This window comes from Actinomadura sp. 3N407 (assembly GCF_052245875.1).
In the GTDB taxonomy this organism is placed as follows: Bacteria; Actinomycetota; Actinomycetes; order Streptosporangiales; family Streptosporangiaceae; genus Spirillospora.
This window is the reverse complement of record NZ_JBQQBP010000018.1, coordinates 167,647-222,478: the sequence shown is the minus strand read 5'-3', so window position 1 is coordinate 222,478 and position 54,832 is coordinate 167,647. Positions and strand designations below refer to the sequence as shown.

Annotated in this window: 48 protein-coding genes (1 of these 48 cut by a window edge); 24 read left to right on the top strand and 24 right to left on the bottom strand. The window is 72.5% G+C overall.

Going from position 1 to position 54,832, the window contains the following annotated elements:
• Window positions 1-59: 59 nt before the first annotated feature.
• The 3 genes from arc to ACTWPP_RS35685 form a co-directional block, all read right to left on the bottom strand.
• Complete coding sequence (gene arc / locus ACTWPP_RS35695; protein ID WP_443108822.1) at window positions 60-1,823, bottom strand: proteasome ATPase; 1,764 nt, start codon at window positions 1,821-1,823, stop codon at window positions 60-62.
• A 272-nt stretch (window positions 1,824-2,095) separates the two neighbouring features.
• Window positions 2,096-3,034, bottom strand: a complete 939-nt coding sequence (locus ACTWPP_RS35690) for a tRNA (adenine-N1)-methyltransferase (protein ID WP_443108821.1) — start codon at window positions 3,032-3,034, stop codon at window positions 2,096-2,098.
• Between the two features lie 76 nt (window positions 3,035-3,110).
• On the bottom strand, window positions 3,111-4,301 hold the full coding sequence (locus ACTWPP_RS35685) for a site-2 protease family protein (RefSeq protein WP_443108820.1): 1,191 nt from the start codon (window positions 4,299-4,301) through the stop codon (window positions 3,111-3,113).
• Between the two features lie 207 nt (window positions 4,302-4,508).
• On the opposite strand from ACTWPP_RS35685, the gene ACTWPP_RS35680 reads away from it, so the two are divergent.
• The 5 genes from ACTWPP_RS35680 (at window position 4,509) to ACTWPP_RS35660 (ending at window position 11,193) form a co-directional block, all read left to right on the top strand.
• A complete protein-coding gene (locus ACTWPP_RS35680) occupies window positions 4,509-5,390 on the top strand; it encodes a RecB family exonuclease (protein ID WP_443108833.1) in 882 nt (293 codons plus the stop codon).
• Window positions 5,391-5,564: 174 nt separating this feature from the next.
• Window positions 5,565-6,749: a sensor histidine kinase gene (locus tag ACTWPP_RS35675; RefSeq protein ID WP_443108819.1), complete on the top strand. Its 1,185-nt coding sequence runs from the start codon at window positions 5,565-5,567 to the stop codon at window positions 6,747-6,749.
• Window positions 6,750-6,880: 131 nt separating this feature from the next.
• Window positions 6,881-7,561: a response regulator gene (locus tag ACTWPP_RS35670; protein ID WP_443108818.1), complete on the top strand. Its 681-nt coding sequence runs from the start codon at window positions 6,881-6,883 to the stop codon at window positions 7,559-7,561.
• A 300-nt stretch (window positions 7,562-7,861) separates the two neighbouring features.
• Window positions 7,862-8,695, top strand: coding sequence for an ABC transporter ATP-binding protein (locus ACTWPP_RS35665; protein ID WP_443108817.1), 834 nt, complete (start codon window positions 7,862-7,864; stop codon window positions 8,693-8,695).
• Window positions 8,692-11,193: an ABC transporter permease gene (locus ACTWPP_RS35660; protein WP_443108816.1), complete on the top strand. Its 2,502-nt coding sequence runs from the start codon at window positions 8,692-8,694 to the stop codon at window positions 11,191-11,193. Before ACTWPP_RS35665 ends, ACTWPP_RS35660 begins: the two co-directional genes overlap by 4 nt.
• Before the next feature lie 227 nt (window positions 11,194-11,420).
• On the opposite strand, the gene ACTWPP_RS35655 is transcribed toward ACTWPP_RS35660, so the two are convergent.
• The 7 genes from ACTWPP_RS35655 to ACTWPP_RS35625 form a co-directional block, all read right to left on the bottom strand.
• Window positions 11,421-12,551, bottom strand: coding sequence for an ABC transporter ATP-binding protein (locus ACTWPP_RS35655; RefSeq protein WP_443108815.1), 1,131 nt, complete (start codon window positions 12,549-12,551; stop codon window positions 11,421-11,423).
• A gap of 23 nt (window positions 12,552-12,574) precedes the next feature.
• Window positions 12,575-13,642 carry an ABC transporter ATP-binding protein gene (locus ACTWPP_RS35650; protein ID WP_443108814.1) on the bottom strand — a complete coding sequence of 356 codons (1,068 nt, stop codon included), beginning with the start codon at window positions 13,640-13,642 and terminating at the stop codon, window positions 12,575-12,577.
• Complete coding sequence (locus ACTWPP_RS35645) at window positions 13,642-14,655, bottom strand: ABC transporter permease (RefSeq protein WP_443108813.1); 1,014 nt, start codon at window positions 14,653-14,655, stop codon at window positions 13,642-13,644. The genes ACTWPP_RS35650 and ACTWPP_RS35645 overlap by 1 nt, the downstream gene beginning before the upstream one ends.
• A gap of 105 nt (window positions 14,656-14,760) precedes the next feature.
• Window positions 14,761-16,515, bottom strand: a complete 1,755-nt coding sequence (locus ACTWPP_RS35640; protein WP_443108812.1) for an ABC transporter substrate-binding protein — start codon at window positions 16,513-16,515, stop codon at window positions 14,761-14,763.
• Window positions 16,516-16,567: 52 nt separating this feature from the next.
• Complete coding sequence (locus ACTWPP_RS35635) at window positions 16,568-17,560, bottom strand: ABC transporter permease (protein ID WP_443108811.1); 993 nt, start codon at window positions 17,558-17,560, stop codon at window positions 16,568-16,570.
• A gap of 383 nt (window positions 17,561-17,943) precedes the next feature.
• Window positions 17,944-18,369, bottom strand: coding sequence for a hypothetical protein (locus tag ACTWPP_RS35630; protein WP_443108810.1), 426 nt, complete (start codon window positions 18,367-18,369; stop codon window positions 17,944-17,946).
• Window positions 18,370-18,553: 184 nt separating this feature from the next.
• The gene (locus tag ACTWPP_RS35625; RefSeq protein WP_443108809.1) at window positions 18,554-19,222 is read right to left on the bottom strand and encodes an HAD family hydrolase; all 669 of its coding nucleotides are present in this window, start codon (window positions 19,220-19,222) and stop codon (window positions 18,554-18,556) included.
• A gap of 102 nt (window positions 19,223-19,324) precedes the next feature.
• Here ACTWPP_RS35625 and ACTWPP_RS35620 point away from each other — a divergent pair, with 102 nt between their 5' ends.
• From ACTWPP_RS35620 to ACTWPP_RS35605, 4 genes are all read left to right on the top strand, one after another.
• The gene (locus tag ACTWPP_RS35620) at window positions 19,325-19,783 is read left to right on the top strand and encodes a universal stress protein (RefSeq protein ID WP_443108808.1); all 459 of its coding nucleotides are present in this window, start codon (window positions 19,325-19,327) and stop codon (window positions 19,781-19,783) included.
• Window positions 19,784-20,014: 231 nt separating this feature from the next.
• A complete protein-coding gene (locus tag ACTWPP_RS35615) occupies window positions 20,015-20,863 on the top strand; it encodes a PAC2 family protein (protein ID WP_443108807.1) in 849 nt (282 codons plus the stop codon).
• A 112-nt stretch (window positions 20,864-20,975) separates the two neighbouring features.
• Window positions 20,976-21,509, top strand: a complete 534-nt coding sequence (locus tag ACTWPP_RS35610; protein ID WP_443108806.1) for a TrmH family RNA methyltransferase — start codon at window positions 20,976-20,978, stop codon at window positions 21,507-21,509.
• Window positions 21,510-21,548: 39 nt separating this feature from the next.
• Entirely contained in the window at window positions 21,549-23,063 is a 1,515-nt protein-coding gene (locus tag ACTWPP_RS35605) for a serine/threonine-protein kinase (RefSeq protein WP_443108805.1), read from the top strand.
• A gap of 25 nt (window positions 23,064-23,088) precedes the next feature.
• Here the strand turns inward: ACTWPP_RS35605 and mshC are convergent, their stop codons facing one another.
• From mshC to ACTWPP_RS35570, 7 genes are all read right to left on the bottom strand, one after another.
• Window positions 23,089-24,327, bottom strand: a complete 1,239-nt coding sequence (mshC, locus tag ACTWPP_RS35600) for a cysteine--1-D-myo-inosityl 2-amino-2-deoxy-alpha-D-glucopyranoside ligase (RefSeq protein WP_443108804.1) — start codon at window positions 24,325-24,327, stop codon at window positions 23,089-23,091.
• Between the two features lie 101 nt (window positions 24,328-24,428).
• Complete coding sequence (locus tag ACTWPP_RS35595; RefSeq protein ID WP_443108803.1) at window positions 24,429-25,373, bottom strand: ABC transporter permease; 945 nt, start codon at window positions 25,371-25,373, stop codon at window positions 24,429-24,431.
• 6 nt (window positions 25,374-25,379) lie between these two features.
• Window positions 25,380-26,462 (bottom strand): ABC transporter permease, encoded by a 1,083-nt coding sequence (locus ACTWPP_RS35590; protein WP_443108802.1) that lies wholly within the window; start codon window positions 26,460-26,462, stop codon window positions 25,380-25,382.
• 177 nt (window positions 26,463-26,639) lie between these two features.
• Window positions 26,640-27,404, bottom strand: a complete 765-nt coding sequence (locus ACTWPP_RS35585) for an NRDE family protein (RefSeq protein WP_443108801.1) — start codon at window positions 27,402-27,404, stop codon at window positions 26,640-26,642.
• Between the two features lie 230 nt (window positions 27,405-27,634).
• Entirely contained in the window at window positions 27,635-28,423 is a 789-nt protein-coding gene (locus ACTWPP_RS35580) for an SCO1664 family protein (RefSeq protein WP_443108800.1), read from the bottom strand.
• Window positions 28,424-28,543: 120 nt separating this feature from the next.
• The gene (locus ACTWPP_RS35575; RefSeq protein ID WP_443108799.1) at window positions 28,544-29,092 is read right to left on the bottom strand and encodes a DUF3090 domain-containing protein; all 549 of its coding nucleotides are present in this window, start codon (window positions 29,090-29,092) and stop codon (window positions 28,544-28,546) included.
• Between the two features lie 10 nt (window positions 29,093-29,102).
• Window positions 29,103-29,816, bottom strand: coding sequence for a histidine phosphatase family protein (locus ACTWPP_RS35570; protein ID WP_443108798.1), 714 nt, complete (start codon window positions 29,814-29,816; stop codon window positions 29,103-29,105).
• A 66-nt stretch (window positions 29,817-29,882) separates the two neighbouring features.
• Here ACTWPP_RS35570 and corA point away from each other — a divergent pair, with 66 nt between their 5' ends.
• Entirely contained in the window at window positions 29,883-30,863 is a 981-nt protein-coding gene (gene corA, locus ACTWPP_RS35565; RefSeq protein ID WP_443108797.1) for a magnesium/cobalt transporter CorA, read from the top strand.
• Here the strand turns inward: corA and ACTWPP_RS35560 are convergent.
• A complete protein-coding gene (locus ACTWPP_RS35560) occupies window positions 30,860-31,468 on the bottom strand; it encodes a hypothetical protein (RefSeq protein WP_443108796.1) in 609 nt (202 codons plus the stop codon). The two genes, corA and ACTWPP_RS35560, sit on opposite strands and share 4 nt — an antisense overlap.
• A 130-nt stretch (window positions 31,469-31,598) precedes the next feature.
• On the opposite strand from ACTWPP_RS35560, the gene ACTWPP_RS35555 reads away from it, so the two are divergent.
• The 3 genes from ACTWPP_RS35555 (at window position 31,599) to ACTWPP_RS35545 (ending at window position 35,258) form a co-directional block, all read left to right on the top strand.
• Window positions 31,599-32,549: an aldo/keto reductase gene (locus ACTWPP_RS35555; RefSeq protein ID WP_443108795.1), complete on the top strand. Its 951-nt coding sequence runs from the start codon at window positions 31,599-31,601 to the stop codon at window positions 32,547-32,549.
• Window positions 32,550-32,600: 51 nt separating this feature from the next.
• Entirely contained in the window at window positions 32,601-34,502 is a 1,902-nt protein-coding gene (locus tag ACTWPP_RS35550; RefSeq protein ID WP_443108794.1) for a helix-hairpin-helix domain-containing protein, read from the top strand.
• A 108-nt stretch (window positions 34,503-34,610) separates the two neighbouring features.
• Window positions 34,611-35,258: a hypothetical protein gene (locus tag ACTWPP_RS35545; RefSeq protein WP_443108793.1), complete on the top strand. Its 648-nt coding sequence runs from the start codon at window positions 34,611-34,613 to the stop codon at window positions 35,256-35,258.
• Between the two features lie 207 nt (window positions 35,259-35,465).
• Here the strand turns inward: ACTWPP_RS35545 and fabI are convergent, their stop codons facing one another.
• Together fabI and ACTWPP_RS35535 are read right to left on the bottom strand one after the other, a co-directional pair.
• Window positions 35,466-36,248: an enoyl-ACP reductase FabI gene (gene fabI, locus ACTWPP_RS35540; protein WP_443108792.1), complete on the bottom strand. Its 783-nt coding sequence runs from the start codon at window positions 36,246-36,248 to the stop codon at window positions 35,466-35,468.
• A 5-nt stretch (window positions 36,249-36,253) separates the two neighbouring features.
• Entirely contained in the window at window positions 36,254-36,958 is a 705-nt protein-coding gene (locus ACTWPP_RS35535; protein WP_443108791.1) for a beta-ketoacyl-ACP reductase, read from the bottom strand.
• A 164-nt stretch (window positions 36,959-37,122) separates the two neighbouring features.
• Here ACTWPP_RS35535 and ACTWPP_RS35530 point away from each other — a divergent pair, with 164 nt between their 5' ends.
• Window positions 37,123-38,622 (top strand): TldD/PmbA family protein, encoded by a 1,500-nt coding sequence (locus ACTWPP_RS35530; protein ID WP_443108790.1) that lies wholly within the window; start codon window positions 37,123-37,125, stop codon window positions 38,620-38,622.
• Between the two features lie 5 nt (window positions 38,623-38,627).
• The gene (locus tag ACTWPP_RS35525) at window positions 38,628-40,004 is read left to right on the top strand and encodes a metallopeptidase TldD-related protein (protein ID WP_443108832.1); all 1,377 of its coding nucleotides are present in this window, start codon (window positions 38,628-38,630) and stop codon (window positions 40,002-40,004) included.
• Window positions 40,005-40,125: 121 nt separating this feature from the next.
• Here the strand turns inward: ACTWPP_RS35525 and ACTWPP_RS35520 are convergent, their stop codons facing one another.
• Entirely contained in the window at window positions 40,126-40,338 is a 213-nt protein-coding gene (locus ACTWPP_RS35520; protein WP_358469490.1) for a dodecin, read from the bottom strand.
• Between the two features lie 70 nt (window positions 40,339-40,408).
• Here ACTWPP_RS35520 and ACTWPP_RS35515 point away from each other — a divergent pair, with 70 nt between their 5' ends.
• The 6 genes from ACTWPP_RS35515 (at window position 40,409) to ACTWPP_RS35490 (ending at window position 47,443) form a co-directional block, all read left to right on the top strand.
• Entirely contained in the window at window positions 40,409-40,738 is a 330-nt protein-coding gene (locus ACTWPP_RS35515; protein WP_443108789.1) for a DUF3099 domain-containing protein, read from the top strand.
• 463 nt (window positions 40,739-41,201) lie between these two features.
• Entirely contained in the window at window positions 41,202-42,539 is a 1,338-nt protein-coding gene (locus tag ACTWPP_RS35510) for a protein kinase domain-containing protein (RefSeq protein ID WP_443108788.1), read from the top strand.
• A gap of 148 nt (window positions 42,540-42,687) precedes the next feature.
• Entirely contained in the window at window positions 42,688-44,709 is a 2,022-nt protein-coding gene (locus tag ACTWPP_RS35505) for a substrate-binding domain-containing protein (RefSeq protein WP_443108787.1), read from the top strand.
• Window positions 44,710-44,830: 121 nt separating this feature from the next.
• Window positions 44,831-45,982 carry an acyl-CoA dehydrogenase family protein gene (locus ACTWPP_RS35500; RefSeq protein WP_443108786.1) on the top strand — a complete coding sequence of 384 codons (1,152 nt, stop codon included), beginning with the start codon at window positions 44,831-44,833 and terminating at the stop codon, window positions 45,980-45,982.
• 44 nt (window positions 45,983-46,026) lie between these two features.
• On the top strand, window positions 46,027-46,782 hold the full coding sequence (fabG, locus tag ACTWPP_RS35495) for a 3-oxoacyl-ACP reductase FabG (protein WP_443108785.1): 756 nt from the start codon (window positions 46,027-46,029) through the stop codon (window positions 46,780-46,782).
• A 43-nt stretch (window positions 46,783-46,825) separates the two neighbouring features.
• A complete protein-coding gene (locus ACTWPP_RS35490; protein WP_443108784.1) occupies window positions 46,826-47,443 on the top strand; it encodes a TetR/AcrR family transcriptional regulator in 618 nt (205 codons plus the stop codon).
• On the opposite strand, the gene ACTWPP_RS35485 is transcribed toward ACTWPP_RS35490, so the two are convergent.
• On the bottom strand, window positions 47,437-48,225 hold the full coding sequence (locus ACTWPP_RS35485) for a helical backbone metal receptor (protein ID WP_443108783.1): 789 nt from the start codon (window positions 48,223-48,225) through the stop codon (window positions 47,437-47,439). The genes ACTWPP_RS35490 and ACTWPP_RS35485 overlap by 7 nt on opposite strands.
• A 49-nt stretch (window positions 48,226-48,274) precedes the next feature.
• The gene (gene icmF, locus ACTWPP_RS35480; protein WP_443108782.1) at window positions 48,275-51,502 is read right to left on the bottom strand and encodes a fused isobutyryl-CoA mutase/GTPase IcmF; all 3,228 of its coding nucleotides are present in this window, start codon (window positions 51,500-51,502) and stop codon (window positions 48,275-48,277) included.
• 95 nt (window positions 51,503-51,597) lie between these two features.
• Between icmF and ACTWPP_RS35475 the strand changes: the two genes are divergently transcribed.
• Complete coding sequence (locus ACTWPP_RS35475; protein ID WP_443108781.1) at window positions 51,598-52,173, top strand: MarR family transcriptional regulator; 576 nt, start codon at window positions 51,598-51,600, stop codon at window positions 52,171-52,173.
• Here ACTWPP_RS35475 and ACTWPP_RS35470 read toward each other — a convergent pair.
• A complete protein-coding gene (locus ACTWPP_RS35470; RefSeq protein ID WP_443108780.1) occupies window positions 52,123-53,226 on the bottom strand; it encodes an alpha/beta hydrolase in 1,104 nt (367 codons plus the stop codon). The genes ACTWPP_RS35475 and ACTWPP_RS35470 overlap by 51 nt on opposite strands.
• Window positions 53,227-53,369: 143 nt before the next feature.
• Here ACTWPP_RS35470 and ACTWPP_RS35465 point away from each other — a divergent pair, with 143 nt between their 5' ends.
• A complete protein-coding gene (locus tag ACTWPP_RS35465) occupies window positions 53,370-54,185 on the top strand; it encodes a tryptophan 2,3-dioxygenase (RefSeq protein ID WP_443108779.1) in 816 nt (271 codons plus the stop codon).
• Window positions 54,175-54,832, top strand: the 5' portion of a protein-coding gene (locus tag ACTWPP_RS35460; protein ID WP_443108778.1) for an FAD-dependent oxidoreductase. 659 nt of this gene lie beyond the right edge of the window; the window shows 658 of its 1,317 coding nt (coding positions 1-658); the start codon lies at window positions 54,175-54,177; the stop codon falls past the right edge of the window. Before ACTWPP_RS35465 ends, ACTWPP_RS35460 begins: the two co-directional genes overlap by 11 nt.

Here is a 54,832-nt window from a genome sequence, read left to right as displayed (position 1 = left end):
CGGCGGGGGCGGCCGCCGGTGGGGGGGGCCGCCGCGCCGGTGTCAAGGTGTGGATCGCGTTACAGGTACTGGCCGGTGTTGGCGACGGTGTCGATGGACCGGCCGGCTTCGGAGCCCTTGGTTCCGGAGACGAGGGTGCGGATGTAGACGATCCGTTCGCCCTTCTTGCCGGAGATGCGGGCCCAGTCGTCGGGGTTGGTGGTGTTGGGCAGGTCTTCGTTCTCGCTGAACTCGTCGACGCAGGCGGCGAGGAGGTGGTTGACTCGCAGGCCTTTCTGGCCGGTGTCGAGGAATTGCTTGATGGCCATCTTCTTGGCGCGGTCGACGATGTTCTGGATCATTGCTCCGGAGTTGAAGTCCTTGAAGTAGAGGACTTCCTTGTCGCCGTTGGCGTAGGTGACCTCCAGGAAGCGGTTCTCCTCGGTTTCGGTGTACATGCGTTCGACGGTGCGCTGGATCATGGCCTCGACGGTGGCGTCTTCGGAGCTGCCGTGTTCCTTGAGGTCGTCGGGGTGGAGCGGGAGGCCGCCGAGGATGTACTTGGAGAAGATGTCCTTGGCCGCTTCGGCGTCGGGGCGTTCGATCTTGATTTTGACGTCGAGGCGGCCGGGGCGCAGGATCGCGGGGTCGATCATGTCTTCGCGGTTGGAGGCGCCGATGACGATGACGTTCTCCAGGCCTTCGACGCCGTCGATCTCGCTGAGCAACTGCGGGACGATGGTGTTCTCGACGTCGGAGGAGACTCCGGATCCGCGGGTGCGGAAGATGGAGTCCATCTCGTCGAAGAAGACGATGACGGGGGTTCCGGCGGAGGCCTTTTCACGGGCGCGCTGGAAGACCAGGCGGATGTGGCGTTCGGTTTCGCCGACGTACTTGTTGAGCAGTTCGGGGCCCTTGATGTTGAGGAAGAAGCTCTTGCCCTCCTGCCCGGTCTTTTCTGCGACCTGTTTGGCGAGGGAGTTGGCGACGGCCTTGGCGATGAGCGTTTTTCCGCATCCGGGGGGTCCGTAGAGGAGGACGCCCTTGGGCGGCCGGAGTTGGTGTTCGCGGAAGAGGTCGGCGTGCAGGTAGGGAAGTTCCACGGCGTCGCGGATCATTTCGATCTGTGAGCCGAGGCCGCCGATCTCGTTGTAGGAGATGTCGGGGACCTCTTCGAGGACGAGTTCTTCGACCTCGGCCTTGTGGATCTTCTCGTAGGCGTATCCGGACCGGGGTTCGAGCATGAGGGAGTCGCCGGCGCGGAGGGGGACTCCGCGCAGGGGTTCGGCGAGTTTGACGACGCGTTCCTCGTCGGCGTGCGCGATGACGAGGGCGCGTTGGCCGTCGTCGAAGAGTTCCTTGAGCATGACGACTTCGCCCTGCTCTTCGAACTTGAGTGCTTCGACGACGTTGAGGGCCTCGTTGAGCATGACCTCTTGGCCGCGTTGGAGTTCCTCGACGTCCACGGCGGGGCTGACGTTGACGCGGAGTTTGCGTCCGCCGGTGAAGATGTCGATGGTTCCGTCGTCGCGGGCTTCGAGGAAGACTCCGAATCCGGATGGTGGTTGTGCGAGCCTGTCGACCTCCTCCTTGAGCGCCACGATCTGTTCGCGAGCCTCTTTGAGGGTCGCTACGAGACGCTCGTTCTGACCGGTTACGGCGGCCAGGTTGGCCTGTGCCTCATGGAGGCGTTCTTCCAGCACACGTACTTGGCGCGGGGATTCCGCGAGCTTTCGGCGCAGCACGGAGATCTCCTCCTCCAGGAAGGAGATCTGCGTTTGGAGGTCCCTGACCTCCTTTTCGTGCTGCGCCTTGCGCGCCCCAGCATCGTCACGAGCGGCCACGCCCCGTCACCTCCTCACGAAGAGAGCCGACGACCTACTGAGACCCTACCTATCTGGAGGGCTTCCGTAACCTGCCCATTCGGTGTTCGTGTCGTGCGGGGGTGTTCGGGGAGGGTTGGGAGGGGTGCTGCGGGGTGGGGGGTTACGGGGCCTGGACCTGGGGGTTCGTGGTTTCGGGCGGGTCGTTGCGGGGGGTTTGCCGATTTCGGTGGTGTGTGGGTGGGACACGGGTGTGTCGGACCGGTGCCGGGTGGTCGCGGGCGGGGTGTGATCTATGCCTCGGTGGGGTGGCCGGGCGTGGCGTCGTCGTGGGGGGCGGTGACGGCGGGTGCGGGGTGGGCGCCTTTGGCGGGGCGGCGGCGGCGGGTGGGCGGGGTGACGCCGTCGGCGAGGCGGCGGGCGGTGACGAGGAAGCCGGTGTGGCCGATCATGCGGTGGTCGGGGCGGACGGCGAGGCCGTCGACGTGCCAGGTGCGGAGCATGGTCTCGAAGGCGTGGGGTTCGGCGAAGTTGCCGTGGGCGCGGAGGTCTTCGACGATGCGGGACATCTGGGTGGTGGTGGCGATGTAGGCGCAGAGGATGCCGCCGGGGATGAGGGCTTTGGCGGCGGGGTCGAGGCATTCCCAGGGGGCGAGCATGTCGAGGACGACGCGGTCGATCTCGGTTTCGGCGAGGGTGTGTTCGAGGGCGCCGACGGTGAGGCGCCAGGCGGGGTGGGGGCCGCCGAAGAATTTTTCGACGTTGGTGCGGGCGATGTCGGCGAAGTCGGGGCGGCGTTCGTAGGAGGACAGGAGGCCGTGTTCGCCGACGGCGCGGAGGAGGAAGCAGCTGAGGGCGCCGGATCCGGCGCCGGCTTCGATGACGCGGGCGCCGGGGAAGATGTCGGCGGTGGCGATGATCTGGGCGGCGTCCTTGGGGTAGACGACGGCGGCGCCGCGGGGCATGCGGAGGGTGTAGTCGGTGAGGAGGGGGCGGAAGGCGAGGTATTCGGTGCCGCCGGTGGTGCGGTAGACGGTGCCTTCGGGGCTGCCGATGATGGCGTCGTGGGGGACGGAGCCCTTGTGGGAGTGGTACTGCTTGCCGGGTTGGAGGGTGATGGTGTTGATGCGGCCTTTGGTGTCGGTGAGCTGAACCTGGTCTCCGGGCCGGAACGGGCCGTGGGGGATGCGGCCGGGCGTGGGTGTGGGGCCGTTCGGCTGGGGTTCGCTCATGGGGGTCAAGGCTAGCGGCGGGCTGGGGTGGGGCCGACGGGCGGCCGGGTCGCGCGGGTGGGGGGCGGGGGGTGGTTCAGAAGCCGGTGAAGGCCTGGTCGACGTCGGCGACGGCGAGGACGCCGTAGACGCGGCCGTCGGGTTCGACGAGGAGGTATTCGGAGGCGGGGGCGCGGCGGAGGGCGTCGATGAGGTCTTCGCCGGAGATGTCGGCGGGGAGGGTGAGGTCGTCGTCGATGCCGCGGGACAGGTCGCCGGCGCTGACCCAGGGGCGGCGGTGTTCGGGGGTGGCGGTGACGGCCTTTTCGTTGACGAGGCCGAGGGGGCGGCCGTCGTGGTCGGCGATGACGATGGCGCCGGCGTGGTCGTGGTGGGCGCGGCGGATGGCTTCGGCGAGGGGGACGTCGGCGGTGACGAGGGTGGCGCGGCGGGCGAGGCGCCGGGCGGCGAGGAGGGGGATGCGGTCGCGGACGTGTTCGGCGCGGATGGCCTGGGTGGCGCCGACCCAGATGAAGGAGGCGACGAGGGCGGACCATAGGAGGGCGAGCCAGCCGATGCCGGTGTCGTCGTCGCCGGTGCCGGTTCCGTAGGTGGCGAGGTAGGCGCCGGCGACGAGGCAGGCGAGGGCGACGCCGCGGCCGACCCAGCCGGCGATGATGCCCCCGTTGCGGCTGTGTCCGGTGGCTTTCCAGACGGCGGCGCGGACGAGGCGTCCGCCGTCGAGGGGGAGGCCGGGCAGGAGGTTGAAGACGCCGACGAGGAGGTTGGCGAAGGTGAGGGCGTCGACGAGGAGGAGGGCGACGTCGGGGAGGGGGACGAGGGCGTGGGTGAGGAGGCCGAGTCCGGCGAGTGCGAGGTTGACGAGGGGGCCGGCGAAGGCGATGAGGAATTCGCGGCCGGGGGTGGGGGCTTCGCGTTCGATGGCGGTTTCGCCGCCGAGGACGTGGAGGGTGACGGAGCGGACGGGGAGGCGGAAGGCGCGGGCGGTGACGGCGTGGCTGAGTTCGTGGATGAAGACGGAGCCGTAGAGCAGGACGGCGTAGGTGAAGGCGACGAGGTAGCTGAGGGGGCGTTCGACGACGTCGTGGACTTGTCCTTCGAACATGACGGTGATGAGCGCGGCGACGAGGAACCAGCTGGGTGAGACGTAGACGGGGATGCCGAAGGGGCGGCCCATGAGGAGGCCGGGGCGTGGGGTGCGGCCGTTGTCGGGGCCGGGGTCCCCGGCGGGCGTCTTTCCCTGGGTCGGGGGCGCGCTGTGTGTCACGTGACCGATGCTACGGCCCCGGTCGGGCGGATCGGCCGGTGGTGGGCGGGTTGCGGTGTGGCGGGTGCGGGTTTTCGTCGGGGGTGTCGCCTAGTGTGCTGTGCCATGACGACGACCGAGGCGGGTAGTGCTGCGTCCGTTCCGTCCGGGGGCGGCGGCGCCGGTGGCGGGGGTGCCGGTGGCGGGGATGCCGGGAGTGCGGGGGGTGTGGCGGTGGTGGGGTCGTTGTCGCCGTCGCGTGCGGGCGATTTCATGACGTGTCCGCTGCTGTACCGGTTCCGGGTGATCGACCGGTTGCCGGAGCGGCCGAGTGCGGCGGCGGCGCGGGGGACGCTGGTGCACGCGGTGCTGGAGCGGTTGTTCGATCTTCCGCGGGGTGGGCGGACGGCGGAGGCGGCGGTGGAGCTGCTGGGGCCGCAGTGGGAGCGGCTGCTGGCGGAGGAGCCGGAGCTGGCGGAGTTGTTCGCGGAGGGCGACGCGGGGGACGCGGAGCGGGCGGAGTGGCTGGGCCAGGCGCGGCGGATGGTGGAGCGGTATTTCACGCTGGAGGATCCGCGGCGGCTGGAGCCGGCGGAGCGTGAGCTGTTCGTGGAGACGGTGCTGGATTCGGGGTTGAAGCTGCGGGGTTACATCGACCGGGTGGATGTGGCGCCGGGCGGTGATGTGCGGATCGTGGACTACAAGACGGGGACGGCGCCGCGGGCGGATTTCGAGGCGCGGGCGTTGTTCCAGATGAAGTTCTACGCGCTGGTGCTGTGGCGGTTGCGGGGGCGGGTTCCGCGGCTGCTGCAGCTGATGTATCTGGGTAACGGCGAGGTTCTGCGGTACGAGCCGGATGAGGCGGATCTGCGGGCGACGCAGCGGAAGGTTGAGGCGCTGTGGCAGGCGATCCGGCGGGCGATGGACACCGGGGAGTGGCGGCCGCGGGCGGGGCGGCTGTGCGACTGGTGTGATCACAAGGAGCGGTGCCCGGAGTTCGGGGGTACTCCCCCGCCGTTGCCGGTGGCGCCGGTGCCGCGGCCGTCTCCGGCGGATCTGGAGGGTGCGGCGGGGCCGGGCGGCGCCGCGCGGGAGTGCGACGATCTGTAGCGGTGCGGTGACGGCGGGGAGTCGGCGGTGCGCCTGGTGTGGGGTGCGGCCGGGTGTGTCCTCCTTGGGGAGGACTGCGGATCCGCGTTCAGGAGGGGCCGCGGCCTGGTGTGACCTCCTAGGGTGAGAGGCGTGTCACCCCGCATCCGTGGTCTTCGTGCCTTTCGCGCCTGGTTGAAGGCGCGTCCTCAGGCGGCCGACGCGTTGCTCGCGTTGGGTCTGCTGGTGGTGGGGCTGCCGCAGCTGTTCCTGGAGGAGCTTCCGGAGGGCGCGGATTACGACCAGTTCCGGGCTCCGGATCTGTGGAGCGGGCTGCTGGTCGTCGCGGTGGCGATGTCGCTGACGTGGCGGCGGCGTCATCCGCTGCAGGTGCTGATGTTCATCATCGGGGGCGAGCTGGTGATGGCGGTGGCGGGGTATCCGCCGGCGGTGCCGGACGTGGTGGCGTTCCTGATCGCGGTGTACAGCGTGGCGGCGCATCGGGGGCTGGCGCAGAGCGCGCTGGGCGGCCTGGCGGGGTTCGTCTATTTCCTGGTGTATCTGATGCTGCTGCTGCCGGTGTCGACGTCGCTGCCGGTGATGGTGACGGATTGTGCGCTGGTGGTGGGGGTGTGGGTGCTGGGCCGGAACCTGCGGCTGCGGCGGGCGTATTTCGCGGAGCTGGAGGACCGGGCGGCGCGGCTGGAGCGGGCGCGGGGCACCGACGCGCGGGCGGCGCGGATCGAGGAGCGGTCGCGGATCGCGCGGGAGCTGCACGATGTGGTGGCGCATCATGTGAGCGTGATGACGGTGCAGGCGGGGGCGGCGCGGCGGATCATCGACCGGGACGCGGGCAGCGCGCGGGAGGCGATGTCGACGATCGAGGAGGTCGGGCGGACGGCGCTGAGCGAGATGCGGCGGATCGTGGGGGTGCTGCGGACCGACCGGGACGTCGAGCAGGCGGGCCGGGAGCTGGCGCCGCAGCCGGGCCTGGGCGATCTCGGAGAGCTGCTGGATCATGTGCGGGAGACGGGCCTGTCGGTGCAGCTGTGGATCGAGGGTGAGGCGCGGCCGCCGTCGCCGGGGGTGGACGTGGCGGCGTTCCGGCTGATCCAGGAGGCGCTGACGAACACGCTGAAGCATGCGGGGCCGCAGGCGCGGGCGTGGGTGCGGCTGTACTACGGGGATCGTGATCTGACGGTGGAGATCGAGGACGACGGGCGCGGGACGGTGACGTTCATGGCGGACAACGAGGACAACCAGGGGCATGGCCTGGTCGGGATGTACGAGCGGGTGGCGCTGTACGGTGGCGAGTTGAGGATCGGGCCGCGGGTCGGCGGCGGGTTCGGTGTGCGGGCGCGGTTCCCGCTGGAGGCGTGAGTCCGCGGCAGGCCGTAGGTTGGGCGGGATCACCGTAGGTTGGGCGGATCGCCGTAGTTCGGGCGGAGCGTCGTGAGGCGAGGAGCGGGGACGATGAAGCGACGGGGACACCGGGCGGGCGGGGCGCAGCGATGAGCGCGGTGCGGGTGCTGCTCGTCGATGACCAGCCGCTGCTGCGGACCGGGTTCCGGCTCATCCTGGAGGCCGAGACCGACATCGCGGTGGTGGGTGAGGCCGGGGACGGCGCGGTGGCGGTGGAGCTGACGCGGTCGCTGCTGCCGGACGTGGTGCTGATGGACATCCGGATGCCGGGGGTCGACGGGATCGAGGCGACCCGGCGGATCGTCCGGGACGGCGCGGCGTCGCACGATCCGCGGGTGCTGATCCTGACGACGTTCGATCTGGACGAGTACGTGATCGAGGCGGTGCGGGCGGGGGCGAGCGGGTTCCTGCTGAAGGACTCGCCGCCGGAGGATCTGGTGACGGCGATCCGGATCGTGGCGGCGGGTGACGCGATCGTGGCGCCGAGCGTGACGCGGCGGCTGCTGGACCGGTTCGCGTCGCGGCTGCCGGCGGTGCGGGACCAGTCGCCGCCGCCGGGGCTGGACACGCTGACCGAGCGTGAGCGCGAGGTGCTGTCGCATGTGGCGCGGGGCCAGTCGAACGCGGAGATCGCGGCGGAGCTGGTGGTCAGCGAGACGACGGTGAAGACGCATGTGGGGAACGTCCTGGCGAAGCTGGGGCTGCGGGACCGGGTGCAGGCGGTCGTGTACGCGTACGAGACGGGTTTGAGCCGGCCCGGGCAGACCTGACGCGGAAGGCGGCCGGGCGGAGCCGGCGGGAACTTTCTGGGCAGTGCAGGCGGGGCCGCCCGTTCGGCGGCGGCGTGCGGGTCGGGGTCCGACCCTGAGATGACCCTGTCTTCGGGAAGGAGACGTCTACTCCGGTAGGACGACCGGAGGGGCGCGTCTCCTGCCCTGGGGGGACGGCGAAGTCCGTTCCTGGGGTGCATCACAGGAGGTCGCCTGGCTTCTACTGTTTTGTACGTCGGATCGCCGGGGGCATCGCGTGATCCGGACCTGTTCCTGCTCACTCACATTCGGGAGTTTCACGTGACGAACACCGCCCCATCGACCGCCGGCGCGCAGACCGTGCCCGGGGCGGGCGACTTCGCCGCACGGACCCGGCAGATCGCGAAGGTGTACGGGCGCGGCGACGCCCAGGTCGTCGCGCTCGACGGTGTCACGGTCGGCATTCCCCGCGGCCGGTTCACGGCGATCATGGGTCCGTCCGGGTCCGGGAAGTCGACCCTCATGCACTGCATGGCGGGTCTGGACTCGGTGGACTCCGGGGAGGTGTTCATCGGCGACACCGAGCTGACCCGGCTGAAGGACAAGCAGCTCACGCGGCTGCGCCGCGACAAGGTCGGTTTCATCTTCCAGGCGTTCAACCTGGTGCCGACGCTGACGGCGCTGGAGAACATCACGCTGCCGATGGACATCGCGGGCCGCAGGCACGACCGCGAGTGGCTGGACACGGTGATCGACACGGTGGGGCTGCGGCCGCGGCTGAAGCACCGCCCGTCGGAGCTGTCGGGCGGGCAGCAGCAGCGGGTGGCGTGCGCCCGCGCCCTGGCCGCCCGCCCGGAGATCATCTTCGCGGACGAGCCGACGGGGAACCTGGACTCGCGGTCCGGCGCGGAGGTGCTGGGGTTCCTGCGGGACTCGGTGCGGCGGATGGGCCAGACGATCGTGATGGTGACGCATGACCCGACGGCGGCGGCGTACGCCGACCAGGTGCTGTTCCTGACCGACGGGCAGATCGTCGACACGATGGCGGGCCCGACGGCCGAGCGGGTGCTGGAGCGGATGAAGGGCTTCGAGTCGGGCGCCGGCCCGGCCGCCGACGCGCCGGGCGCGCAGGGGCCGGGGGTCGCGGCGCGATGATGGGCAAGGTCACGCTCCGCAACCTCGCGGCGCACAAGATCAGGCTGGTGCTGACGGCCGTCGCGGTGATCCTCGGCGTGGCGTTCGTGGCCGGGACGCTGATCTTCACCGACAGCATGAACAAGCGGTTCGACGAGGTGTTCAGCAGCATCGGCGAGGACATCGCCGTCGACGTCCGGGCGAAGAAGGTCGTGGGCGGCGGCGACGACGGCATGTCGGCGCAGCCGGTGCCGGCGTCGGTGCTGGAGACCCTCAAGGGCGTGGACGGGGTCAAGGACCCGATCGGGAACGTCACCGGGTACGCGGCGGTCGTCGGCAAGGACGGCGAGATTGTCGGGACGCCGCAGAACGGCCCGCCGCAGCTCGGCGTGAACTGGACGAGCAGCGGGTTCTTCGAGCTCACGTCCGGTCGCGCGCCGCAGGGCCCGGCCGAGGTCGTCGTCGACGAGGCGACCGCCGAGAGCGGCGGGCTGGCCGTCGGCGACACCACCCAGGTCATCACGGCCGGGCCGCCGCAGCGGATGAAGATCGTCGGGCTGGCCGACACCGGGAACATGATGGGCACGACCATCACCGCGTTCGACACCCCGACGGCGCAGAAGCTGCTGCTGAAGCCCGGCTACTTCAGCGACATCGAGATGGGCTCGGCGGGCCCGTCGGAGGAGGAGCTGCGCGACCGCGTCGCGCGGGTCCTGCCGCAGAACCTGGAGGCGATCACGGGGACGGAGCTGCGCGAGGACGCGCAGAGCGACGTCGCGGAGATGATGGGCTTCTTCCGGACGTTCCTGCTCGCGTTCGCGCTGATCTCGATCTTCGTCGGGGCGTTCATCATCTTCAACACGTTCTCGATGCTGGTGGCGCAGCGGACCCGTGAGCTGGCGCTGCTGCGCGCGATCGGCGCGGCCCGCGCGCAGGTGACGCGGGCGGTGATCGGTGAGGCCGTCGCGGTCGGGATCGTCGGGTCCACGCTCGGGCTGGCGGCCGGGGCGGGGCTGGCGTCGCTGCTGCAGACGCAGATGGGCGACGCCGGTGAGGGCGGCCTGACGTTCACCGCGACGCCGGTGATCTGGTCGTACGTGGTCGGGATCGTGGTGACGGTCGTGTCGGCGTACTTCCCGGCGCGCCGCGCGGCGAAGATCCCGCCGGTGGCGGCGATGCGCGACGACGTGGCGCTGCCGCAGCGGTCGATGCGGATCCGCATCGCGCTCGGTTCGCTGCTGACCGCCGTCGGGGCGGGCCTCATCGGCCTCGGCCTCGCGGGTGACGCCGGGAACCCGGCGATCCCCGTCGGCGCGGGCGCGTTCGCGGTGTTCATCGGGGTCGCGATGCTCGCGCCGGTGATCAGTGTGCCGGTGCTGCGGGTGCTGGGGGCGCCGGGGGCGCGGCTGATGGGGTCGCCGGGGCGGCTCGCGCGGCAGAACGCGCTGCGCAACCCGCGCCGCACCGCCGCGACCGCCGCGGCGCTGATGATCGGCCTGGCGCTGATCACCACGGTGAACGTGCTGGGGGCGACGATGCGGGCGTCGATCGACGAGCAGGTCAACGCGCAGTTCGGCGCGGACTACCTGGTGCAGTCGCAGGGCGCCGGCGGCGTGAACGCCGAGGCGCAGCGGAAGATCCAGGGCACTCCCGGGGTGGTGACGGCGTCGCCCACCTACGACGGCGAGGTCAAGATCGACGGCAAGGACGTGTTCTATGTGGCGGGTGACGCGCGGGTGCTCACCGAGGCCGCCCGGCTGAAGATCGTGTCGGGGAGCGCCACCACCGGCCCGGCCGCGATCATGGTGGACGAGGACACCGCGAAGGACCGCGGCTGGAAGGTCGGGGCGGTGGTGCCCGTCCAGTTCCCCGACGGGAAGACCGAGCGGCTCACGCTGACCGGCGTGTACGCCAAGAGCGACCTGATCGGGCCGCGGCTGCTGTCGCCGCAGGCGCATCTGAAGCACACGCTGAAACCGGCCGTGTCCATCATGGTGGTCGACACCGCCGCGGCGGACGCCGCGACGAGGACGGCGCTGGAGGCGGCGCTGGCGGGCTACCCGAACCTGGAGGTCGCCGACCAGGCGTCGCTGAAGGAGGACGCCCGCGCCGAGGTCGACGGGTTCGTGACGTTCCTGACGATCCTGCTGATCATGTCGGTGATCATCGCGGCCGTCGGTGTGATCAACACGCTGGCGCTGTCGGTGATCGAGCGGACCCGGGAGATCGGGCTGCTGCGCGCGATCGGGATCTCCCGGCGGCAGCTGCGCCGCATGATCCGGCTGGAGTCCATCATGATCGCGGTGTTCGGGGCGGTGCTCGGGATGGGCATCGGGATCGCGTTCGGCGCGGCGCTGCAGAACGCGCTCGCCGACGAGGGCCTCGGCGTCCTCGCCATCCCGTACGGGACGCTCGTCGTCTACCTGGTGGTGGCCGCGGTGATCGGTGTGCTGGCGGCGCTGTGGCCGGCGTGGCGGGCCGGGCGCATGGACGTCCTGAAGGCCATCTCCACCGAGTGACCCGCCCGCCGTGCCGCCGGAAACCCCGGCGGCACGGCGGTAGGACGGCACGGCGGTAGGACGGCACGGCGGTAGGACGGCACGGCGGTAGGACGGCACGGCGGTAGGACGGCACGGCGGCACGCCGCGGCGGGTGCGCGCGCAAAGACCCGGTCCCCTCGGGTGAGGAGGGGGCCGGGTCTTTCCGGTGCGGGAGGCGCGCCGGGGGGGAAGGTCCGGCGGGCGCCCTACTCCGCGGACTCGGAGCCGGGCTCGGGGTCGGGCTCGGGGTCGTCGGCCGGGGCCTTGCCGAGCGTCACCGCGGCCTTGGCGACCGCGTCGGTCGCGCTGACCGTGGTGTTCTCCGGGAAATGGCACGCGGCCAGGTGGCCAGGGCTGAGCTCCATCAGCGGCGGCTCGACCTGCTTGCAGATCTCCTGCGCCTTCCAGCAGCGGGTGTGGAAGCGGCAGGCCGGCGGCGGGTCCAGCGGGCTCGGCACGTCGCCCTGCAGCCGGATCCGCTTGCGGTCGTCGCGTTCGCTCGGGTCCGGGATCGGCACCGCCGACAGCAGCGCGTTGGTGTAGGGGTGCATGGGCCGCTGGTACACGTCCGCCCGGTCCGCCACCTCGACGATCTTGCCGAGGTACATGACGGCGACGCGGTCGGAGATGTGCCGCACCACCGACAGGTCGTGCGCGATCACCACGTAGGTGAGGTCGAGCTCGTCCTGCAGGTCCTCCAGCAGGTTCACGACCTGCGCCTGCACCGACACGTCCAGCGCCGACACCGGCTCGTCCGCGATGATCAGCTTCGGCTTGAGGGCGAGGGTGCGGGCGATCCCGATGCGCTGCCGCTGCCCGCCGGAGAACTCGTGCGGGTAGCGGTTGTAGTGCTCGGGGTTCAGCCCGACCAGCTCCAGGATCTCCTGGACGGCCTTCTTGACGCCCTGCTTGGCCTCGATGTTCTGCAGCCGGAACGGGGCCCCGACGATCGCGCCGACCGTCTTGCGCGGGTTCAGCGACGAGTACGGGTCCTGGAAGATCATCTGGAGGTCGCGGCGGAGCGGCCGGAGCCGGCCCTGCGACATCCGGGTGATGTCCTCGCCCTCGAAGGTGATCTTCCCGAAGCTCGGGTCCAGCAGCCTCATGATCATCCGGCCGGTGGTGGACTTGCCGCAGCCCGACTCCCCCACCAGCCCGAGCGTGTCGCCCTTGCGGACCGAGAACGACACGCCGTCGACGGCCTTGACCGCCGCGACCTGCCGGCGCAGCAGCCCCGCGGTGACGGGGAAGTGCTTGCCGAGATTGTCCACCTCCAGCAGCACCTCGCCGTTCTCGCGCGAACGGGGCTCCTCCGCAGGGGTCTTCGATGTGCTCACAGTCTCGTTACCACCCGTGCTCGTCACAGCTTCGGCCGGATCTCGTCGGTCCAGATCTCCCGCCGCCTGCCCAGCGGGAGATGGCACGCCGCCTTGTGGCCCGGCTCGACCTCGACCAGCTCCGGCCGATCGGCCTCGCTCTTGCCGTCGTTCAGGTCCTTGTAGGGGCAGCGCGGATGGAACGCGCACCCGGACGGCACGTTGATCAGGCTCGGCGGCGTCCCGACGATGGGCATCAGCCGCTCGGACCGCTCGCGGTCCAGCCGGGGCATCGAGCCGAGCAGCCCCCACGTGTAGGGGTGCAGCGGCCGGTGGAAGGTGTCGTCCACCGTCGCCTGCTCGACGGAGCGGCCGGCGTACATCACCAGGATGTCGTCGGCGAGCTCCGCGACCACCCCGAGATCGTGGGTGATCATGATGACGGCGGAGTTGAACTCCTGCTGCAGGTCCCGGATCAGGTCCAGGATCTGCGCCTGGACGGTGACGTCCAGCGCCGTCGTCGGCTCGTCGGCGATCAGCAGCTCCGGGTCGCACGACAGCGCCATCGCGATCATCGCGCGCTGCCGCATGCCGCCGGAGAACTGGTGCGGGTAGTCGTCGACCCGCTGGTCGGGCCTGGGGATGCCGACCTTGCCGAGCATGTCGATGGCGTGCTTGCGCGCGACCTGCTTGGACACGTCGTTGTGCACCCGGTAGGCCTCGATGATCTGCTTGCCGACCGTGTAGAACGGGTGCATCGACGACAGCGGGTCCTGGAAGATCATCGCCATGTGGCGGCCGCGGAGGCGGCGGACCTCGCCCTGCGAGGCGCCGACGAGCTCCTTGCCGTCCAGCCAGATCTCGCCGGACACCTTGGCGTTGCGCTTGTTGTGCAGGCCCAGGATGCCGAGGCTCGTGACGCTCTTGCCCGAGCCGGACTCCCCCACGATCCCGAGCGTGCGGCCGCGTTCCAGCTGGAACGACAGCCCGTCGACCGACCTGACCAGGCCGTCGTCGGTCGGGAAGTGGATCTTCAGGTCGCGGACCTCGAGGAACGCCGTGGGAGCCTCGCGGTCGCCCGCGGTCTTCGCGGCCGGCGCGGTGCCGGTCATCAGCCCAGCCTCACTCTCGGGTCGACGATGGCGTACAGAAGGTCGACGATCAGGTTGATCACCACGATGGAGGTGGCGGTGATCAGCGTGACGCCGAGCACCATGGGCAGGTCGCCGCTGCGGATCGAGCCGATCGCGAGCTGGCCCAGCCCGGGGATGCCGAAGGTGTTCTCGGTCAGCACGGCGCCGCCCAGCAGCAGGCCGAGGTCGAGGCCGAAGACGGTCAGGATCGGCGTCAGCGACGCGCGCAGCGCGTGCTTGGTGACGACGGTCTTCTCCGGCAGCCCCTTGGCGCGGGCGGTGCGGATGTAGTCCTCGTTCATCGTCTCCAGCATGCCCGCTCTGGTGAGGCGCGCGTACATCGCGGCGTACAGGAACGCCAGGGTGACCCAGGGCAGCACCAGCGACTGGAACCACGTCACGGGATTCTCCGTGATGGGGTTGTAGCTGCCGCCGCCCGGGAAGATCTTGAGGGTGTAGGAGAACAGCGCGAGCGACACCAGCCCGGTGAAGTAGATGGGCAGCGACACGCCGCTCAACGCGATGATCATCGCGGTCCTGTCCCAGAGGGTCCCTCTTCGCAGTGCCGAGATGACGCCGGTGGTGATGCCACCGGCCAGCCAGATGACCGCGGCTCCGGCGGCGAGCGACACGGTCGCCGGGGCGCGGTCCATGAGCGTCTGCAGCACCGGCTGGCTGCTGCGGAACGAGTACCCGAGGCACGGCGCCGGGCAGTGGTCGGTGACCGGGCCGGCCTTGTAGTCCTTGCCGACCACGATGGCCTTGAGGTAGTTCCCGTACTGCACGACGACCGGGTCGTCGAGGCCGAGACGCTCCTTGGTGTCCTCGATGGCCTCCTGGCTCGGCGCTTTGCCGACGTACGCGGCCGCGAGCTGGTCGGTCGTCTGCCCCGCCAGCTTCGGCAGCCAGAAGAAGATGCCGAAGGTCACCAGGCTGACCAGCAGCAACATGATGACGGCACCGATCAGGCGCCGGATGATGTATGGGAACACATTACGCGGCCCCACCCGCCGGCCGGCCGGACCTGTAGGTCCGGGCCCGGCCGGCGGGCGTCGCCTTCACCTGCCTTCAGAAGGACGCATGGACGAGCGGAACCCTTACTCCACGCCCATGTTGAGGTAGTCGTACATGCCGCCGTAGGCGAGGGTGATCCCGGCGTTGGTGACGCGCTCCGGCCGGTACATCAGCGCCTTGGCGTACACGAGCGGAACCTGCGTCGCCGACTGCATGACCATCTTGTCGACCTCGCCATAGATCTTCAGGCGGGCCGCCTTGTCGGTGTTGGCGATGGCGTCGTCCAGCGCCTTGTTGATCTTCGGGTCGTCCAGCTCGGCGAGGTTGGTGCCGCCGGACGGCTTGATGGCGTCGCCGTGCACGATCTGCGCGAGGAAGCCGTAGCCGGTCGGCCAGTCCGCCGCCCACGCCATGATCATCATGCCGACGCCGTGCTCGTGGACGTAGTCCGGCACGCCGACGTACTTGTTGAAGTAGTCACCGGCGGGCCACTGGACGATCTCGGTCTCGATGCCGACCTTCTTCAGGCTCTGCTGGATCGCCTGGGCCATCGCGACTTCCTTCGGCCGGTCGGACCGGGCCGAGATCTTCGTCTTGAAGCCGTCCGGCTGGCCGCAGGCCTGCAGCTCCTGCTTGGCCTTGTCGAGGGTCGCCTGGTCGAGGCCGCCGTTCTCGGCCTGCTTCTGCGGGAACAGGTCGAACTTGGTGTAGCCGTCGACGGTCGGGGGCAGCACGGTGGTGGCCACGTCACCGCCGGCCAGCGGGCCGCCGTAGGCGGTCTGCGCGGCGACCTTGTCGGTCGCGTACTGCACCGCGTTGCGGCAGTGGACGTTGTCCAGCGGCTTGACGTGGACGTTCAGCGACATGAACCGCAGGAAGCCCTGGATCGGGTTGTCCACGTACGGCTTCTGGTCCTCGGCCAGCACCTTCGGCTGGGTTCCCGACTGCACGCCGACGCCGGAGATGTCCATGTCGAGCGTGCCGGCCAGCAGACGCTGGTCGATGTCGTCGGCGTTCTGCTTGAGCTGGATCTCGATCTTGTCGGGCAGCGCCTTGCGGATCGGGTCCGTGCTCTTGTTCCAGTGCGGGTTGCGCGACAGCGCCATGGACTTGCCGCGCGTGTAGTTGTCGACCTTGTACGGGCCGCTGGAGACGATCGAGTTCTCGTACTTCAGGCCGGTGTCCTTGGCCTTCGGCACGGGCATGGTCTGCGACATCGAGACCAGGTAGTCGAACTCGGCGAACGGCTCCTTCAGGTGGAAGATGATGGTCTGGTCGTCCGGCGTCTCGATGGACTCCAGGCCCTTGTCGCTCTTGTCGTCGTACGGGCCCTTGTACGCGGGGTCGTTGTCGACGAGGTACTGCTTGAAGTACTTCGGCCCGAGCTGCAGCTCCGTGCTGTAGTTGCTGCGCTCGACCGCGTACTTCACGTCCTTGGACGTCACGGTGGTGCCGTCGTCGTACTTGACGCCGGTGCGCAGCTTGTACGTCCAGGTCTTGCCGTCATCGCTGGGCGTCCCGAGGTCGGTCGCCAGGTCGGGGACGACCTCCAGGCTGTCCTTGCCGGCGCCGGGCTTGAACGTGGTCAGCGCGCGGCCGTACTGGCGCGCGATGTTCTGCGAGAACGCGTAGTAGGTGTTGCCGGGGTCGGGGGAGTCGAAGTCGTCGGAGCTGGCGAGCTTGAGCGTGCCGCCCTTCTTGTCCGAGGTGTTGACGACCTCGTTGACGCCGGCGTTGAAGCCGGGCCCGCCGCCTCCGTCATCGGTGTCGCCGCCGCCGCAGGCGGCGAGCCCCGCGGCGGCGACCACACCGGCCGCCAGGACCGCGATTGGTCTCATCTTGTTCATGTGCAGGCGCACCCCTTCAAATAGGCGGGTCGATGAACCCGAGTCACTTGGCCCGAGGGTCGAGAGCGTCCCGCAGCCCGTCACCGAACAGGTTGAAGGCGAGGACGGTGATGAAGATCGCCATACCGGGAATGATCATGTACATCGGGTCCGAGGAGTAGATCGGCACGGCGAGCGTGAGCATGCCGCCCCACGAGGGGGCCGGGGGGATCACGCCGACGCCGAGGAACGACAGGGCCGCCTCGAACAGGATGTTGGTCGGGATCAGCAGGGTCGAGTAGACCAGGATCGGCGCGACCAGGTTCGGCAGGATCTCCTTGAAGAGAATGTAGGAGTTGCGGGCGCCCATGCTGCGCGCCGCGTCGACGAACTCGCGTTCGCGCAGCGACAGCGTCTGGCCCCGGATGATGCGGCCGATGTACGGCCAGTTGAAGAATCCGATGACGATGACCAGCACCGACACGCGGAGCCCGTTGCCGCTCAGCCCGAACGCGCCGTCGGAGACGACGCCGACCAGGGCGATCGCGAACAGCAGCAGCGGGAAGGCCAGGAAGGCGTCCATGGCGCGGCTGATCAGGTAGTCGACCCAGCCGCCGAAGTAGCCGGCGGTGATGCCGAGGATCGTGCCGAGCAGCACCGACATGAGGGTGGCCAGGAACGACACCAGCAGGGAGATCCGGGCGCCGTGCACGATGCGGGCCAGCATGTCTCGGCCGGTGCCCGGTTCGACGCCGAGCCAGTGGTCGGTGCTGATGCCCGAGTGCCAGAAGCCGGACTTGGGCCGGTTGTAGGTCGGGTCGATCAGGTTCTGGTGGTAGGTCAGCGGGTTCTGCACGAAGTACGGGCCGAAGATCGCGATCAGGATCAGCAGGACCACCACGACGGCGCCGGTGAGCGCGACCTTGTCGCGCTTGAGCCGCATCCAGGCGATCTGCCCGAGGGAGCGCCCCTGGATCTTCTTGCGGTCGACACCGGCGAGCACCGATTCCGGTTGCGCCTCGGTGTCGGATCCGCTCACCTCGATGGGTGCGGCCACGCTCCATACCTCCTACCGTCCGGCCACTGGTTCGGCCACGCCGCCGGCGCGGGGCCGGCGGCGGCGGAGATCATCCGCTGCTTCCGTGCGCGTCGCGCCGCGTTCGCTGAAGGGAAAGGTAGCCCTTCGGGCACGACTGTCCATCCGTGAGCCGACCTTCGCCAGTACCCGTATCTGACTTGTGATCTCGTCGTCATCTGGGGAACACGCGCCCGGACACCGCTTCGGACAAATCGCCCGAATAGTACTTTCCGCGCACTACCGGCAGGCACTCCGGGCCGGTCTAGACCGGGAACCTTTACCGTACCGAGTCCGATCCGATATCGATTCTCCGCAGGTCAGCGTCCAGGCACACGAAAACGGCGGGCCGGGTGGCCGGAGGGTCAGGAGATGCCGCGGTCCCGCAGGATCTTCTCGATCTCGGCCATCTCGGGGTCACCGCCGCCCGGCGCGGGCCCCTCCACGGAGCCCTTCGGCTTCGCGGACCGCCCGGCCGCCTTCGGCTCCCCGCCCGCGGCGGCCTCGCCCCCGCCGGCCGAGCCCGCGCGGCGGCTGATCATGGCGCCGGAGGTCATGTAGAGCAGCACGGCCAGCCCCGCCACCGCGACGCCCGCCCACTTGACCGGGCTGAACGCCAGGTCGACGAAGAACTCCGTCACTCCCGTCATCGCCGCCGCCAGCGGCACCAGGGACAGGGCGGCGCCGCGCAGTCCGGTGCCCGCGCCGCGGCGGCGGTAGACCCCCCAGCTGATGACCAGCCCGACCAGGGTCACTCCGAGGCTGATCGCGAAAATGGCTGTGTCGGTCATGCCGGCCCCTCATTCCTTACGGTGATGCCTCACTCCCATGGTCACACGCCCGGGGCCGGTTCCGATCCTCCCGGCGGACGGTTTCCGGACCGGGAGGTCTCCTCCTCCCGCGTGACCCGTCCCCTAGGGACCGCCCCGCGGGTATCAGGCGGCGGCTCCCGTCACGGGCGCGGACCGCCGCCCCTCACGCCACGGCGAACGGCGGCAGTGATCTCAGCGTCGCCAGGCTCACCTCGCGCAGCGACGCGACCACGACGCGGCCCGGCGCGGGCGGGATCGGCAGGACTCCGGGGACCGCGACCGTGACGCAGCCCGCCGCCTCCGCCGCCGCGACACCGTTCGGGGAGTCCTCCAGGACGACGCAGCGGGCGGGGTCGGCGCCGAGCCGGGCGGCCGCGGTGAGGTAGGGCTCCGGGTCGGGCTTGGTCCGCGCCACCTCGTCGCCGGCGACGCTGAGCGCGAAGTGCTCGCGGCCGACCGCGTCCAGCACCGGCTCGATGAGCCTGCGGTGGCTGGAGGACACCAGCGCCGCGGTGACCCCGGCGGCGCGGATCTCGGCGAGCAGGTCCTTGGCGCCGGGCATCATCGGCACGCAGGTGCCGAGCCGCTCGGCCATGCCGTCCAGCATCCGCCGCCCGACCTCTCCGGGGTCGGCGTCCGCGCCGGTCAGCTCCAGCATGTAGCGGACGGCGATGTCCAGGGAGCCGCCGACCAGCCGTTCCTGGTGGGCGGGGCTCCACTCGCCGCCCAGCCAGGCCATGACCTCCGACTCGACCTCCAGCCAGACGCGCTCGGAGTCGATGAGCAGGCCGTCCATGTCGAACAGCACGGCCTGCGGGCCGCCAAGGGTCACGGTGCTCCTTCCTCTTGGACGGGGTGTGCAAAGAGACGGTGACGGATGGGTCACCGGACCGATACCGTGCCACCAGTAAACTACTACCCGGTAAGGAACGGCATGAGCGCGTACCGCATCATCCTCGTCGGCACCGACGGCTCGGACTCCTCGTTCGGCGCGGTCGACCGGGCCGCGCAGCTGGCGGCCTCCACCGGCGCCACCCTGCTGCTCGCCTCCGCCTACAGCCCCATGCCCGAGCGGGAGCGCGCCAGCGCCGCGGACCGGCTCGGGGACCTGGCGTACAAGGTGCAGGGCTCCACCCCGGCCGACGACGCGCTGCGGGCCGCGCGGGAGCGTGCCGTCGCCGCGGGCGCCACCGACATCGACCAGGTCGCCGTCGAGGGCGACGCCGTCGACGTCATCTCCAAGCTGGCCAAGGACCGCGGCGCCGGCCTCGTCGTGATCGGCAACCGCGGGCTGAACAGCCTGGCCGGCCGCCTCCTCGGCTCGGTCCCGGCGAACCTGTCGCACCGGTCCCCCTGCGACGTGCTGATCGTGCACACCACGGACGGCAAGTGACCCGTTACTGAGCCGCGCCCGTCCTCCAGCCCCCGCCCACCGCCATCCAGACGACGAGCTTCGTTCTGCGTTCTGCCGGGGGCGTACAGCGGGGGTCTGCCGCCGGGAGGGTGGGGTAGGCCAAGGGGCAGGACGTAGGCTGGCAGCCACCGATCATGAGCGGGGCCCCGACCCCGGGAATGACGGCCCCCGTCGGTGACGCTGTACCTGGGCGTCGGAAGGAGGCAGCGCGTGGTCGAGCTGGAAAGCGTGCCGGAACTCGTCGATCCGGTGCTCGTGGCCGCCTTTGAGGGGTGGAACGACGCCGGGGAGGCCGCCAGCGGGGTGATCGCGCACCTGGAGTCCACCTGGGAAGCGGTGCCCATCGCCGAGCTCGACCCCGACGACTACTACGACTTCCAGGTCACCCGCCCGATCGTGGAGATGACCGAGGGCGAGACCCGCGGCATCACCTGGCCGACCACCCGCGTGTCCTGGGCGCGCCTCCCGAACGGCAAGGACGTCGTCCTGCTGCACGGGATCGAGCCGAACATGCGGTGGCGGTCGTTCTGCCGCGAGCTGATCGGGCTGATGCTGGAGCTGGAGATCCGCAACGTGGTGCTGCTCGGCGCGCTGCTCGCCGACTCCCCGCACACCCGGCCGGTGCCGGTGACGGGGGCCGCGTCCGAGGCGGGGCTCGTCAGCACGCTGCACCTGGAACCGGCCCGCTACGAGGGGCCGACCGGCATCCTCGGGGTGCTGCAGGAGGCCTGCGCGAAGGCCGACCTCGACACGGTGTCGCTGTGGGCGGCGGTCCCCCACTACGTCGCCCAGCCCCCGTCCCCGAAGGCGACCCTCGCGCTGCTGCGCCGCGTCGAGGACCTCCTCGACGTGACCGTCCCGCTCGGTGAGCTGCCCGAGGAGGCCCGCGCCTGGGAGCACGGCGTCAACGAGCTCGCCGAGGAGGACTCCGAGGTCGCCGAGTACGTCCGGACGCTGGAGGAGCAGAAGGACGCCACCGAGCTGCCCGAGGCGAGCGGCGACGCCATCGCCCGCGAGTTCGAACGCTACCTGCGGCGCAGGGATCCCGGCCGGGGCTAGCCTCCGGGGGTTACACTCGATCGTGTTCCGATCCCGGTGATGGCCCGCGCACGCCGCCAAGTGCGCTCACCATGATCATTCGTTCTCCGGAGGGCGGTGGCGCCCGGGACCGGTGAGCCGCCCGCCCGGGGGCCCGGCGATCCGGGTCCGCCCGCCGCGTGAGCTGCGCCGCCAGCGCCGCCGCCGCGCCCACTCCTGCTGGGACCATCTCGTCGCCGCTCCTCTCTGGCCGCTGCACGGCGCCAACCTCGGGACGCTCCTGCGCACCTGCGACGCCGTCGGCGCGTGCATGGCGGTCCCCCGGTTCCCGTGGGTGCCGGACGCGCTCGCGCGCGGCGACACGCTCCGACGCCCCGCCTGCGTCCACTGGGTGAACGACCCGCTCGGCTGGCTGGAACGCCAGCGCGACGCCGGGTCGCGGGTCGTCGGGGTGGAGCTGGCCGACGAGGCGGTCCGGCTCGCGGACCTGCCGCCGGCGCGGGCGCGTACGGTCGCGGTGCTCGGTCACGAGCGCTCCGGCATTCCCGGTGAGGCGCTCGACCTGCTCGACCTCGCCGTGGAGATCCCTATGGTGGGGGGCGGCAGCAGCCTGAACGTGGCCGTCGCCGGCTCGCTGGTGCTGTACAAGCTGGCGGGCCTGCTGTGACGGCGGCCACGCCGACGACCGGACGGAAGGGGGTCCCCGTTGCCGGAGACCCAGCCGCTGCGCCCCCACGACCCGGCCCGCCTCGGCCGCTACGAGCTGCTCGGCAGGCTCGGCTCCGGGGCGCAGGGCACGGTGTACCTGGGGGCCGGCGCGGACGGCGAGCACGTCGCGGTCAAGCTTCTGCGGGTCCAGTTCGACGACGACGACACGGCGCGGGCCCGGTTCGTCCGCGAGGCCCGGGTCGCCAAGCAGGTCGCCCGGTTCTGCACCGCCCAGTTCCTGGACGCCGAGGTCGCCGGGGACAGCCCCTACCTGGTCAGCGAGTACGTTCCCGGTGAGGCGCTGAACCGTCACATCGCGCGGGACGGGCCGATGACCGGCGGCGCACTGGACCGGCTCGCGGTCAGCACCGCCAGCGCCCTGACCGCCATCCACCGCGCCGGCGTCGTGCACCGCGACCTCAAGCCGCACAACGTCCTGCTCGGGCCGGACGGCCCCCGGGTGATCGACTTCGGGCTGTCGCGGGTGCTGGACGCGGCCAGCGCGGTCACCAGCACCGCCGTCGGCACCCCCGCCTACATGGCGCCCGAGCAGGTGTCCGGGCGGGACGCCGGCGCCGCCTGCGACGTGTTCGCCTGGGGTTCGACGATGACGTTCGCGGCGACGGGGCGGCCCCCGTTCGGGTCCGACTCGATCCCGGCGGTCATGTACCGGGTGCTGCACCACGAGCCCGACCTCGGGGACCTGGACGGTGAGCTGCGCGAACTGGTCGCGGCGGCGCTGGACAAGGATCCCGCGCGGCGGCCCACCGCGGCGCAGCTGCTGCTGCGGCTCGTCGGCCACGAGGACGCGTTCGAGGTGCCCGCCGCCCTGCCCGCCGCCGTCCCCCCCGGGGCGGGCCCGGCGCCGGAGCCCGCCGGCGGGGACGGGCCGGCGTCCGGTACGGAGACGCTGCCGCCCGATTCGACCGACCCCGCCCCCGGCCGCGGCGGCCGCCCGGGGCGGCGCAGGCCGGGACGGGCGGCCCTCGCGGCCGTCGCCGCCGGCGCCGTCGCGGCGCTCGCCGGGGCCGGCGGGTACGCGCTGCTGGACCGGCCGGGCGGCGGCCCGTCCGGGGGCGGCACCGGGGTCGGCGGGCAGGTCACCGCGCCGCCGGCCACGGACGTCCGGCCGTCCGGGCCGTCGACCTCCGGGCCGGCGCCCGCCCGCCCCAGAAGATCACCGTCGTCGGCGGTCCCGGCGGCTCCCGGACCGGGCGAGGGCACCCGCCCCGGCGGCGGGGACGACGGCGGTCCCCCGCCCTCCAGCGACCCGCCGCCCACCCCGGTCGTGCTCGGCCCCCCCGACCCGGCCCGCTACTGCGGCGCCCGCGGCCGGGACGCCGCGTTCCGCTCCGGCGACTGGTACTGCGTGCCGCGCGGCGGCGACATCGGCGTCGACACCCACATCACGATGACGCAGGTGTGCGCGTCGCAGTACCGGCCGGACGCCGAGGCGCGCCTCGGCGGCGACGCCGGAACCCCGTCCGACTGGGACTGCTACGTCCTGAGATGACCCGACCGGGCCGGTGCGCGGCCGGTCAGAGCGCGACGCCGAGGAGGGCGTCGGCTATGGCCCTGACCTGGGCCGGGGCCTTCTCGTCGGCGCCGGCGCCGGAGGCCCACGCGTCGATGGCCTCCAGGGCGGCGGGGGTGTCCAGGTCGCCGGCCAGGTGGTCGCGGACGGCGGCGGCCACCGGCGCCGCGGGCGGGCCCGACGCGCGGGACACGGCGGCGCGCCAGCGGCCCAGGCGTGCCTGCGCCTCGTCCAGCCCGCGCGGCGTCCACTCCCAGTCGGCGCGGTAGTGGTGGGCGAGCAGCGCCAGCCGGATCGCCATCGGGTCGGTGCCGTCCCGCAGCAGCTTCGACACGAACACCAGGTTGCCGCGCGACTTGGACATCTTCTCGCCGTCCAGGCCGACCATGCCCGCGTGGACGTAGGCGCGGGCGTGCGGGCGCTCCCCGGTGGCGACCTGGGCGTGGGAGGCGCCCATCTCGTGGTGCGGGAACGCCAGGTCCGAGCCGCCGCCCTCGACGTCGAACGCCATGCCGAGGTACTCGATGGAGATCGCCGAGCACTCCACGTGCCAGCCGGGGCGGCCCTCGCCGAACGGCGAGTCCCAGCCGGGCTCGCCGGGACGCCTGGCCATCCACAGCAGGGCGTCGAGGGGGTCGTGCTTGCCCGCGCGGTCCGGGTCGCCGCCGCGCTCGGCGAACAGCGGCGCCATCTCCTCGCGGGTCAGCCGGCTGACCTGCCCGAACGCGGGGTCGGCCGCGACCGGGAAGTAGACGTCGCCGCCCACCTCGTAGGCGGCGTCGCGGCCGCGCAGCTTCTCGATCATCTCGATGACCAGCGGGATCGCCTCGACCGCGCCGATGTACTGGTCGGGCGGCAGGATCCGCAGCGCGGCCATGTCGTCGCGGAACAGCTGGATCTCCCGGTCGGCCAGGTCCCGCCAGTCCTCCCCCGTCTCCCGGGCGCGTTCCAGAAGCGGGTCGTCGACGTCGGTGGCGTTCTGCACGTAGTGCACCCGGTGGCCGGAGTCGCGCCACACGCGGTTGACGAGGTCGAACGCCAGGTAGGTGTTGGCGTGCCCGAGGTGGGTCGCGTCGTAGGGGGTGATCCCGCACACGTACATCCGGGCGGTGCCGCCGGCGCCGTCCGGGCCCGCGGGACGCGTCGTCCCCGTCCCCGTGTCGTGCAGGCTCAGCGGCCGTATCGCGGCGGGCAGCCCCGCGTCGGGGAGGCTGGGGACATCGGAGGCGGGCCACGATCGCATACGGAAAGCTTATCCATGCCCAGCTAGCGGGGTTACGCCGAGATCATGGGCGAGTGTCCCGGACCGTCCCGAGTACCTCCGCCGGCCGCGGCGGGGGCGGCTCAGGCGACGCGGACGCGGGGGTCCAGGAACGAGTAGCCGATGTCCACGAGCAGGTTCGCGACGATCACGCACAGCGTCACCAGCAGCGTCACCCCGATGATCACGGGGGTGTCGCCGGCGGCGATGGACCGGTGCACGAGCTGCCCCACGCCCTGCAGCCCGAACACCTTCTCGGTGACGATCGTGGAGCCGATCAGCGCGCCGAGATCGATGCCGAACTGGGTGAGGACCGGCGTCAGCGCCGGCCGCAGCCCGTGGCGGCCGACGACCCGGCGCTCCGGCAGGCCCTTGGCCCGCGCCGTGCGCACGTAGTCCTCGCCGAGGACGTCCAGCATCGCCCCGCGGGTGAGGCGCGCGTAGGCGGCGAGCATCAGCAACGCCAGCGCCGTCCACGGCAGGATCATCCGGCGCAGGAAGTGCTCCTGCAGCGGCGGGCCCGCCTCGAAGAAGCCGATCCCGCTCTCGCCGAGCCGGGTCGCGAACAGGTACAGCAGCGCCAGCGCCATCACGAACGGCGGCGTGGAAAGGCCCGCCAGCACGAACGCCGTCACGGCCCGGTCCCACAGGCTCCGCGCCCGCGCCGCGCTGAGCACGCCGAGCGCGACGCCGCCCGCGAACCACAGGAGCCCCGCGCCGGCGACCAGCCACAGCGTCGTGGGGAGCCGGTCGGCGATCAGCGTCGTCACCGGCGTCCCGTTGATGTAGGAGTCGCCGAGGTCGCCGTGCAGGAGCCGCTCGATGAAGCTCCAGTACTGGACGAGGATGGGCCGGTCCAGGCCGAGGTTGGCGCGGATCTGGTTCAGGGTCTCGGTGGTGGCGCGGGGCCCGCCGATGACCCGCTCGACCGGGACGGGCGAGGCGTGCAGGAACACGAACACCAGCGTCGCCACCAGCCACAGCACGATGACCGCGTGCAGGAGGCGGCGGGCGGCGAAACGCGCCATCGCGGCTCACCTCCCCCCGGCGGCGCGGTCGCCGCGCGGGTCGAGGGCGTCGCGGACACCGTCGGCGAGCAGGTTGAACGACAGCGTGGTCGCCAGCAGCAGGACGCCGGGGACGGCCAGCAGCCACCACGCCGTCTGGAACACGTCGCCGCCCTCGCCGAGCATCGACCCCCAGCTCGGCATCGGCGGCCGCACCCCGGCGCCGAGGAACGACAGCGTCGCCTCGAACACGATCGCCGCCGGCACCAGCAGCGCGGTCAGCACGGTGATCTGCGCGGTCAGGTTCGGCAGGATCTCCACGATCATGATCCGCGCGTCGGAGGCGCCGAGCAGGCGGGCCGCCTCGACGAACTCGCGCCGCCGCAGCGCCAGCACCTGGCCGCGGATGACGCGGGCGAACGCCGCGGCGGAGAAGAATGCGATCACCAGGATCGTCGTGGCGAGGCCGGCGCCGACCGAGGCGGGCTGGAACGTGGTCGACAGCAGGATCGCCACCAGCAGGTAGGGCAGCGCGAGCGTGGCGTCGACCAGCCGGGACAGCAGCGTGTCCACCGCGCCGCCGGCGAACCCCGCGAGGGTCCCGGCGAGGGTCCCGGCGACCGAGGCCAGCAGCGCCGCCGACACCCCGACGGCCAGGGAGATCCGCGCGCCGTAGGCGGCGCGGACCAGGACGTCGCGGCCGAGCTGGTCGGCGCCGAGCGGGAACTCGCCGCCGGGCCCGCGCGGCTGCCCGTTGACGTCCAGGCCCGTCCGGGGGAACGTCGCGTCGTAGGGGTGGCCGGTCAGGTGCTCCCACAGCGGCGCGAGCGCCGCGAACGCCACGATCAGCAGCAGGACGGCGATGGACGCGGCGGCGGCCCCGTCGCGCCTGAACCGGTCCCAGGCGAGCCGGGACGGGCTGCGGACCCGCACCCGCTCCGACCCGGTGCCGCGGCCGGCCCGCGGCCGCGCGGCCCCGCTCCCGTTCGCCCCGTCCTTGTTCACCCCGTCCGGGCCGGACGGGCCGGGTGTGCCCGGCGTGTCCGGCGTGCCGTCGCCCGGTTCCCGGTGTGCCGGCTCCCGCGCAGCGGGCTCGGCGTAGCCGCTCATCTCTCCGCCTCCGGGAGCCCCGGTCCGGTGGCGACCCCGGTTCCCCGTCCGCCGTCCCCGATCTCCGCGGGCGGCCCCGCGACCCCGTGAAGATCGCTGTGAGTGGCCAACGTAGCACCGGCGGTCACGGCCTCGCCGCCGCGATGCCGAAACGGCCATAAGTCGCCGGGCCGGCTTTTACAGGGCGCGGGTCCAGGCGTCCGCGTCGCCCGGGGCGGCGGAGAAGTCGTAGCGGACGCCGGTGCCGGTGAGCGCGACGAGGGTGACGGAGGTGGTGCCCCAGACCCGGCCGTCGCCGAGGTCGAGCAGGGGCAGCAGGGCCCGGTGGTCGGCGCGGGGCAGGCCGTCGCCGTTCACCAGCGCCAGCCACGGCCCCCACGCCCGCTCCACGGGCTCGTCCCGGCCGGGCTCGGGACGCGGCGCGGCGGCCAGGCGCGGCCGGAAGTGGGCGAGCCGCGCCGACATGTAGGCGTCCTCGGTCTCGCCCTCCAGCTGGCCCTCGCCCTCCAGCCCGCTGTTGACGATCATGTGCAGGCCGGGGCCGAGGTCGCGTTCGGTGAGGGCGGTGCCGTCCCAGCTCCACAGCCGTACCCGGCCGGGTTCGGCGCCGACGAGGTGGAACGGGTCGAGGGCGGTCAGGTCCGGGCGGCCGAGTTTGCCGTCGGCGGCCACCCGCAGCGGCAGCCCGCCGCGTGACACGCGTCCCTCCTCGGGCGCCATCCGGCCGCGCCCGTTCAGCACCAGCGCGGCCCGGGGCGCGTCCGGGTCCACGGCGAACCAGGTGCCGCCGGCGCGCAGGTCGCGCCCGCCGACGAGTCCGGGGTGGTCCGGCCAGTGCCGCCCGGGCGGCTCCCACTCGCGGGCGACGAACTCGTCCCGCACGCCGACCAGCAGGACGGGAACCGGGGAGGCGGGATCGACACTGATGATCGCCGTGCACATGCCCCAATTGGAGCATCTGCCCCGAATCGCCAGAACCCCGGGGGGCCTGTGGCGATGCCCACTTGAAACAGGAGTGAACACTGTTTCTTGAAGCGAAACACGGCCGGGCGGCTGTGGAGACGGGTATGCCGGCCTGCGGCTCCGCACGCCTCTGCCCGCCGGGCTCACGCCGGGCGGATCGGTCCTGGTGGAGGACGAGGCCCAGCTCGCGCTGGTGCACGCCGGGCCGGCTACAGCGGCGGCCAGGGGATCGCGGGCCAGTCCTCGGGCGGATACGGGTGGATCCGGTGCTTCAGCATCAGCTCCACCCGGCGGCGCGTGGCCTCCACCTCGTCGGAGGTGAGGAGCTCGGTCAGGCGGGCGCCGAGGGGGCCGCCGCGCAGGCCCTCGTCCACCCGGCCGAGGGCCTCCAGCGCCTCGGTGGTCAGCGGCTTGCCGCGCCACTGCCACAGGACGGTGCGGAGCTTGTAGTCGGCGGAGAAGCAGACGCCGTGGTCGCAGCCGTAGACGCGGCCGTCGCCGGGCGGCAGCAGGTGGCCGATCTTGCGGTCGGCGTTGTTGACGACGGCGTCGAACACCGCCATGCGGCGGATCGCGTCGTCGTCGGAGCGGGACAGGGCGACGAGGTCGATGTCGGGGTCGGGCTCGACCCACAGCTGCACCATGCCGGGCCCGTACGGGCCGTCGCGGTGCACGGTGGGCGGGACGGTCCCCCAGCCCATGGCCTTGGAGACCTCGTAGGCGGCGACCTCCCGCTCGGCGAGGGTGCCGTCGGGGAAGTCCCACAGCGGGCGCTCTCCGGCCACGGGCTTGTAGACGCAGCCGGCGGTGAGGCCGTCGTGGTCGACGGAGCAGTACAGGGTGGCGTTGGACGCCTGGACGAGCCTGCCCTCCACGCTGAGCCGCCCCGCCGACAGCAGCCGCTCGGCGCCGTCGACGTCGCGGGGGGAGACCCGGCGTCCGGGCTCGCCGCGGCCGGCGTCGTCGGCGGGCGCCCGGTCCCGGGAGGACTGCGTCATGCGATCATTCTCCCGGCCGCGCCGTCCATGATCCAGCACGGTGAATCCTTTTCATCCGCCGCGGGCCGAGCGCACGGCACTGCGGAGACAGCCGGGAGAAAAGGATTCAAGGGCGCCATCTCAGCCGAGGTATCCGTTCTGGCGGGGGCACACGTGCCCCTCGGTGTCGAGGGGCAGGCCGCACAGCGGGCAGGGCGGGCGCCCGGCGGCGACGACCTTCAGGGCCCGCTCGGCGAACGCGCGGGCCTGCGCGGCGCTGATCCGCACCCGCAGCACCGCGATCGCCGGGTCCTCCTCGCCGACCTCGGCGTCCTCCTCGGCCTCGGTGACCTCCTGCGCCTCGATGACGACCTGCTCGTCGTCCGGATCCCAGGCCAGCGCCATCGTGCCGACCTTGAACTCCTCCTCCACCGGCTGGTCGAGGGGGCCGTCGTCCTGGAGCTCCGACGGCGTGGCCGCCGGTACGGGGGCGTCCCCGCCGCTGCGCCGCAGAACCTCGTCCAGCAGCTCCTCCAGCCGTTCGGCCAGCAGCGTCACCTGGAACTTCTCCAGGCCGACGCTGGTGACGCGGCGGCCGGAGCGGGCCTGCAGGTAGAAGGCTCGGTCGCCTGGCCGCCCGACGGCGCCGGCGACGAAACGCTCCGGCGGGTCGTAGGAGATGACGGGCATGACAACGACCCTACGCGCCGCCGCCGACGGGCGCGTCCCCCGGCCCGAGTCCGTCTTTCCCGGAACCTTCCTCCGGCGGCTTGGGAACGAGGTCGGCCACTTCGCCGCCGGTGTCGTTGACGCGGACGACGAACGGGCGCGTTTCGGTGTACCGGATGACGGTGAGCGACGCGGGGTCGGCCTGGATCCGCTGGAACTGGTCGAGGTGGAGGCCGAGCGCGTCGGCGACGACGGCCTTGATGATGTCGCCGTGGCTGCACACCGCGTAGAGGGCGTCCGGGCCGTGCGCGGCGGCGATCCGCTCGTTCCAGTCGCGGACGGCGGAGACGGCGCGGTGCTGCGCGCCGGCGAGGGACTCGCCGGCCTCGCCGGGGAACCGGACGGCGCTCGGGTGTGTCTGCACGACCCGCCAGAGCGGTTCCTCCGCGAGTTCCTTGAGGGGACGGCCCGTCCAGTCGCCGTAGCGGACCTCGCCGAACCGCTCGTCCGTCTCGATCTTCTCGATCGGGCCGTCGTGCACTTCGGCGATCGCCTCGGCGGTCTCGGCGCAGCGTTCCAGGGGGCTGGTGACGACCGCGGCGAGCGGGAGGGACGCCAGGCGGCCGGCGAGACGGGCGACCTGCGCGCGGCCCCGGTCGTCGAGCCGGACCCCGGGCGTCCATCCGGCGAGCACGGGTCCGGTCATCGCGGTCAGGCCATGCCTTACCAGCAGGAGGGTGGTCACATCGGCCACTCTAGGAGATGTCCGGCAGCAGGGCGGCGGGCGCCCCCGAACCGCGGATGCGGGAGAATGCGTTCTGTGATCGTGGACAAGGCCATCTACTCCGGCGGGACGCGCCGCGACATCGACGGCGACATCAGCGACGCCTTCGACCTCGCCCGCCAGGACGGCGAGTGCTTCCTCTGGATCGGCATGTTCGAGCCCGACGAGGCGGAGTTCGATCTGGTCAGGGACGAGCTGGAACTGCACCCGCTCGCCGCCGAGGACGCCGTGTCCGCACACCAGCGGCCCAAGCTGGAACGCTACGACGACACGCTGTTCATCGTGCTGAAGACGCTGACCTACATCGACGCGACCTCCGACATCGAGGTCGGCGAGATCATGCTGTTCCTCGGCCGGGACTTCGCCGTCACCGTCCGGCACGGCGCCGGCAACCCGCTCGGCCCCGCCCGCAGGCGGCTGGAGGAGGCGCCCGAGCTGCTCAAGCACGGCGCCGCCGCCGTCCTGTACGCGGTGTGCGACGAGGTCGTCGACCGCTACGGTCTCGTCGCCCACGAGGTCGAGGTCGACATCATCGGGCTGGAGCGCGCCGTGTTCGACCCGGGCGCGCGGGACGTCACCGCCGACATCTACTCCCTCAAGCGGGAGGTGCTGGAGTTCCGCGGCGCCGAGGACCCCCTCGTCCCGGTGATGCAGGAGATCGTGAAGGGCCGGGTCCCCGAGTGCGGCTCCACCCGCGAGTACTTCCGCGACATCCTGGACCACCTGCTGCGCGTGGACGAGCAGGTCGACGCGCACAACGAACTGCTCAACAGCGTGCTGACCGCGCACCTCGCGCTGCTCGGCAAGCGGCAGAACGAGGACATGCGCAAGATCTCGGCGTGGGCGGCGATCATCGCGGTGCCGACCGCGATCGCCGGGATCTACGGCATGAACTTCGACCACATGCCCGAACTGCACTGGACGTTCGGATACCCGCTGGCCCTCGCGGTGATGGCCGCCATCTGCACGGTGCTGTTCCGCAAACTCCGCAGGAGCGGCTGGCTCTAGCCGCGCGGGGACGCCGGGGCGGCTAGCAGGACCGCCCACAGGTGCGACTCGGCACCCTTCGACTCCAGGCGGCGCCGCAGCCGCTCCACGCCGCCGCGGGTCGGCAGCGCCAGCCAGAGCAGCAGCGGATAGCCGACGACGAACCCGGCGACGAACACCAGCTCGCTCTGCCCCACCATCGCCAGCGGCAGGCCCAGCAGGATCACGCCCTCGGCGAGCGCGAACCTCAGCAGCACCGCCTGCCGGAACATCATGAGCGCCATCCGGGCCGCCGTCGCGGGATCGGACCCCACGGGCATCGGGCGCGGCGCGCGCGGCCCGGCCAGCAGCGCGGCCAGCGCCGCGGCCACCAGCGGGACGTAGATCCACGGCGGGGTCTCCCCCTCGCCCTGCACGATCGCCGGCGTGATCGCCAGGATGAGGACGGGGGCGGCCAGCAGCACCAGCATCATCATGCGCATCCGGCCGAGCTCGGTACGGCCGCGCAGGGAGGCGAAATAGCCGGGGTCGTCGCCGGGCCCCGCGCCGAACGCCGGTGACAGGTCCGGTCCGCCGTCGCCGTCCGGCGTCTTCGGCGAGTACATCGAGAACGGTGGTGGCGCCATGGCCGGCAACTTTAGCCGGGCGGCGCCCCCCGGCAATAGACCTCACCAGGATCTTTGCGCCGGCCGGGGACCCGGGCGGGGCCCCGCTCGCTTCCCGCGCGACTCGTCCGGACCGCTACATTGACCGCCTATGAAGGAGCGTCACCTCGGGCGGAGCGGGCTGCTGGTGTCCCGGCTGGGCCTCGGCACCATGACCTGGGGGCACGACACCGACCCGGACGAGGCCGCGGCGCAGCTCGCCGCGTTCTTGGACGCCGGGGGCACGCTGGTGGACACCGCCGACGTCTACAACGACGGCGACAGCGAGCGGATCCTCGGCCACCTGCTGCGCGAGGCGGTCGACCGGGACGGGCTCGTCATCGCGACCAAGGCCGCGATCCGGCCGAACGGACGCTATGACGGCTCCCGCAGGCATCTGCTCCGCGCCCTGGACGCCTCCCTGGACCGGATGGACCTCGACCACGTCGACCTGTGGCAGCTGCACGTGTACGACCCCGCCACGCCGCTGGAGGAGACGCTGTCGGCGCTGGACGAGGCGGTCGCGTCCGGGCGGGCCCGCTACGTCGGGGTGTCCAACTACGCGGGCTGGCAGGTGTCGAAGGCCGCCGCCTGGCAGCGGGCGTGGCCGGGCCGCGCCCCGGTGGTGTCGGCTCAGCTGGAGTACTCGCTGCTGCGCCGCGACATCGAGCGGGAGGTCGTGCCCGCCGTGCTGGACGCCGGTGCGGGGCTGCTGCCGTGGTCGCCGCTCGGCCGGGGGGTGCTCACCGGCAAGTACCGCACCGGCATCCCCGCCGGGTCGCGCGCCGCCGCGCCGCACTTCGCCGAGTTCGTCCAGCCCTACCTCGACGAGGAGTGCGCCCGGATCGTGGAGTCGGTGGTGACCGCCGCCGAGGGCCTCGGCCGCTCCCCGCTCGCCGTGGCGCTCGCGTGGGTCCGCGACCGGGACGGGGTCGCCGCGCCGATCGTCGGCGCCCGGACCGCCGCGCAGCTCGCCGCCATACTGGACAGTGAGGACCTGACGCTCCCGGGCGAGATCCGCGGCGCGCTGGACGACGTCTCCGACACCTCGTCCGGCGCGTGACACGCTCGGGACGGTCCACCGCCAACCGTGATCAGCCGCGACGGGAAGCCCGTGACCGACACCCCTGACCCCACCCCCGCCGAGCGGGCGGCGCGCGCCGCGGAGGCCATGCGCGCCGCCGAGGCCGCCGCCGGAGCCCTGGACGGCCGGCGCGACGACGAACGCGGCGGCGAGCCCCCGCCGGCCGCGCCCGCCGCATCGGGCGCGCCCGCCGAGCCGGGCACGGCCGCGCGGGAGGGCCCGCGGGCCCTCACCGAGCTGTTCTCCGCGACCGGCGTCCCCGCGCCGCTCGCGTCCCGCGCCGCCGCCCGGCTCGGCCCGGACGCCGCCGCGCGGCTGCGCGCCGACCCCTGGCGGCTGCTGAGCGTCCCGGGCGTCCGGCCCCGGCAGGCCGACCACTTCGCCCGCGCCGTCCTCGGGCGGGACGCGGCGCCCGGCGACACCCGGCGCGGGCGCGCCCTCGTCCTTCACATGCTCACCGAGGCCGCGCGGGAAGGCCACACGGTCACGCCCGCTGCCGACGTGGTGTCCGCGCTGGAGCGGGCGCAGGTCCCCGACCCGCGGGGCGCCGTCGAGGCCGCGCTGGACGACGCGGAGGTGCTCGCACTCACCGAGGAGCCCGAGTTCGGCGGGGAGTCGTTCGACGAGGACGCCGAGCCGCCGGAACCGGAGGAGACGCTCGGCCCGGCGCGGTGGGCGCTCGCCGAGGAGGCGGCGGCCGAGGGGTTCCAGCGGCTGTCGCTCACGGCCGTGCCGCTGCTGGACGACGCGGCCGTCAAGGGGCTGCGCGACGGCCTGCCCGAGGACCGCTCCCTCGCGCTCACCGCCGCGCTCCGCACCGGCGTGAGCATCCTGCGCGGGGCCCCGGACGACCTCGCGCGCACGGCCCTCGCCATCGCCGTCGCGGCCGCGGGCCAGGGCGTGCGGACCGCCGTGGCGGCACCGACCGACCGCGCCGCCGCCGGCCTGCCCGGCGACACCGGGGACTTCGCCGTCACGAGCGTGCACCGGCTGCTGGAGCCGCGCGGCGACCCGGCGGCCGCGCCGGGGGCCGTCGTGTACGGGCGCGGCGAACCGCGCCCCTTCGACCTCGACCTGATCATCGTCGTGGACGCCGCGGCGCTCGACGTCGAACTGTGCGCGGTGCTGGCCGAGGCGTGCCCCGACGGCGCCCACCTCGTGCTGTGCGCCGAGCCGGGCGCTCCGCCGCCCGCCGGGCCCGGCCGGCCCCTGGACGACCTGGAGGCGTCCGAGACCGTCCCCGTCGTCGCGCTGGACGCCGCGCCCCCGTCCGGCCCGCTCGGGGAGCTGATCCGGGCGGTGCGCGGCGGCGACCTGGCCGCCGTGGACGCGCCCGGGCACGAGGTGGTGATCGTGCCCGCCGCGAGCCCCGGGGAGGCGGTGCACCGGACCGTCCAGCTCGTCACCGACTCGATCCCCCGCGCGCTCGGGATCGCGGTCGAGGACGTCCAGGTCGTCGCGCCGGCCGCGGGCGGCGAGGCGGGCACCGGCGCCCTCAACGCGGCGCTCAAGGAGCGGCTGAACCCCGGGCCCGGCAGGTTCGGCGGGATGGACCCCGGCGACCGGGTGGTCGTCGCCGCTCCGCTCCCCCACGCCGCGCTCGGCGAGACCGGCGTGGTGACCGGCGGCGGCCCGCACGGGCTGGACGTCGAGTTCCCCGGCGGCGCGTCCGTCGTCGCCCCCGCGGACGCGTCCCGGCTGCGGCACGGCTGGGCGGTGACGGTCGCGCAGGCGCGCGGGACGCGGCGTCCCGCGGTGGTGGCGGTCATGTCCCCCGGGGGCCTGTCGCGGCCGCTGGTGGCCACCGCGTTCGGGCTGGCGCGCCGGCACCTGTCGGTCGTGCAGGCGGCCGGCCCGGAGCTGGCCAGGGCGGTCCGCGAGAACGGCACGCCGGCACGGCGCACCAGGCTCGCGAAACTGGTGATCCACTGAGGCCATGACGAGGTAAAGAAACACCCGTGTCGCGGTTTACGGACCGGCCCGTATGGGACACGATGTCAACAGGGTCAACAACGGCATCGGTGCGGGTGGAGGAACGACATGCCCCAGCGGCTCAGGCGGGTCGGTACGGCTTCGGCGGCGGTCTCGGCGGGCGCGCTCGTCCTCCTCCTGTCCGCCCCGGCGGCCGAGGCCGCGCCCGCCGAGGTCTGCAAGAAGGGCGTCGACCCGGAGACCACGATCGAGGACTGGAAGTGCAACCTCGGCAACATCCGCGAGGCGCTCACCCCGAAGACCCCGACGCCCACGCCGAAGCCCACCCAGTCCAAGACCGTCCAGAAGAAGACCACCCCGAGCAAGAGCTCGGGGAACAGGACGTCCACGGCGCCCGCCAAGAAGACGCGCAAGCCGTCCTCTGCGCCGGGCGGCGGCGCGGCCGCCCCGCCCGCCACGATGACCGACTCCCAGGGCCTGCGGCCGTACACGGACAAGCCGCCGTCCACCGCGCCCGGACTCCCCGGCGTCCTGCCCACCCCCGAGATCGCCGCGGACCCGAACGCCTACCGGAACCTACCGGCGGGGACCGTCGCCATGCCGCAGACGCGCCTGGTCTCGCCCGTCGCGGCCTCCCAGCCCGACGACAGCCGCCACCTGCTCCTGGTCGCCGCGGCCGCGGGCGCCGCCGGCGCGGCAGGCGCCCTGAACCTCAGCGTCGCCGGCCGCACCCTCCGCCGCCGCGGTGTTCGGTGACGCGCGACCTCCCGTCCGCGCGGCCTCAGCCGACACCGCAACCCCGCGACGACCTCGGCCGCCGCGATCGCGTCCGAAGGCAGGTTTCGAGCCTGCGAGAAACCTGATCGCGCAGCGAGCCGCAAGGCGAGCCGGAGCGATGCAGCGATCGCACCGCAGTCCCCGCCGAAGGAGGGCCCCCAGGGCCCGACGCCAAGGGGACTGCCGTCAATACGCGCCTATGGCGTGGAGGCCGCCGTCCACGTGGACGATCTCGCCGGTGGTCGCGGGGAACCAGTCCGACAGGAGTGCCGCGCACGCCCGCGCGGTCGGCTCGCTGTCCTTGATGTCCCAGCCGAGCGGCGCCGCCTTCGGCCACATCTCCGTCATGCCCTCGAACCCGGGGATGCTCTTGGCCGCCATCGTGGCGAGCGGCCCGGCGGCGACGAGGTTCACGCGGATGCCCTGCGGGCCGAGGTACTTGGCCAGGTAGCGGGAGCACGACTCCAGGCCGGCCTTGGCCACGCCCATCCAGTCGTACACCGGCCACGCCTTGGTGGCGTCGAAGTCCAGGCCGACGACCGAGCCGCCGTCCTTCATCAGCGGCAGGCACGCCATCGTCAGCGACTTCAGCGAGTACGCCGAGGAGTGCACGGCGGTCGCCACGTCCTCCCACGGCGTCTCCAGGAAGTTGCCGCCGAGCGCGGTCTGCGGCGCGAACCCGATCGCGTGGACGACGCCGTCCAGGTGGTCGAAGCCGTTGTCGCGCAGGTTCCCGGCCAGCGCGTCCAGCTGCTCGGTGTTGGTCACGTCCAGCTCGATCACCGGCGGAGGCGAGTCGGGACCGGACGGGAGCCGCTTGGCGGTCCGGGCGGTGAGCGTCGGGCGCGGGTAGGCGGTCAGCACCACCTCGGCGCCCTGCTCCTGCGCGACGCGCGCGACGTGGAAGCCGATGGAGGCGTCGGTGAGGACGCCGGTGACCAGGATGCGCTTTCCTTCGAGGATTCCCATGACCGTCAGTGCCCCATTCCCAGGCCGCCGTCGACCGGGATCACGGCCCCGGTGATGTAGGCGGCGTCCTCGCTCGCCACGAACCGCACGGCCTTGGCGACCTCCTCCGGCTGCGCGGTGCGCCCCAGCGGGATCGCCGAGGTGATCGCCTTCTGCTGGTCCTCGGTCAGCGCCGCCGTCATGTCGGTGTCGACGAACCCGGGCGACACCACGTTCACCGTGATGCCCCGCGAGCCGAGCTCGCGGGCGAGGGACCGCGCGAACCCGACCAGGCCCGCCTTGGACGCGGCGTAGTTCGCCTGCCCCGGCGACCCCATCAGCCCCACGACCGAGGAGATCAGCACGATGCGGCCCTTGCGCTTGCGCATCATGCCCTTCACGCCGCGCTTGGCGACGCGGAACGCGCCGGTCAGGTTGGTGTCGATCACCGACGTGAACGACTCCTCGCTCATGATCGCCAGGAGGGTGTCCTTGGTGACGCCGGCGTTGGCGACGACCACCTCGACCGGGCCCTGCTCCGCCTCGACCTTGCCGAAGGCGGCGTCGACGTCCTCCGCGCTCGTCACGTCGCACCGCACGCCGAACAGCCCCTCGGGGGGCTCACCGGACCGGTAGGTGACGGCGACCGCGTCGCCCGCGGCGGCGAGCTCACGGGCGATCGCGAGACCGATGCCCCGGTTACCCCCGGTGACGAGGACAGAGCGACTCATCACGACCCTCTCGTTGGCTGCTTGTGGCCCACCGCGTCGCACGGTGATGACAGCCCACGACCCTAGCGGCCTTCCGGCGGCCTGCGGATGTGCCGAACCGACAAGATCCGCTCACCCCGGTTTGTTCGGGCGCCCTCCCGGGCGCGGCGGGTAGGTTCCCAAGGGTGCATGACATCGATCCCGCCTTCACCGCGCTGCCGGCTCGCGCGCTGGCCGACGCGGCCCTGTCCCGCGCCCGGGCGCTGGGCGCCGAGCACGCCGACTTCCGCCTGGAGCGCATCCGCAGCCAGACGCTCCGCCTGTACGACGCCGCGCTGGAGACCGCCCTGGACGCCGACGACGTCGGCCTGTCGGTCCGCGTCGTCAAGGACGGCACCTGGGGCTTCGCCGCCGGCATCGACCTGACGCCCGAGGGCGCCGCCCGCGTCGCCGCCCGGGCCGTGGACGTCGCCGCGGTCGCCAGGGCGGTCAACCGCGAACCCATCGAGCTGGCCCCCGAACCGGTGCACGGCGAGCGCACCTGGATCTCGGCGTACGAGATCGACCCGTTCGACGTGCCGACCGCCGACAAGGTGGCGCTGCTGTCCGGCTGGAGCCGCCGGCTGCTCGGCGACGACCGCGTCGACCACGTGGACGCGACGCTGCTGCAGGTGAAGGAGAACAAGTTCTTCGCCGACCTCGCCGGGACCGTCACCACCCAGCAGCGCGTCAGGCTGCACCCGGTGGTGAACGCCGTGGGCGTCAGGGACGGCCTGTTCGACACGATGCGGACGCTCGCGCCTCCGGCCGGGTACGGGTGGGAGTGGCTGTCCGGGGAGCACTGGGACTGGGACGGCGAGCTGGCCCGCATCCCCGAGCTGCTCGCCGAGAAGCTCGCCGCGCCGTCGGTCGACGCGGGCGTGTACGACGTCGTCGTCGACCCGTCGAACCTGTGGCTGACGATCCACGAGTCGATCGGGCACGCCACCGAACTCGACCGGGCGCTCGGCTACGAGGCCGCCTACGCGGGCACGTCGTTCGCCACCCCCGACAAGCTCGGGAACCTCCAGTACGGCTCCAAGGTCATGAACATCACCGGGGACCGCACCGCCGAGCACGGCCTGGCCACGATCGGCTACGACGACGAGGGCGTGGAGACGCAGTCGTTCGACATCGTCTCCGGCGGGCTGTTCACCGGCTACCAGACCGACCGCCGCATCGCCCGCCTCACCGGCGCCGGCCGCTCCAACGGCTGCGCGTTCGCCGACGCCGCGTCCAGCATGCCGATCCAGCGGATGGCGAACGTCTCGCTGAAGCCCGCCGAGGACGGCCCGTCCACCGACGAGCTGATCTCCGGCGTCGACCGCGGCATCTACATCGCCGGCGACAAGAGCTGGTCGATCGACATGCAGCGCCACAACTTCCAGTTCACCGGGCAGCGGTTCTACCGGATCGAGAACGGGCGGCTCGCCGGGCAGCTCCGCGACGTCGCCTACCAGGCCACCACGACCGACTTCTGGAACTCCATGGAGGCCGTCGGCGGGCCGCAGACGTACGTGCTCGGCGGCGCGTTCAACTGCGGCAAGGGCCAGCCGGGACAGGTCGCGCCGGTCAGCCACGGCTGCCCGTCCGCGCTGTTCCGCGGCGTCAACATCCTCAACGCCCTGGAGGAGGCCGGACAGTGACCACGATCAGGCCGCAGGAGGCCGTCGAGCGGGCGCTGGCGCTGTCCCGCTCCGACGACTGCATCGTCATCGCCGACGAGTCGAGCACCGCGAACCTGCGGTGGGCGGGCAACACGCTCACCACCAACGGCGTGACCCGCTCCAACCGCCTCACGGTCATCGCGCTGCGCGACACCGCCGACGGCGTCGCGGCGGGCGTCGTGTCGCGGTCGGCCGTCGCCGCCGGCGGCATCGAGGAGCTGGTGCGCGCCGCCGAGGCCGACGCCGCCGGCAACGAGGACGCCGAGGACGCCGCCCCGCTGATCACCGGGGCGCCGTCCGCGGCCGGGTGGGACGACGACCCCGCCGAGACCGGCATCGGCGTGTTCGAGGAGTTCGCGCCCGCGCTCGGCGAGGCGTTCGCCGCCGCGCAGGCCGGCGACCGGCGCCTGTACGGGTTCGCCAACCAAATGTTGACCTCGACGTTCCTCGGCACCTCGGCGGGGCTGCGGCTGCGTCACGACCAGCCGACCGGGCTGCTGGAGCTGAACGCCAAGGGCGCCGGCGGCTCGGCGTGGGCGGGCACCGGCACCCGCGACTTCACCGACGTCGACGTCGCCGCGCTGACCGGCGACCTCGCCGGGCGGCTGGAGTGGGGCGAGCGGCGCGTGGACCTGCCCGCCGGCCGGTACGAGACGATCCTGCCGCCGTCCGCCGTCGCCGACCTGATGATCTACCTGTACTGGTCGGCGGGCGCCCAGGACGCCCAGGACGGCCGGACGGTGTTCAGCGCCCCCGGCGGCGGCACCCGGGTCGGCGAGAAGCTCGCGAGCCTGCCCGTCACGCTGTCCAGCGACCCGGCCGCGGCGGGCCTGGAGTGCGCCCCGTTCGTCGTCGCGCACGCCTCCAGCCGCGAGTCGTCGGTGTTCGACAACGGCCTGGCGCTCGGGGCCACCGACTGGATCAGCCGCGGCACCCTCACCTCGCTCACCCAGACACGGCACTCGGCGGAGCGCACCGGGCTGCCGCTCACCCCGCCGGTCGACAACCTGGCGATGACCGGGCCGGACGGCGGCGCGTCCCTGGAGGAGATGGTCGCCCGCACCGAACGCGGGCTGCTGCTGACGTGCCTGTGGTACATCCGCGAGGTCGACCCGCAGAGCCTCCTGCTGACCGGCCTCACTCGCGACGGCGTCTACCTCGTCGAGGGCGGCGAGGTCGTGGGCGCGGTGAACAACTTCAGGTTCAACGAAAGCCCCGTCGACCTGCTGTCGCGCCTCACCGAGGTCGGCGAGACGGGCCCGACGCTGCCGCGCGAGTGGTCCGACTACTTCACCCGCGCCGCCATGCCGCCGCTGCGCGTCCCCGACTTCCACATGTCGACGGTGAGCCGGGCGACCTGAGCGCTCGCCACGGCCGGCGGCGGGGGACGGGCCGCCGAACCGACACCCGGCATCGGCGGCTCACCGCAACGGAGCCGCCGCCTCCGGCCGTGACGTGCCGCGTGCTCGAAGCCGCCGCCGCTCAGGCGTCTTCCAGGCGGAAGCCGACCTTCATGGTGACCTGGATGTGGGCGACCTCACCGTCCTCGATCTGGCCGCGGACCTCGGTCACCTCGAACCAGTCCAGGTGGCGCAGGGTCTGCGAGGCGCGCCTGACGCCGTTGCGGATCGCGGTCTCGACCGACTCCGGCGAGGTTCCCACGATCTCCGTCACCCGGTACGTGCGATCGGTCATCTCGTTCCCTCCGAATGTCTTGACCCGTACTGGTGTCGCCAGCCGGACTCCTTGGGCTTACCGTGGAATGGTGAAGGTCAATCACCATCGGGAGCCGGACGTCTACACGGTCACCGACGCTCCCCGTCCGATGTCCGAGGACATCGGGTACCGGCAGCGGCGGTACCTGGTGTCGATGGGCGTCCGGACGGCGTGCTTCGTGGGCGCGATACTGGCCGCGGTGGCCGGCGCGCCGGCGTGGGCGGTGCTCGTTCTGGTGGCCGGGGCGCTGCTCCTGCCCTACGTCGCGGTGATCTTCGCCAACGGCGGGCGCGAGCCCACGGCCTCGGCGACCTTCGAAGACCCCGGGAAGCCGGAACAGAAGCCGGTTTCCGGACAGCGACCGGAAATCGGGTCGTGACATTCTCTTGACTAACCGCGGGGGGTTTCGGTGTACGATTTGTACCGGCGCTCTGGTCCCCCGTCGGAGCGCCCGTGCCGGTGTTCCGGGCCCCCGTCGGAACACCGATGATGCGGCGCCGGGTGGATTGCCCCCGTATCCACCCGGCGCCGCTTTTCATATCCGGGGTCCTGCGATGGCACTTCCCAGGGCCGCCGATGACCCTCCCGCGACCCGCCCTTGACGGCCGGTCCCGGTCCCAAGCACATCCGGGCGAAAAGGCAAGCCCCGGCGGTGGCCTGCTCCGGCCATGACCCGAAATCCCGCCGAACCGAACCTTCCGCCCGCGAATCCGTGTGCAGCGCGGCGTTTCCGGCCGGGCACCGTCCGTCAGAACGACCTGGACGCGGACCGATCCATTCCGGGGCGCGCTGCGTACCTCTGAGCGGCGATAGCACCATCCCCGCGCCCGAGGGGAGGTCCCGTGGACCCAGGATTCCGGCTGGACGACCGCTACCGGATGGAGCGCCGCGTCTCGCGGCGCGGCGCGGCCCAGGTGTGGCGCGCACACGACGAACTGCTCGCCCGGCGCGTCGCCGTGACCCTCGTCGGCGTCCGGCGATCGCGGCGCGACCTGCGGCGGCGGCTCCGGGACGCCGCCCGCGCCGCGGCGGCGCTCACCCATCCCAACATCGTGACCACCTACGACTACGGCGAGGCGGAGGGCCCCGGCGATGACGCGCTGACGTACGTGGTGACGGAGTTCCTCAGCGGCGAGTCCCTCGCGGCGCGCCTCGCGCGGGGCCTGCCCGCCGCTCATGAGGCCGTCAGCGTGTGCGCGCAGCTCGCCGACGCACTGTCGGCCGTCCACGCCTGCGGGATCGTCCACGGCGATCTGAGGCCCGGGCAGGTGTTCCTGACCGAGGACGGGGTGAAGCTCCTCGGCCTCGGCGTCACCGGCGCGACCGGCGGGCCCGGAGAGGAGGCCGGCCGGGCCGGGGACGTGCTGGCGCTCGGCCGGATCCTCACCGAGTGCCTGACCGGCGACCCGGAATCCGGACCGCGGTCCGAGACGGCGGCCGACGTGCCCGCCCCGGCCGCGCCGGCAGGCCCGGCCGACGTGGAGCCGCCGGCGGAGCTGGCGGAGCGCTGCCGGGCCGCCGAACCCGGCGACCGTCCCCCGGCCGCCGACGTGGCCCGGGCGCCGGCCTCCCACGCCGCGCGGACGGCCGTCCCGCCCGGCGAGGGCGCCGGCGGCCGGGGCGCGGCGCGGGGCGTGTCCCGGTGGTGCGGGCTGGGACGCACGCGGCGGGCGATGCTGATCGGCGGCGCGGGCGCGGCGGTGCTGGCGGTGGTCCTGACCCCGCTCGCGGTGATCTCGGTGTCGCTGCGGGACGCGCCGCGCGGGGTCGCGCCGCCGCCGCTGCCGAGCCGGCCGGCGGCGGCGCCCCCGGCGGGCTCCACGCCCGGCCCGGACGGCCGCTCACCGGCGCCGTCCGGCCCGGCGGCTCCCGCGGACCCGCCGGGCCTGGCGGCCCCTGCGGCCGGCACACGGGAGGCGGCGGTGAGCACGCTCGCCCGGATGCGGCGCGCCATCGACGTGGGGATGGCGGAGGGCGAGGTCGGGCCGCGGTTCGGCAGCGACCTCGCCACCCAGGTCACCACGCTGATGAACGAGGTGGACGGCGGAGCGCCGGTGGATCTCGGCCGCCGGGTGGCGCGGCTGCGGGCGGAGCTCGGCGGACGCGGCCCGCACGACGTCTCACCGGAACGCGCTGCGGGGCTCTCCGCGCTGCTCGCCGAGGTTCCCGTCCAGTCCTGACCCGCCGAACCACTTGACGGAAGACGCCGATGAGACGAACATCACACCTGGCCCGGCTGAGACACATCGTCCATGTGTCTCATCGGGCGGCTTTCACCATGCGGTGCGCCATGCCCCGGCGCCCCCGCCCGGGAAACGGAGATCGGCGATGAACGGACACGACGACGTGCCCGAGTGGGCACCCCGGAACCTGTCGGAGACCGGAGATCCCGACGCCCCCTACACCTTCCTGGGCGCCTCCCACCCGGGCGGCGCGCCCTCCGGCCGGGCGGACGGCGGCGCGGGCGGGAGGCCGCCGGGCGGCGGCGCGGGCGGCACGGCGGCGGACCGGCCGTTCAACGCCTTCGAGAAGCCCGCCCGCGCGTCCCGTCCCCCCGGGCCCGCGCACGCCGCCGTCAGGCCGGGCCGCAAGAGACCCCGCGCGCCGAGGAAGTTCGGCGGCATCCTGCTCGGCCCGCTGGCCGGCGCGGTCGGGCTCGTCATGCTGACCGGCATCGGCGCGTACGCGCTCACCGCGTCGGGCGGCGAATGCGCGGACGACGGCGCGCTCACGATCAGCGTGGCGGCGGCGCCGGACGTCGCCCCGGCGGTCATCCGGGCCACGAAACGCTTCAACGACGCCCGCCGGCAGGTCGCCGGCAAGTGCGCCGTCGCGAGCGTGCGGTCCGCCGACCCGGCCGCCGTCGCGACGCTCCTGTCGGGCAAGGGGGTCGCGGGCATCACCGAGAAGCCGGACGTGTGGATCCCCGACTCGTCCCTGTGGACCAAGCTCGTCGGGCAATCCGACCGGGCCGGGGCCACCGCGAACTTCACCCGGCTCGGCGGCATCGCGTCGACTCCGATCGTGCTGGCGATGCCCCGCGGGCTCGCGGCGCAGCTGCGCAACCTCGGGGCGCCCGCGCAGCCGTCGTGGAGGGAGCTGCTGGCGGCGGCGGGCACGGCGGAGAACGCCGAGCAGGGGTCCGCGCCCACCGAAAGCGCGATCCCTCCGCGGCTGTTCCGGCTGCAGATCCCCGACCCCGACCGGACCGCCACCGGCATGGGCACGCTGATGCTGGCCGACGCGCTGCTGTCGGACGACCCGCAGGGCCAGGCGGTGTTCACCGGCGTGGTGCGGACGTTCCGCGAGGGCATCGCGGCATCGGTCAAGGCGGAGTTCGCCGCGTTCGGCCAGGAGACGGGCGAGCGCTATCCCGTGGCGCTGGCGCCCGAGCAGGCGGTGTTCGCGTACAACGCGAAGCGTCCCCCCGAGATCGCCGTCGCCGTGTACCCGGCCGAGGGCACCGTCTTCCTCGACCACCCCGTCACCGTCCTGACCGAGGAGCCGGGGAAGGTCGGCGCGGCCCGGCTGCTGCACGAGGAGCTGGCGAGCGCCGCCACCCGCGAGGACGTGCGCAGGCTGGGCTTCCGGACGCCCGACGGCACCGCGCCCCCGGCGTTCTCCGCGAAGACCGGGCTGGCCGGGCGCGCGCCGAAGGCGCTGCCGCCGACGCCCGCGGCCGAGGTGAAGCGCACCATGCAGCAGTGGGCGCAGCTCTCGCTGAGCATCCGGATGCTGAGCATCATCGACATCTCCGGGTCCATGGACCGCAAGATCGCGCCCGGCGCCACGCGGCTGCAGTCCACGATCCGCACGGCGCAGAACGGGCTGTCGCTGCTGCCGGACGACAGCGAGCTCGGCCAGTGGGTGTTCTCCACCGAGCTGGAGGGCGAGCGGGACTGGCGGGAGCTGGTGAGCGTGGGGCCGCTGGACGAGCGGCTCGGCTCGGCCACCCGGCGCCAGCTCGTGCTGAGCGCGTTCGCGCAGACCAGGGTGAAGGAGGACGGCGGCACGGGGCTGTACGAGACCACCATCGCCGCGTTCGACCACATGAAGCGGACCTACAAGCCGGAGTACGTGAACTCGATCCTGCTGTGGACGGACGGGAAGAACGAGGACAAGGAGGGTCCCTCGCTGCCCGCGACTCTCGACCACATACGCCGCGCGTACGACTCGGAGCGTCCCGTGCAGATCAACATGTTCGGTCTCGGCGAAGGCGTGGACGTCGGCGAGCTCCGGCGGATCGCGCGGCTGACGGGCGGCGACGCGTACGTGGCCGAGACGCCGGGGCAGGTCCAGGCCCTCTTCCTCAAGGCGCTGTCCCAGCGGGTCTGCGAACCCGACTGCTGAGCCCCCGCCCCTCCGGGATCCGCTGGGCGGCCGGACGGAACCCCCTGACTCGTATTTGATTCTAGAACTCGATTCGAGTTAGGTTAGCGTTCTGTTAATTGCGCAGCGAAAGGGGCACAGCGTGCGCCGCACCGTGTTCAACGAGGACCATGAGGCGTTCCGGGAGACGATCCGGGCGTTCATCGAGGCGGAGGTCGCGCCCGTCTACGGCGAGTGGGAGGACGCCGGCCATCCGCCGCGCGACTTCTACAACAAGCTCGGCGGACTCGGCGTGTTCGGCATCCAGGTGCCCGAGGAGTACGGCGGCGCGGGCGAGACGAGCTTCAAGTTCCAGGCGGTGGTCTCCGAGGAGTGCGCCCGCGCCGGGGTGAGCTTCGGCGGCTACGGCGTGCACGTCAACCTCGTCCTGCCCTACCTGCTGAAGTACGGGTCGGAGGAGCAGAAGAAGCGCTGGCTGCCGCCGTTCGTGTCCGGCGACATGATGACCGCCATCGCGATGACCGAGCCCGGCACCGGCTCCGACCTCGCCGGCATGCAGACCACCGCCAAGCGCGACGGCGACCACTACGTCCTCAACGGCGCCAAGACGTTCATCACCGGCGGCGTCCTCGCCGACCGGGTGCTCGTCGTCGCGCGCACGTCCCCGGCCACGCCGGAGAACCGCCGGGCGGGCCTGTCGATCCTGGCGGTGGACACCAGGAGCGAGGGCTACGCGGTCGGCCGCAAGCTGGAGAAGATCGGGCTGCGCAGCTCCGACACCGCCGAACTGTCGTTCACCGACGTCCGCGTCCCCGCCGAGGACCTGCTCGGCGAGGAGGGCCGCGGGTTCGAGTACCTGACGCACAACCTGGCCGAGGAACGGCTCGGCATCGCGACCAGCTCCTACGCGTCCGCGGCCGCGGCCGTGGAGTTCGCCCGCAGGTACGTCCAGGACCGCACCGTCTTCGGCAAGACCGTGTCGTCGTTCCAGAACACCAAGTTCGTCCTCGCCGAGTGCGCCACCGAGGTGGAGGCGGCCCGCTCGCTCGTCGACCGCTGCATCGAGGCCCTCGACGCCGGGGAGCTCACCCCCGCCGACGCCGCCGTGTGCAAGCTGTTCTGCACCGAGGTACAGGCCCGCGTCGTCGACAAGTGCCTGCAGCTGCACGGCGGCTACGGCTACATCCTCGAGTACCCGATCGCGCGCCTGTACGCCGACGCCCGGGTCACCCGCATCTACGGCGGCACCAGCGAGGTGCTCAAGACCATCATCGCCAAGGACATCCAGGTTTGAGAGGCCCTGTACATGAGTGGCAGGGACGTGGAAGGGCAGGGGACATGACCGACACCAGGGTCGCCATCGTGACCGGCGCGGCGCGGGGCATCGGCGCCGCCACCGCCGTCCGGCTCGCCCGGGAGGGGTTCGCCGTCGCGGTCTGCGACCTCGACGAGGCCGCCTGCGCCGGCACCGTGACGGAGATCGAGAAGGCCGGCGGGAGGGCCCTCGCCGTCGGCGTGGACGTCGCCGACTCCGCGCGGGTCTCCGCCGCCGTCGCGCGCGTCGCGGACGAGCTCGGCCCGCCCGTCGTCCTGGTCAACAACGCCGGGGTCCTGCGCGACAACCTGCTGTTCAAGATGTCGGACGACGACTGGGACACCGTCATGTCGGTGCACCTGCGCGGCTCGTTCCTGATGAGCCGCGCGGCGCAGGAGCACATGACGAAGGCCGGATGGGGCCGGATCGTCAACCTGTCGTCGGTGTCGGCGCTCGGCAACCGCGGGCAGGTGAACTACTCGGCGGCCAAGGCGGGCCTGCAGGGCTTCACCAAGACGCTCGCGATCGAGCTGGGCAGATTCGGCGTGACCGCCAACGCGATCGCCCCCGGATTCATCGCGACGGAGATGACCGCCGCGACCGCCGCCCGCGTCGGCGTCGACTTCGAGGACTTCAAGGCCGCGGCCGCCAAGGAGATCCCCGTCCGGCGCGTCGGCGTCCCCGAGGACATCGCCGGGACGGTGGCGTTCCTGGTGAGCGACGACGCCTCGTTCGTGTCCGGCCAGGTGATCTACGTGGCCGGCGGCCCGAGGGCATGAGCCGGGGGGCGTGGGGGGCCGTCCACCCACGAAGGCGCCGCACGTGACCACGCGGACGGCCCGGCGGGAGGGACCCGCGCGGGACCGGGAGGCGACCGAGGAGTCGCTGCGCGCGGCGGCGATCGCGCTGCTGCGGCGCGGCGGCGTCCTCGCCGGGCTGAACCTGCGGCAGGTCGCCGACGAGGCGGGCGTCAACCGCGGGCTGGTCTACCAGTACTTCGGGTCCCGGCGGGCGCTGCTGCGCTCGGCGCTGTTCCACCGGTCCCGGCCGAACGCCGAGGACGCGGTGGACGCGGCCGGGCTCCCGCTGCGCAAGCGGCTGGCGCGGCTGTTCTGGACGAGCCTGCGCAACCCCGAGCCGGTCGTCCTGGCGTCGCTGCTCGTGCTGGACGGCGACGACCGGCCCCGGGTGCTGCTCAACCGGGGCGCGAGCCGGGAGGACCTCGCCGCCGAGGCCGCGCGCGGCGAACTCCCCGTCGAGGACGTCGAGGCCGTCCAGGCGGCGATCGCGTCCACGATCTACGGGTACACGCTGCTGCGCGAGCACCTGGCGCGGGAGATCGACCTTCCCGCGGAGGAACTGGACGGGCGCATGGCCGCCTGCGTGGAGGCCATGTTCTCGCGCGGGCCGGCCCCCGGCGGTGAGCAGGCCGGTCAGTGACTCCCGGGAGCCGGGCGGCGCGAGGCGGCGGCGAGCTGCCGCGACAGCGCCGCCGGGGCGGCGGCGAGGGACGGGCCGTACCACGTGAGGTACCGGCCGTCGACGAGCGCGGCGTCGATGCCGGGGAACGACTCGGGGCCGTCGTCGGCGGTGAACCGGTAGGGCTCGTCCGGCAGGACGACCAGGTCGGCGCCGGCCGCGTTCAGCTCGTCCAGCGCGATCTTCGGGTACCGGTCGGGGTGGCCCGCGTAGACGTTGGACACGCCCAGCCGGGACAGGACGTCGCCCGTGAAGGTGTCGCGGCCGACGACCATCCACGGCCGCCGCCAGATCGGGATGACGGCCGTGCGGGGTTCGCCGGGCGTGACGTCCGACCAGACACGGGACGCCTCGTCCAGCCAGCCCGGCACGGGGACCCGGCACGCCTCGGCGAGCATGCGGCGCAGCGACGCCAGGGCCTCGTCCACGGTGCGGATCTCCGTCATCCACACCGGGATCCCGGCGGCGCGCATCGCCTCGACGTCGGCGGGACGGTTCTCCTCGGTGTTGCCGAGGACGACGTCGGGCCGCAGCTCCGCGATCCGCTCCACATCGGGGTTCTTGGTGCCCCTGACGCGCGGGACGTCCAGGTCGGCGGGGTGGGTGCACCAGTCGGTGGCGCCCGCCAGCAGGCCCGGCGCGGTGACCGCGACGGTCTCGGTCAGGGACGGGACGATCGACACGACGCGGCGCACCCGGTCCGGGACCGGGACAGGGACCCCCGTGTCGTCAAAAGGGCTCATACGTGCTCCTTGTGAGGGGACGCCCCCCACGCCCCCGGGTTCGCTTCGCTCATACGTTGCGGCGGTACTGCCCGCCGACCTCGAAGAACGCGTCGGTGATCTGCTGGAGGCTGCACACGCGTGCCGCGTCCATCAGCACCGCGAACACGTTCTCGCCCGACCGTGCCGCGTCCTGGAGGGCGGCCAGGGCCTCGCGCGCGTCGTCGCGGTGCGCCTCCTGGTAGCCGTGGACCCGGTCGAGCTGGGACCGCTTCTCCTCCTCGGTGGCGCGGGCCAGCTCGATCGTGTCCGGCGTCCCGTCGCCCGCGCCGGGGCTGCGGAACGTGTTGACGCCGACGATCGGCAGGGACCCGTCGTGCTTGCGCTGCTCGTACAGCATCGACTCGTCCTGGATCCGGCCGCGCTGGTAGCCGGTCTCCATCGCGCCGAGCACGCCGCCGCGCTCGCTGATGCGGTCGAACTCCGCCAGGACGGCCTCTTCGACCAGGTCGGTCAGCTCGTCGATGATGAACGACCCCTGCAGCGGGTTCTCGTTCATCGCCAGGCCCCACTCGCGGTTGATGATGAGCTGGATCGCCAGCGCACGCCGCACCGACTCCGCCGTCGGCGTGGTGACGGCCTCGTCGTAGGCGTTGGTGTGCAGGCTGTTGCAGTTGTCATAGATGGCGATGAGGGCCTGCAACGTCGTCCGGATGTCGTTGAAGTCCATCTCCTGCGCATGCAGGGAGCGCCCGGACGTCTGCACGTGGTACTTGAGCTTCTGGCTGCGCTCATTGGCGCCGTACCGGTCGCGCATGGCCACCGCCCAGATGCGGCGGGCCACACGTCCGAGGACGCTGTACTCGGGGTCCATGCCGTTGGAGAAGAAGAACGACAGGTTGGGCGCGAAGTCGTCGATGCCCATGCCGCGCGCCAGGTACGACTCGACGTAGGTGAACCCGTTGGCGAGCGTGAACGCGAGCTGGCTGATGGGGTTCGCCCCGGCCTCGGCGATGTGGTAGCCGGAGATGGACACCGAGTAGAAGTTGCGGACCGTGTTGGCGATGAACCATTCCTGGATGTCGCCCATCATCCGCAGCGAGAACTCGGTGGAGAAGATGCAGGTGTTCTGCCCCTGGTCCTCCTTGAGGATGTCGGCCTGCACGGTACCTCGCACAGTGGACAGCACGCGCGCGCGGATCGCCGCGGCCTCGTCCCCGGACGGCTCGCGTCCGTGTTCCTCGTAGAAGTCGTCCAGTCCCTGGTCGATGGCGGTGTTGAGGAAGAACGCCAGGATCGTGGGCGCGGGGCCGTTGATGGTCATCGACACCGACGTCGTGGGCGACGACAGGTCGAACCCGTCGTACAGCGCCTTCATGTCGTCCAGCGTGGCGATCGACACTCCGGACGTGCCGACCTTGCCGTAGACGTCGGGACGCTCGTCCGGGTCCCGCCCGTACAGGGTGACCGAGTCGAACGCGGTCGACAGGCGGGTCGCGGGCTGGCCCTCCGACAGGAGCTTGAAGCGGCGGTTGGTGCGGAACGGGTCGCCCTCGCCCGCGAACATGCGCGCGGGGTCCTCGTTGTCGCGCTTGAACGGGAACACCCCGGCGGTGAACGGGAACCGTCCGGGCAGGTTCTCGTTCCGCAGGAACCTCAGCAGCTCACCGTGGTCGGTGTAGCGCGGCAGCGCGACGCGAGGGATCCTGCTGCCCGACAGGGACTCGCGGGTCAGCGGGGTGTGCAGTTCCTTGTCGCGGATCCGGACGACCTGCTCGTCGCCCGAGTACGACTCCACGACCGCCGGCCAGCCCTCGATCAGCCCGGCGTTCTCCGGGGCCACGTCGCGGCGCGCCTTCTCCAGCAGCCCTTCGACCTCGGACGCGTCGGTCAGCTCGGCGCGCACCTCGTCCAGCCGCTGGACGCGCCGGACGGCCTCGATCTGCCTGGCGGTGTCGGCGTGGTACCCGCGCACGGTGTCGGCGATGTCGGACAGGTACCGCACCCGGCCGGGCGGGATGACCGTCGCGGCGCCGGTGGAGACCTTCGTCGTGATCTCGGGCAGGGCGCCGTCCGCCAGCTCCAGCCCGTGCTCGCCGAGCAGCCCGCCGAGATGCTGGTAGAGCGCCGTGACGCCGTCGTCGTTGAACGTGGCCGCGCTGGTGCCGAACACCGGCATGTCCTCGGGCCGCTGCCCGAACGCCTCCCGGTTGCGGACGAGCTGCCGCGACACGTCCCGCAGCGCGTCGGCGCCGCCGCGCCGCTCGAACTTGTTGATGGCGACCACGTCCGCGAAGTCGAGCATGTCGATCTTCTCGAGCTGGGTGGCGGCGCCGAACTCGGGCGTCATCACGTACAGCGAGACGTCGACCAGCGGCACGATCGCGGCGTCGCCCTGCCCGATGCCGGGCGTCTCCAGGATGACCAGGTCGTACCCGGCGGCCTTGCAGGCGCCGACGATGTCCTCGACGTTGTCGGGCAGTTCCCGCGCGCCCCGGGTCGCCAGGGAGCGGAAGAACACGCGGTCGCCGTCCAGGGCGTTCATCCTGATGCGGTCGCCGAGCAGCGCGCCGCCGCCGCGCCGCCGCGTCGGGTCGACGGCCAGCACCGCGACGCGCAGCCCGTCCCGCTGGTCGACGCGCAGCCGCCGCACCAGCTCGTCGGTGAGCGACGACTTCCCGGAACCGCCGGTCCCGGTGATCCCCAGGACGGGCACCCGCCGCTCGCGCGCCGCGCCGGCGAGTACGGCCCGCGCGTCTCCGGGCAGCTTCCCGGCCTGCAGGCAGGTGATGGCGCGGGCGAGGGCGCGCCGGTCCCCCGCCACCACGGCCTCGGCCGGGACGGGTTCGGCGGCGAGGTCGACGTCGCAGTCGCGCACCAGCTCGTTGATCATTCCCGGGAGGCCGAGCCGCTGCCCGTCCTCGGGCGAGAAGATCCGCACGCCGGCCCCGGACAGCCGAGCGATCTCCTCGTGGACGATCACGCCGCCGCCCCCGCCGAACACCCTCACGTGCTCGGCGCCGGCCTCCTTGAGGCTGCGCGACAGGTACTCGAAGTACTCGACGTGGCCGCCCTGGTAGGAGCTGATCGCCACGCCCTGCGCGTCCTCCTCCAGGACGGCGTCGACGACCTCGCGGACCGAGCGGTCGTGCCCGAGGTGCACCACCTCGGCGCCCTGGGACTGCAGGATGCGCCGCATGATGTTGATGGCCGCGTCATGGCCGTCGAACAGCGCGGCCGCCGTCACGAACCGCACCGGGTGCACCGGCACGTGCAGATCCCCCGTCACCGTCTCCACCTCAAACCTTGGACATCCAATATTTGGAAGTTAAAATAGTTTCCGTGCGCGACTCGGTCAAGACCGCAACGCTCCGGACGGCATACGGTGGTCCGGTGCCCGAGACCCCCGACCCCATCGCCGAGGCCCACCGCCAGTGGAGCATCCGCTGGCCCGAGCACGCCGACCACATGGCGGCCGTCACCTCGGTGATGCGGGCCCAGCAGATCCTCCTGAGCCGGATCGAGGCCGTACTCAAACCGTACGCGCTCACGTTCGCCGCCTATGAGGCGCTGCGCCTGCTCGCCTTCACCCGCACGGGAACGCTTCCCATGGGCAAGATGGGCATGCGCCTGATGGTCCATCCCGCCTCGGTCACCAACGTGATCGGCCGGCTGGAGCAGCGCGGCCTCGTCGGCCGCGGCCCCTCCCCCGACGACCGCCGCGTCGTCCTGGCCACCATCACCTCCGCCGGGCGCGACCTGGCCGAGGAGGCCACGCTGGCCCTCAACGAGTCGGGCTTCGGCATCGCCGACCTGCCCGCCGCCCAGGCCGCCGGGATCACCACCGCCCTGCGCGCCGTCCGCGTCTCCGCCGGCGAGGTCGACCAGCCCTCTCCCGCGCCGGCGGACCGGCCCGCGTCAGTGGTCGCGGACCCAGGCGTCGACGAGGTCGGCGACCCAGGGGCGTGACCGCGGCAGGTAGTGGGTGTCCTTGATGAAGTCGAGGGTCTTGTCGGACGAGGCGAGGGCGTCGAAGACGGCGCGCGCGTCGCTGTCGTAGACGCATTCGTCCGCCGTCGCGTGCACGACCAGGGACGGCGCGGTGATGCGGGCGAGGTGCGGCGCGGCGGCGCACTGCGAGGTGCGCAGGCTCCACATCGACAGCCAGGTCCGCAGCGTGCACAGCGAGCCGATGCCGAACACGCCGTAGTTCGCCTTGGCCGGTTCGCCCAGGTAGCAGCGGTTGGGTTCGCGGTCGGACGGCTCGATAGCCGGGTCGATCATCCGCAGGTCGGCCCAGGTGCGGTGCAGGGTGAACAGGGTGTCGCGGGCGCGGGTGCCCTTCAGCGCGTCCAGGCGTTCCAGGACCCGTCCGGTGATGCGCTCGTTGCGGGCGCGCTGCGCGGCGCGGTAGCGGGCCTGGAACGCGGCGTCGTAGGGCGGGCCGTTCTCGGGGTTGAACGGGTCGAGCGCGGGGTCGGCGGACAGCGGGTCGGTCTCGTCCGTCACCGACGGGTCCATCCACGCGGTGAGGACCTCGGGACGGCCGGAGTGCGCGGCGAGGGCGATGAACAGATCTCCGGCGGGCAGGTCCTCGATGGCGGAGACCGGCCGCATCCCGGCGACCGGCGTGACGTTGGGCTCGACCGCCTGCGACTGGTAGGCGGCCATGAGGGAACCGCCGCCGGAGTTGCCGAGCAGGACGATCCGCTCCGCCCCGGCGTGCTCGCGGAGCCAGCGGACGCCGGTGCCGATCTCGGCGAGGGCGTGGTCGAGCAGGAAGTGCGCCTCGTTGCCGCGGAACCGGGTGTTCCAGCCGAGGAAGCCGTAGCCGCGCGCCGCGAGGTGCTCGGCGAGGTAGTGCTCGGAGAAGTCGACGTTGTAGTGGGTCGCGATGAACGCCGTCTTCGGCGGGTTCCCGGTGGGGCGGTGGTAGACGCCCTGGCACGGGTGGCCGCCCGCACCCGCCCTGCCGAGCAGGGGCGACGGCAGCCCCACGAACTCCCTGACGATTCCGCTCATCCGGCGCCTCCAAAGCGCGATACCGAATCCCGTTCTGATCGTAGGGGTGCCCGATATGGGGGGCCGCAGCGGTACCCGTCCCAGGGACGGCCGGAACGATCCCATATGCTGCGGACACTTCCGTTGTATCGCAAGGAGGCGTGATGGCGGATTCGCCGACGATGACGTACGGCGGCTATCTGAAGCTCGACGATCTCCTGTCCTGTCAGGAGCCGAAGACCCGGGCCCACGACGAGCTGCTCTTCGTGATCATTCATCAGGTCTACGAGCTGTGGTTCAAGCAGATCCTGCACGAGGCCGGGCTGCTGCAGCGCAGGCTGGAGGAGGGCAACAGCGCCGGATCGCTGCACACCGCCCGCAGGATCGCCAAGATCCTCAAGACGGTGGTCGGGCAGCTGGACGTGCTGGAGACGATGACGCCCCGGCAGTTCGCCGCGTTCCGCGACGTCCTCGGAAGCTCCAGCGGATTCCAGAGCGAGCAGTTCCGCGAGATCGAGGCCGTCCTCGGGCGGCGCAAGTTCCCCGCCTCGGACCTGCGCGACGACGAGCGGCTCCAGGCCGCGGTGTCCCGCCCGTCGATCTTCGACTCCCTGCTGCGCTACCTGGACGGCAAGGGCTTCTCCGTCCCGCGCGCCGCCCTCGACCGCGACACGTCCCGTCCCTGGGAGCCCGACCCGGGCGTGCAGAAGGCGCTCCTCGCCGTCTACGCCGACGAGACCGGGCCCGCGGCCGAGGTCTGCGAGGGGCTCGTCGACGTCGACGAGGGCATCCAGGAATGGCGGTACCGGCACCTGAAGATGGTGGAGCGGACCATCGGCGCGAAGATCGGCACCGGCGGCTCGGCCGGCGCCGAATACCTGCGCAGCACGCTGTTCGCCCCCTCCTTCCCCGACCTGTGGGAGGTCCGCTCGCAGACCGAGGCGGCCGGCACCGGGGAAGAGGCCGTCCATGGCGCGTGACGGCGGCGGCGAGCGGGTCGCGATCGTCGGCGCGGGCCTGGCGGGCTCCCTCCTGGCGGTGCTGCTGGGCCGCAGGGGCGTCCCCGTGACCGTGTACGAGCGGCGCCCCGACCCGCGGGTCGCCGGCGCCGAACGCGGACGCTCGATCAACCTGGCGATCTCCGCCCGGGGCCTGGCGGCGCTGGAGCAGGTCGGCCTGCGCGACCGGTCCCTCAAGCAGGCCCTCCCGATGCACGGGCGGATGGTGCACCCCCTGTCCGGCGGGCAGAACTTCCAGCCGTACAGCGCGGACGGCGAGCGCGCCATCAACTCCATCGGCCGGGCCGAGCTCAACCGGTCGCTGCTCGACGCCGCCGACGCCACGCCCGGGGTCACGCTGCGGTTCTCCCAGCGCGTCACCGGCGTCGACACCGAAACCGGGGCGGTGCTCCTGGAGGACGCCGACGCCGAGCCCGCCGACGTCGTCCTGGCGGGGGACGGCGCCTACAGCGCGGTCCGCCGGTCCCTGGGGCTGGACGACGACGCCGACTTCCTCGAGCACGGCTACAAGGAGCTGACCATCCCGCCCAGGGACGGCGAGTTCGCCCTCGACCCGGACGCGCTGCACATCTGGCCCCGCGGCACCTCGATGATGATCGCCCTGCCGA

Coding starts and splice junctions, on each gene's coding strand:
- corA (WP_443108797.1), top strand. CDS start 29,883: ATGCGTTCTGTGATCGTGGACAAGGCCATCTACTCCGGCGGGACGCGC.
- ACTWPP_RS35595 (WP_443108803.1), bottom strand. CDS start 25,373: ATGGCGCGTTTCGCCGCCCGCCGCCTCCTGCACGCGGTCATCGTGCTG.
- ACTWPP_RS35580 (WP_443108800.1), bottom strand. CDS start 28,423: ATGACGCAGTCCTCCCGGGACCGGGCGCCCGCCGACGACGCCGGCCGC.
- ACTWPP_RS35660 (WP_443108816.1), top strand. CDS start 8,692: ATGATGGGCAAGGTCACGCTCCGCAACCTCGCGGCGCACAAGATCAGG.
- ACTWPP_RS35590 (WP_443108802.1), bottom strand. CDS start 26,462: ATGAGCGGCTACGCCGAGCCCGCTGCGCGGGAGCCGGCACACCGGGAA.
- ACTWPP_RS35470 (WP_443108780.1), bottom strand. CDS start 53,226: ATGAGCGGAATCGTCAGGGAGTTCGTGGGGCTGCCGTCGCCCCTGCTC.
- ACTWPP_RS35505 (WP_443108787.1), top strand. CDS start 42,688: ATGAACGGACACGACGACGTGCCCGAGTGGGCACCCCGGAACCTGTCG.
- ACTWPP_RS35650 (WP_443108814.1), bottom strand. CDS start 13,642: ATGACCGGCACCGCGCCGGCCGCGAAGACCGCGGGCGACCGCGAGGCT.
- ACTWPP_RS35465 (WP_443108779.1), top strand. CDS start 53,370: ATGGCGGATTCGCCGACGATGACGTACGGCGGCTATCTGAAGCTCGAC.
- ACTWPP_RS35575 (WP_443108799.1), bottom strand. CDS start 29,092: ATGCCCGTCATCTCCTACGACCCGCCGGAGCGTTTCGTCGCCGGCGCC.
- ACTWPP_RS35585 (WP_443108801.1), bottom strand. CDS start 27,404: ATGTGCACGGCGATCATCAGTGTCGATCCCGCCTCCCCGGTTCCCGTC.
- ACTWPP_RS35555 (WP_443108795.1), top strand. CDS start 31,599: ATGAAGGAGCGTCACCTCGGGCGGAGCGGGCTGCTGGTGTCCCGGCTG.
- fabG (WP_443108785.1), top strand. CDS start 46,027: ATGACCGACACCAGGGTCGCCATCGTGACCGGCGCGGCGCGGGGCATC.
- ACTWPP_RS35640 (WP_443108812.1), bottom strand. CDS start 16,515: ATGAGACCAATCGCGGTCCTGGCGGCCGGTGTGGTCGCCGCCGCGGGG.
- ACTWPP_RS35620 (WP_443108808.1), top strand. CDS start 19,325: ATGAGCGCGTACCGCATCATCCTCGTCGGCACCGACGGCTCGGACTCC.
- ACTWPP_RS35520 (WP_358469490.1), bottom strand. CDS start 40,338: ATGACCGATCGCACGTACCGGGTGACGGAGATCGTGGGAACCTCGCCG.
- ACTWPP_RS35670 (WP_443108818.1), top strand. CDS start 6,881: ATGAGCGCGGTGCGGGTGCTGCTCGTCGATGACCAGCCGCTGCTGCGG.
- ACTWPP_RS35485 (WP_443108783.1), bottom strand. CDS start 48,225: ATGAGCCCTTTTGACGACACGGGGGTCCCTGTCCCGGTCCCGGACCGG.
- fabI (WP_443108792.1), bottom strand. CDS start 36,248: ATGGGAATCCTCGAAGGAAAGCGCATCCTGGTCACCGGCGTCCTCACC.
- ACTWPP_RS35560 (WP_443108796.1), bottom strand. CDS start 31,468: ATGGCGCCACCACCGTTCTCGATGTACTCGCCGAAGACGCCGGACGGC.
- ACTWPP_RS35630 (WP_443108810.1), bottom strand. CDS start 18,369: ATGACCGACACAGCCATTTTCGCGATCAGCCTCGGAGTGACCCTGGTC.
- ACTWPP_RS35690 (WP_443108821.1), bottom strand. CDS start 3,034: ATGAGCGAACCCCAGCCGAACGGCCCCACACCCACGCCCGGCCGCATC.
- mshC (WP_443108804.1), bottom strand. CDS start 24,327: ATGCGATCGTGGCCCGCCTCCGATGTCCCCAGCCTCCCCGACGCGGGG.
- ACTWPP_RS35545 (WP_443108793.1), top strand. CDS start 34,611: ATGCCCCAGCGGCTCAGGCGGGTCGGTACGGCTTCGGCGGCGGTCTCG.
- ACTWPP_RS35535 (WP_443108791.1), bottom strand. CDS start 36,958: ATGAGTCGCTCTGTCCTCGTCACCGGGGGTAACCGGGGCATCGGTCTC.